Origin of the sequence: Sorangium sp. So ce394, from assembly GCF_051474665.1 — a bacterium.
In the GTDB taxonomy this organism is placed as follows: Bacteria; Myxococcota_A; Polyangia; order Polyangiales; family Polyangiaceae; genus Sorangium; species Sorangium cellulosum_D.
The window spans coordinates 3,108,987-3,166,657 of the sequence record NZ_CP150339.1 but is presented as its reverse complement, the minus strand read 5'-3'; the positions used below and the strand labels follow the sequence as shown (position 1 = coordinate 3,166,657).

Below are 57,671 nucleotides of genomic sequence, written 5' to 3'. Positions count from 1 at the left end.
CGCTCGCCGATTCCATGCGGAACTGTTGCCGCGCAGACCCGTTGCAGGCGGCGATCTGCAAGCCCGCGCCGTCAGCGGTGCTGCCCCCGGCCACCTCGACGCATTTTCCGCTCTGCACGCCGACGATCGTGTAGGTCGCCGCTGCATCGATGGTGACGCTCTCGGCTGCGTCGCCGAAGTCGAAGCCCTCTTCGTCGAGCTGATCGACGGGACCGCACGCGACGAGCGCGAGGGCGGTCAGCAGGGGCCATCGTTCGAATCGCATTCTCATAAGGTTCTCCTGTACTTAAGCGGATAAGGTTGTAGAGCAAAACCGGCTGCTTCGATGCATGAGATCATCGATATAACGTCGCTCGTGAAGGCGGCCGGAAGAGAGCGCCGCGGCGCGCGGTGCGCCGCGGCGCGAGGTCACGGCTGCGTCAGCTCGACGGATTGCACGTCGAGCTGGATGAACTGGCCGATGAACGGCTCGGGCGCCGGCGGCACGCCCTCCACGACCAGATGCTTATAGTTGGCGATCATCGTACGATTCGGATCGTCGCCCAGGAAGGACACGGTGGCTCCGCCGCGGATCGGGATGGTCTTCGTGTGGTCGATGATGAACACGTCGTGCCCCACGGTGGGGTTGTCGTTGAGGTAGTAGACCTCGGGCGGGTCGGACACCGAGAAGCTGTACCTGTTGTACGTCGCGTTGTCGGGCGTGCCGCCCACGCGGAAGTGCATGCCGTCGGGCGTGCCGCCCCGATACGTCTCCGGCTCGACCACGCCCCGGAGCCGGACGGTCACCTGGTAGACCGTGTCGGGCGAGCCGCCGAACGTCCTCTTCTCGTCGACCCGCGTGGACGTCGCGCACTCGTCGCGGTTGCCGGGGTCCTGGTCGCAGGGGATCTCCCAGCGGAAGCCGTCGATGCTGGCGGCCGCCGCGAGCAGGTCTTCGCCGCCGCTGCCGCCGGCTCCCCCGCTGCCGCCAGCGCCGCCGTCGCCGCCGGCGCCGCCGCTGCCGACGGAGCTCGCGCTGGTCGAGGCGGTCGTGCTGGCGCTCGTCGCGGCGCCTCCGCCTGCCCCCCCGACGCCGGTCGAGCTGGAGCTGGAGCTGGAGCTAGCCTGGTCGCCCGACGGCGGGTCGGCGTCGGAGCCACAGGCGACGAGGAGCATGAATGCAGGGACCACGAGTGGAAAAATTCTCATTTTGCACCAGTCCGGCGAGCGCGCCGGTATTGAACGTGGGAATGCCAAACGTCGTCTCGTCGACATCGCGTCTCGTTCGAATGGCCATGCCATGGTCGTGAGCGGCCCGGCGCAGCGCCGCGAGCCGCCTCATGACCGTCTCGACGGGTCTCTCAGGTCGTGATCCCCCTGAGGTCGTCGACGCGGGTCAGCTCGGCGGATGTGCGGAGCGTCGAGCAGATGCTCGCGAACCGACGCGCGCGCGGGTCGCCGTGGAGCCCCCGCGCCCAGCGCTGCTGACCCGCGACCGCGACGTCCGCGAGCTCAACGTGGCTCGCGCCCGTGCCGACCGAGCGTGCTGAACCGGCGCCGAGATCGATCGGCTGACGAAGCTCTCGGCGCGTATGACCACCCCTCCGGAGCGAAGCAAGAGATACGAATGGGTTGTCATGTTAACGCTAACAGAAGCGATGTCAATCCAGATCGACCACCCTGCATCTTCCTCGTAACTGATGCGAGAAGGCTGACAGGGCTCCTCCGGAGCGCCGCGTCAAGAAGAGCGGGCGCTGGCTTCATCCATGCTGCCATGCCTGCCATGCTGCCGCACTCGACAGTACGCCTGGATTTCTCCGCAGCTGAGGCCGCGAACGACACCGATCGAGGGCGACAGGTCACACGCGCGCGGGCCTCGCCTGATGTCCCGCGGCGACCCGCGCCCGCCGCTCTCCACGCCGCGGGCCGGAGGAGCCCCGCCAGCCTCGGCCTTCCCCGGGTCGGAGCATCACCCGCGGCCCGGTCGATCTGTGTTGACTCCGGCCATGTTAGCGTTCACATTGGCCAGGAGAAGTATCCTTCTGCTTCCCCAGGGATGGGTCGTCCGCGCCCGGGGCCCTCGTCATCCGATCGATCTCGGCACCGACTCCGTTCGCGCGGTGGTGTCGGACGCGAGCGCTGGCGAGCTCTTGATGGGCTGCCGCCATGCCGTCCGGAGATGCTCCAGCCGAGCCGCCTCCAGCCGAGCCGCCTACGACATCGACGATACCTGACGAAGCTTCAGGAGACCAGCAAGGATCCGAGAATGGCAACGAACACGACGCTCATCCGACGTAAGGTCCTCACGGCGGCATCGATACTTTGCGGCGTGGCTGCATTCCCGTCCGTCTCGCTGGCGGACAACCCCATCGTTCAGACCATCTATACCCCCGATCCTGCGCCCATGGTCCACGGTGACACGGTGTACCTCTACACCGGCCATGACGAAGACAGCGCCACGGACTGGTTCGGGATGAACGAATGGAGGGTGTACTCCTCCAAGGACATGGTGAACTGGACGGACCACGGTTCGCCGCTGAAATTCAGCGATTTCAGCTGGGCGAAGGGGGACGCGTGGGCTGGCCAGGTCATCCACAGGAACGGGAAGTTCTACTACTACGTGCCTGTGACGAGCCGCTCGCTCAACAGGATGACCATCGGCGTGGCCGTGTCGGACAGCCCTACCGGTCCGTTCAAGGACGCCCTGGGAAAGCCGCTCGTCGCGGCCGACTGCGGCGACATCGATCCGACGGTGCTCATCGACGACGACGGCCAGGCCTATCTGTACTGGGGGAACCCGAGCTCGTGCTACGTCAAGCTGAACGAAGACATGATCTCCTACCAGGGAGGCGTCGTGCACGTGCCCATGACGGCGGCGAGCTTCGGGCAGCGCACCGGGGAAAATGATGGTCGTCATACGACCAAGTACGAAGAAGGTCCCTGGCTCTACAAGCGCGACGGGCTGTACTACCTCGTGTATGCGGCTGGCCCCATCCCTGAATACATCGCCTACTCCACGAGCAGCAGCCCCACCGGCCCGTGGACGTACCGCGGGGTCATCATGCCCACGGAGGGCAGCAGCTTCACCAATCACGCGGGCGTCATCGATTTCAAGGGGAACTCCTACTTCTTCTATCACAACGGCGCCTTGCCGGGCGGCGGAGGCTTTCACCGCTCGGCGGCCGTCGAGAAGTTCACGTTCAACCCCGACGGTACAATCCCGACGATCAGGATGACGAAGGAGGGCCCGCCTGGCGTCGGCAACCTGAATCCGTATGTCATGACGGAGGCTGAGACCATCGCCTGGGAATCCGGTGTCGAGACCGAGCGATGCAGCGAGGGCGGCGTGAACGTCACCTCGATCGACAACGGGGACTTCATCAAGGTGAAGGGCGTCGATTTCGGCACCGGCGCGGTGTCCTTCGACGCGAGGGTGGCCTCGGCGACGGGCGGCGGCAGCATCGAGCTGCGCCTCGACAGCCCGACCGGCACGCTGGTCGGAACCTGCATGGTTCAGGGTACCGGCGGCGCCCAGACCTGGGTGACCACGTCGTGCGCGGTCGACGGCGCGACAGGGATCCACGATCTGTACCTGAAGTTCACCGGCGGGAACGGTCCCCTGTTCAATTTCAACTGGTGGAAATTCACGCCGCTCGACGCCCCGGATCCGGAGCCGACCGGCGTCGGGGGCGGCGGGGGCGGCGGGGGCGGCGGGGGCGGCGGGGGCGCCCCGAGCACGGGTGAAGGGGGAGCCACGGGCAGCGGCGGCTCGGGCGAGGGTGGGAGCGTCAGCAGCGCAGCGACCACCAGCACCGGAGCGACGACGGGCAGCGGAACGGGGGGCGCAGGCGCCGCCCCCGCTGACGGCGGCAGCCACGACGAGGCCGGGTGCGCGTTCCGGGTCAGCTCGGGGTCCAGCTCCCCCGCGGGGGCGCTCGCCGCGTTGATCGCGCTGGGCGCGGTCGCCGCGCGGCGGCGCCGTGCGCGAGGCGCTGGGCGGCGCGGGGCCGCGGGTCGACGCTCCTCGGAGACCGCGTGAGCTCGAGCTGCGCGCGAGATATCACCTGGAAACCGCGAGCGCGTCGGGGGAACTCCGGCTCTGCCATTCAGCGTGCGTGGCATGGAGGAATGCGATGATTCTGGTTGGAATGCAGGATTCGCGGTGTCGATCGCACGAACGGAGCGACGCGGAGCGTCGCGGGCCGCGCCGTTCGACGTGGGCCGCCAGGGCGGCGGCCGTCGCCCTCGTGGCGCTGCTCGGCGGGTGCTCCGATGAGCCGGGCGACACGACGTCGACCGGCTCCGGGACCGGCGGGGGCGCCGCCTCGAGCGTGAGCAGCGGGGACACGACGAGCGGCAGCACGACCAGCGCGAGCACGACGGGCGGCGGCGCGACCAGCGCGAGCGGCGGCGGCGGAGACAACGCGGGCGGCGCCGGGGGCTCGGACGGCGGCGGCGATGCCAGCACAGGCGCCCAGGGCGGAGGCGGCGCGGGGGGCGAAGGCGGCGCGGGCGGCGCGGGCGGCGCGGCCGGGTTCACGCCGTGCCCGACGAACGGGGATCCTTGCAAGATCCTGCCGCTCGGCGACTCCATCACGGACGGGGTCGGGGGGGTGCAAGGCGGCGGCGGCTACCGGATCGAGCTGTTCAAGAAGGCGCGCGCCGCGGGCAAGAACATCACGTTCGTCGGCTCGCTCATCAACGGGCCGACGATGGTCGACGGCGCTGCGTTTCCGCGGAACCACGAGGGGCACAGCGGCTGGAAGATCAACCAGATCGGTGGGCTCGTGCCGACGCCCGCGTTCTCGAGCGGCCCGCACATCGTGCTGCTCATGGTGGGGACCAACGACGTGAACCAGAACGATGACCTCGCCAACGCGCCGCAGCGCCTGGGAGCGGTCCTGGACAAGATCTTCACCGCGGCTCCCGACACGCTCGTGGTCGTGGCGAAGATCATCCCGATCCGCTCCGCCGATCCCAAGGCGGTCGCCTACAACGATGCAGTGGAGGATATCGTCGAGGCCCGGGCGTCCGCAGGGAAGCACGTGGTGCTGGTGGACCAGCACTCCGGGTATCCGCTGTCGGATCTCCCGGACGGCGTACACCCCAACCAGCGCGGCTACGGGCGCATGGCCGACGTCTGGTACGCGGCGATCGGCGACCTCTTGCCGTGAGGCGACGGCGCGCGATCGCCTCCCTGCGAGGCGATCCCCGCGCGCCGCGCCGCCGGACCGCGCCGGTCCACCGACATCGTAGCTTGCGCGGGCGCAGAGGCCCCGGCGCGCGAATCGGTGCTGCTCCAGGAGGAGCACAGCCTAACGCGTCGCGCTGGGCGCCTCCACGCGCCGCGGACGCCGGAAAACTGCTGTATTGTCGTAAACTTGGCGTCCTAGTCAAACGCCCCGATCGCGACAAATTGGTTTGACTCATGAGCGTGTGTGGTCGAAACTAAGCATATTCGGAAGTGAGCAGGGCGCTCGGCAGCACCGCGCGCTCGCCCCCGGAGGATCCTCGCCCGACGGCGAGGTGGCGCTTCGCTGCGGCGACGACACGGTTGTCGTTGCGCGGCTTCGCATCCTAGGGTGTGGAGCATGGGGGGTTTCGGGATGGCGTCCAGTCGAGAGGGGCTTGCCTTCTGTACCGGTTAAGCCCACCTCGCCCCGTGCCGTAGGCAGGTCTCAAACGATGGGCGAGTGAACAGGCGCTCGCGCCGCGGGATAGATTGGGAGGTTTGTTCATGCATCGACCTCGGATTTGGGATCGGATAAAGCGCGCGGCGCCCCCCGCTTCGGGGGAGGGGCAGGCCGCCCGGGAGCGCTCGCCTCGGAGCGCCGCGTGGCGCCGCTCGGCGTGGCTCGCCGCGTGCGCCTCGGCCCTCGTGGCGGCGGCGTGTACGGGCACCCTCGGGAGCAACCCCGACGAACAAGAACCAGGTGGCAGCAGCGGGCGACCCAACGACGGGCGCCCGGACGCGGAGGCGCAGTGCGCGCCGCGGCTCGGGCGCCGCGTCGTGCTGCTCACCGATCTTCAGTTCACGAACTCCGTGCGCACCGTGCTCGGGGACGACGCCGTGCGGGCCGATCTGGCGCCCGACGACAAGACCAAGCCGTTCATGAAGAAGGGGCTGGTCGCCGGCACATCGCTGGTGCGCGGGCGGCTCGACAGCGCCGCTTACGCCGCGGAGACCCTCAAGGGGCGCTTCCAGGAGGTGACGGGCTGCGCGCAGAACGGGGATGACGCGTGCGCGCGCGACTTCCTGGCTCGGTTCGCGGCGCAGGCGTTCCGGAGGCCGATCGGCGAGGCCGAGCTCGCGGACCTGATGGAGGTGTTCGCGCTCGGGAAGGAAGAGAGCTACGAGCGCGGCGTGGTGCTCGCCGTCGAGGCCATCCTCGCGGCGCCCTCCTTCTCCTACCGGACGGAGCTCGGCGAGAAGGACAGCGACGGCGTCGTGCGGCTGACGCCGCACGAGCTCGCCAGCGAGCTCTCGTTCTTCCTCACGGACAGCCAGCCGGACGCGGAGCTGATGGCCGCCGCCGACTCCGGGGCCCTCCGCGACCCGAAGGAGATCGCCCGGCAGACCGAGCGGCTGCTCGCGCTGCCGGAGACGCGGCGCAGCCTGAGCACGACGCTGCTCGCGGCGTGGGGGCTCAGCAACCTGTTCGGCACGATCAAGGACCCTGGGATGTTCCCCGAATACGGTCCCGGGCTCCAGGCGGCCATGTTCCACGAGACCGAGCTGTTCGTGGACGAGACCCTCTGGGAGCGCGGCGCGGACGTCAACGAGCTGCTCACGTCGCGCGAGACGTTCGTCAACGAGCCGCTCGCCAAGGTGTACGGCGTGGAGCACACGGGCGCGGCGGAGGAGTTCTCGCGGGTCACCCTGCCCGAAGGCCAGCGCGCCGGCCTGCTCACGCAGGCGAGCGTCCTCGCGACGCTCTCGCGCACGGACAACACGAGCGTGGTCGCGCGGGGGCTGTTCGTCCGCGGCGCGCTGCTCTGCCTTCCGAAGCTCGCGTCGCCGCCGGAGGAGCTCGCGCAGGCGGTGGCCGACCTGCTCAAGGCCGACATGACCGAGCGCGAGCGCGCCGAGGCGCGCGCGATGAACAGCACCTGCGGCGTGTGCCACCGGGGGATCGACCCGTTCGGCCTGACGCTCGAGAACTACGATCCGCTGGGCCGCTATCGAGACACGCTCGATGGAGAGCCCATCGACTCGGTCATCGAGATGAACGGGCTCCTCGGGCTGTACGAGAGCTACCCGAACGCGGTCGAGTTCATCGGTGTGATGGCGCAAAGGGAGGAGTTCGCCGCGTGCCTGACGCGGCACCTCGTCACCTACAGCACCGACGATGAAGAGCTCAGGCCGGACGACTGCCAGGTCGAGGGCGTGATCAACGCGCTGCCGGTGGGCGAGCGCACCCTGCCGGCCATCGTGAAGGCCGTCGCGACGTCGCGCGCGCTCGCCGAGCGCACGGAGGAGGAGTGACCATGAACCGCCACCTGCCCTATGTCTCGTCCCGCCGCCGCTTCCTCCAGGGCGTCGGCGCCGCCGCGGGGATGTTCGCGATCCTCCGCGGCCTGGAGCGGACCGCGGAGGGCGCGCCGAGCCCGAAGCGGTTCCTCATCGTCCAGCGGCCCGTGGGCACCGTCTACGAGAACTGGTGGCCGCAAGGGAACGGGACCAACTTCACGCTGTCCCGCATCCTGAAGCCGTTCGAGCCGGTGAAGGACAAGATGGTGGTGTTCCGCGACCTGAAGCTGCCGTCCGAGGGGTCGGTCGGCGGCGGCCACGAGCGCGGGACCGTCCTGATGGCGACCGGTACGCGGACCAAGCAGCTCTACCCCGGCAACGGCGGGGACGACCCGATGTCCGAGGCGGCGAGCGTCGACCAGCTGATCCAGAAGCAGTCGGCCGATCTGCAGGGGACGGCGATCGCGTCGCTCCAGCTCTCGTGCGACAAGCGCGCGGACACGCCGGAGGTGTCGACGCGCCACATGTCGTACTCCGGCCCGCGGGCCCCGATGACGCCGTACTACCAGCCGTTCGATGCCTACCAGCGGGTGTTCGGCTCGCTGATGCCCGGCGGGACGACGAACGACAACCTCGAGGCGCTCGCCAGGGCGCGCCGGCAGAAGAAGAGCGTGCTCGACTTCGCGACGCGGGACCTCGGCCGGCTCCACGAGCTCGCGCCGAGCGCGCAGCGCGAGCTCCTGGACGCGCACCTGGAGGCGATCCGCGAGGTGGAGAAGGAGTTCGACGCCGACCCGACCAACCCCGCGTTCTGCGGCATGGAGCAGCCGCCGGAGATCGTCAGCGTCAGCGAGTACATCGACCCTTACAACTCGTCGCACGTCGTGAGAGAGCGCGACGACGAGAAGCACGCGCGCATCGGCGCCCTGCACTTCGCCGTGGTCAAGGCGGCCTTCCGGTGCGACCTGACGCGCGTGGTGACCTTCCAGTGGGCCCCGGGGACCAACCACGTGAGCTTCGGCGACCTGTGGCCGCCGGACTCGAAGATCTTCAAGGTCCACCACACGACGAGCCACGATCCCGACACGCGGGACACGCTGGAGTTCCTCACGCGCGTGGAGGAGTTCTATGCCAACAAGATGGTGGGGTTCCTGCAGGAGCTCGCGGCCGCAAAGGACGTGAACGGCGGATCGCTGCTGGACAACACCCTCGTCCCTTACATCACCGAGGTCGGGACCCGACATCACAACTGGGACAAGATGGCCTGGCTGCTCTTCGGCGGCGCGGGCACCAAGCTGCTCGGCGGGCGCGTGTGGGACAACGGCGGCCGCGGCCTCCGGTCGACCAACGACTACTGGATGGCGTGCGCGGGCGCCTTCGGCCTCCCGAACTTCGTCATCGGGGACTCCGACCTCCACACGACGGCGATCTCGGGGCTGTTCGCGTAGGCGCGAGCGTTCGGGGCGAGCTCTCCCCCTCCCCCTCTCCCCCTCCCCAATCACGCCTCGCGCCGATCACGGGCGCACCGCGAGGTACACCGTGCTCCAGAGCTGCACCGCGTTCGACTCGTCGTGGTGCGCCCGCTCGGCGCCGAACGGGACCCGCCGGTAACGGCCGCCCTCGACGGCCCAGCTCCAGAGCTCCCCGGTGCTCGCCTCCCGCGACGCCTGGATCACCTCCCACAGCGCGCGCCGCGCGCGCTCCAGCGCGCCGCGCGCGGGGGCCGGCAGGTCGCCGCGCGCGAGCTGCCGGTCGAGGCCCGCGGCCAGCATCGCCTGCTGCCACGACCAGGTGACCGTGCCGTGGTAGTGGCCTCTCGTGAACAGCGCCCAGAGCGCCGGATCCGGCGCGAGCGCGGGGTTCGCGACGAGGACGCCGACCGGCGTCCGCAGGCCCGCCGGGAAGGGGCGGAGCAGGCGGCCGGCGATCTCCTCGAGGGCGCCGGGCGGCGGGTCGGTGAACAGGAGGACGAAGCTGTCGTCGGAGTGCATGATGGGGAGGGGCCTGCCCTCCCGGTCGAGCGCGATCGCCGGAAACGAGAGCGGCCCCGAGAGCGACGCGAGCGCGGGCGCCGCGTCCAGGCCCAGCGACGCCGCATAGGCGGCGACGCGCCGCCGCGCCTCCGCCTCCGGCACCTCCACCCGGAAGAACACGCCGGCGTCCCGCCACGCGCGCGCGAGCCGCTCCGCCCGGCCGGCGCCCTCCGCGTCGGCGCCGAGCAGCGGGCTCGCGAGCAGCCGCGCCGACGCGCGGAGCGCGGCCGGGACGAGGGCGGCGTTCACGTCGTACGGGATGCGGCCGAACGCGAGGCCCTCCGCGCTGTCGCGCCACTCGCCGACGGACTCTCCCTCCTTGAGCGAGACGAGCGCCCTCGGATCCCCCGTCTCGGCGAACGGGGCGGCGAGGCGGAGCACGAGCGACACGTTCCGCGCGAGCGCCTGCGCATACGTGTCGCCCGCCGGCGTCCGGCGCGAGAGGAACGCCGCCGCGCGCTCCCGGCCCGGCGCGCTGCCGAGGAGGTACTCGGCGCAGAGCGGCGCGAGGAGGAAGTCGTCGTCGACCATCTTGTAATCGTAGACGGGCTCGCGCAGCGCCTCGGCGCGGCCGGCGGCGAGGTGCAGGAGCGCCGCGTACTCGCCGATCGCCTCCTCGTGCGCGACCTCCCCGGACGGGCTCAGCCGATCGAGGACCGAGCCGATGCCCGCCTCGATCGCGGCCGGCTCCAGCACCGGCAGGAGCATCCTCACCGCGAGCAGCGTGTCGCGGCCAAAGTACGTGAGGAAGCGCCACGACCCGGCCAAGAGCTTCTCCCGGTACGCGAGGAAGGCGAGCGCCTGCCGGTGGCGCGGGTCGTCGGCGGCGCGCTCGGTGACGAGCTCGTCGAGCGGCACCGGCGTGAGCGGCGGCTCGTCCGAGAGCGCCGTCACCCGGACCCGCAGGCCGCTCGGGCCCGCGGTGAGCTCGATCCGGCCGTCCGGCCCCAGCGCGGCCGTCGTGCCGCCCTCCGGCTCGACGAGCAGCTCGAGGTGGTGCTCGCCGTCCCGCGTGGTACGCCGCGCGGCGATCGACGCGCCGCCCGCCTCGACGTCGCCGCGCAGCCAGGCCGGGAGCGGCGCGTCGCGGCCCACGTCGCGCACCGTGCGGATGCTGCCGAGGATCAGCCGATGGACGCGCAGCGCCGGGGCCTCGCTCGCGAGCAGCGCCGAGACGCCGCGCATGCCGCCGGGCCGCTCGACGCCGGAGAGGCCCCCCTCCACCGAGAGCTCGACCGGCGCCGGGAGCGCGTCGAACCACACGGCGATTCCCATGTTGCCCGCCGGAAAAGCGACGATGAGCCGCGGCGACACGCCCGAGCTCGTCAGGACATGAGCAGCGATATGACCATGACGGAAGAAGTGGTTGCGAATCCGGCCTTCCTGGATCTCGAAGGCCAGGGGCTCAGGAGCGGGCGCCGCCGGGGGCGCCTTGCCGTGCGGCGCGCCGGAGGCGCAGGAGGCGGCAAGAAGCGTTGACAAGGTGGTTCTCCTCATGAATCGCCCGGTATTCGTGGGCCGCGTGGGCACCGCGAGACGCTAGCTAGCCAGGGCGCGCCTGCCAAGGACTAAGGATCTTCCTGCGGCCGCTAGCTTACGTCACCGACGCGCTGGCCGTTGTTCACGTGTTTTCATTGAATTATCACGGATTCAGCAGAACGCTCACGACAGCCTCTTCAGGTGACCTCTGCGCGCCCGCATCCGAAAGGGAGGCGATGAGAAAGAAAGGGTTCACACCTTTGTTTCGCTGTGATAACCCATCCGAGACCTCGGTTGTCGATAGTGGGTTCGCAGCAGGCGAGTCGCCTGCCAACCACCATGAGGAAAGGGGGTTCGAGATGGACGAGAGCATCTCCGGCCAGATCGCGGCCGGCAGCAACGTTTCAGAGCACGCGCAGCTCAGCAATCCGCGAGAGGGGCTGATCTATACGTGGGTGGACGGCAGCCTCGGCGTGGCCGATGAGGTCGTGCGCGCGGGGTTCGGCTTGCTCGACGACGTGCGCGTCGAGACGCAGGAGCGGCTCGGCGCCACGCTCGACCTGATCGAGGGTATCCAGCGCAGCGTGCTCCGGGTGGCGCGCAAGGCGCTCGTCCGGACGGACGCGATCAGCGCGCGCGCCCTCACGAGCGGGCAGCACGGCTGGTATGCGCTGCTCGGCACGCTGCGCCGCACGTCGCAGGGCGCGACGGCGCTCGCCTCGGAGACGGCCGTCTCCATCGTGGGCGAGCGCAAGGCGACGCAGCAGCTCATCATACAGCAGTCGTCGTGAGCTGCGCGCTCACGAACTGCCGCTCGACCAGCCGGCGATAGAGGCCGTCCTCGGCGATGAGCGCCGCGTGCGCCCCGCTCTGCACGATCGTACCCCCATCCATCACCAGCACGCGGTCGGCGCCCATCACCGTCGAGAGGCGGTGAGCGATGATCAACGTCGTGCGCCCCTTCATCAGCGCGTCGAGCGCCCCCTTCACGAGGTGCTCGCTCTCCGCGTCGAGCGCGCTCGTCGCCTCGTCGAGCACGAGCAGCCGAGGGTCCTTGAGCATCGCGCGCGCGATCGCCACGCGCTGCTTCTGGCCGCCGGACAGCTGCACCCCGCGCTCGCCGACGAGCGTGCGATACCCCGAGGGGAACCGCTGGATGAACGCGTGCGCGTTCGCCGCGCGCGCCGCCGCCTCGACCTCCGCGTCCGAGGCGTCCTCCCGCCCATAACGGATGTTGTCGGCCACGCTCGCGGCGAAGAGGAGCGGCTCCTGCGCGACGATCCCGACCTGCCGGCGGAGCCAGGTCGGCGAGAGCTCGCGCAGATCGCGCCCGTCGAGGAGAATGCGGCCCTCGTCGGGGTCGTAGAGCCGCAGGAGCAGCGAGGCGATCGTGGATTTGCCCGCCCCGGACGGCCCGACCAGGGCGATGGCCTCTCCGGGGCGAACGGCGATGTCGATGCCCTTGAGCACGGGCACGTCCTTGCGGGTCGGGTAGCTGAACCGCACGCGCTGGAGCTCGAGGCGCCCCTCGACGGCGCTCGGCTGGGCGCCGCCCGCGTCCGCCATGGCCGGCTCGCGGTCGAGGAGGTCGAAGATGCGCTCGGCGGCGCCGGTGGCCTTCATGAAGTCGGCCCAGAGGTCGCTGAGGCCGCCGAGGGCGAAGGCGACGACGATCGTGTAGACGAGGAACGAGGTGAGCCCGCCGAGCGTCATGCGGCCCTCGACGACGAGGTGGCCGCCGTACCAGAGGACGAGCGCGGCGGCGCTGTAGCCGGCGAACGTGACCATGCCCATGAAGCTCGCCGAGGCGCGGATGCGCTTGCTGGCGAGGTCGAACGACTCGGCGACCCGGCCGGAATAGCGCGCCGCCTCGTGCTGCTCGGCGGCGAAGGCCCGGACGGTGCGGATGCCCGAGAGCGCCTCCTCGGCGACCTCGCTGGCGCGCGCGAGCGCGTCCTGCACGCTGCGGGAGAGCCGGCGGACGCGGCGGCCGTAGGCCACCGAGCCGAACGCCACGACGGGGACCACGGCGAGCATCAGGAGGGTGAGCCGCGGGGAGGTGTAGAGGAGGAACGCGACGCCGCCGATCACGGACGCGGCGTAGCGCAGCGCCATCGACACGTTCACGCTGACGGCGCTCTGGAGGACCGTGGTGTCGGAGGCGAGGCGGTTCGTCAGCTCGCCGGTCCTGTGGTCGTCGAAGAACGCCACCTCCTGCCGGAGGAGGTGCTCGAAGAGCTGCGCCCGGAGCCGGGCCACGACGCGCTCGCCGGCGGTCGAGAAGAGGACGTACCGCAGCGCGACGGCGGCGGCCTGCACCACGATGAGGAGCGCGAGCCAGAGCGCGGCGTCGTCGATCGCCTCGACGCCGCTGCCCGGGCCGAGCGCGTCGTCGATGATCTTCCGGATCGCCTGGGGGAGCAGGAGGCTGATGCCGCTGCCCACGCCCAGGAAGAGGGTGCCGAGCGCGAGCTTGCCGAGCTCGGGGCGGGCGAGGCGGAGGAGCCGCCGGAGGTGCGCTCGGCCGGGGCGCCGGCCGGTGTCTGGGCTCTGCATGGGGGGCGCGAGCGTAGCAGGCGGCGCGGAGGCGGCCGCGCCGCGGGCCGGCGGCGTCGCGGGCCGGCGCGCGGCCCGCCGATCAGCGCCGGTCGGCCCGGCGCCCGGACCGCCGCCGCCGCCGGTGGAGCGCGACGGCCAGCGCGAGCGCCGCGGCGCCGAGGCCGAGGACGGCGAGGAGCAGCCCCGTCGCGCCCCAGCGGCGCAGCGGCCCCGGCGCGGCCTGCCCCGGGCCCTCCGCCGGCGGCGCGTCGCCCGCGCCCTTCGGCCGCGCGAGCGGGACGAGCGCGCGCCGCGCGGCTGCCGCCTCGGAGAGCGCGCGGCGGACGCCGGCGGCGTCGAGCGAGGCGCCCGCCGGGATCAGGGCGCGCAGCGCGGCCCTGCCCTCGAAGAACGCGGCGCCCTCGCTGCTCCACGCGGTCGGCGAGGCGTCGAGCGTCTCGTCGAGCGCGGCCGGGATCACGTCCTTCACGATCGCGTCCGCGGCGCCGGGCGACGCCGACCTGGCCAGGGCGATGTAGCCGGCGTCCTGGATGCCGCGGCGCAAGCTCTTCAGGCGCATCGAGGGGAGCACGCCGGCGAAGCCGACGGAGCGGGCGGCGAACCGCCCGCGCTGCGTCCCGGGGTAGAGCAGCATGCCGTCGCCGAGGCAGGCGTCGCCGTCGCGGTTGTGGAAGTTCTCGGCGACCGTGAACGGGTCGACGGGCCCCTTCCCGCCGCGGTTGCCGTCGTGCCAGAACGCCGTCTCCCAGAGGAACCAGCGGCCCACCTCGTGGGTCGCCGCGATCCAGCCGTCGGCCATGAGGCCGGTGAGCGGCGCGTCGATCATGAAGGTGCCGGTCCGCGGCAGCGCGCCGTTGTACACCCAGAGCCGCTTGCCGGCCTCGCGCGCGGCCCGCGCCCACACGGAGTCGAAGCGGTTGGCCGGCGTGAGCACGAGGTCGACGTCCTGCTGCAGCGGGTGCACCTCGCCGCACGAGTGCCCCACGAGGATGCGCGACGACAGGCGCGAGCCGCGGACGAGCCGGCGCCACCCGGGCCCGCGGGGGCTCTCGCACTGCTCGTCGATCGCGTAGAGCATCACGTCGTCCACCGCCGGCGGGAGGCTGTCGGCGACGGCCTCGACGCGGCGGAGCGTCTCCTCCTTCGGGTCGCCGAAGCCGCCGTAGGCGCCGAGCGCCACCGCGGCGGGCGGGACGCCCTGGCCCGGCCCGCGGTAGCCGCGCTCCTTCGTGTAGAGCGAGCCGTCGATGGCCGGCCGCAGCCGCTCGACCTCGGCGGGGCTCCGGACCGACGCGAAGCCGTCGACGTGGTGCTCGTGGAGCAGCTGCCAGAGCTGCTGCTCGACGGCGGGTCCGTCGCCGATCCGCTCGGCGACGCGGTCGATCTCGTAGAAGGCGATGAAGTCGACCGGGCCGTACGGCAGCGTCGCCGGCGCGACGTCGAGCCTCAGATCGAGGGACGCGAGCTCGCCGTGCGAGGCCGAGCGGACCACCACCTTGCCCTCGTGGAGGCCGGGGGCGGCGCCCTCCGGGACGTGGAGGTCGACCCAGACCGCCCTGGTCTCGCGGGCGCCGACCTCGAGCGGATACGGCGCCCAGGGCGGCGCGAGCTCGACCGGGATCAGCGCGTCGGGGAGGAGCCCGAGGTGCCGGTCGTCCGGCGGGCGCGCCGCCGGGCTCCACCCGAGCGACTCCAGGGGTCGCTGGTCGTTGCGCGAGCGCTGCCGGATCTCGACGTAGTGCTCGACGAAGCGGGCGATCGAGATCGCGTCCGCGGGCGCGCCGCCCGGGGCCGGCGGCTGCGCCGCGGCCGGGTCCCTGGCCGGCGCGCCCGCGGCGGCCGCGGGGGCGAGCCCGGAGAGCTCGACCGTGACGCCGCGTACGGGCTCGGCGCCCGCCTCGACGATCACCTGGAAGGCGACGACCTCCGCGCGGAGCGCGCCGAGCCGGATCGGCCCGCCGGGCCGGAAGAGCGCGTTGCCTTCGCCGCGCGAGAGCGGCAGACCGACGTCCTCGCGCCGGACGCGCGTGCCGTCGTCGGCCGCCCAGACGAGCGCGCGATCCGGCTGCGCCTCGCCGGCGGCGGCGCTCGCGGGCATCGCGGCCTGCGACAGCGCGGAGAGCAACGCGGCGGGAAAGAACGTGGGGGATCGCGGCATGGCGCTCGGCTTTCCAGGGAGGAGCGGCCGACGGGATCGGCGGCAGCGCCATGCTAGGGGCTCCGGGCCGCGGTTGACAGCGCGGCCGGGCTCGGGCCATGTCGCGGCGTGGATCTGACGCGAGCCGCACTCCTCGCCGGCGGCGCCGCCGTGGCCGGCGTCATCAACGCGGTCGCCGGGGGCGGCACGCTCGTGTCGTTCCCCGCGGCGATCGCGGCGGGGCTCGCGCCGCTGCCCGCGAACGCGACGAACGCCGTGGCGCTCACGCCCGCGTCGCTCGCGTCGGCGTGGGCGTATCGACGCGAGCTCGCCCGGGACTACCGGGTCCTCGGCGTCCTCTTCCTGCCGTCGCTGCTCGGCGGCGTCGCGGGCTCGGCGCTCCTGCTCGTGACGCCGCAGCGCGTGTTCGACGCGGCGGTGCCCGGGCTCGTGCTCGTCGCGACGCTGCTCCTGCTCTGGCAGAACCTGCGCCCGGCGAAGCCGTCGGAGAAGGGCGGCGCGGCGGAGGAGTTCGCCCTGCCCTCGCGGCCGTGGCTCGTGTTCCTGCTCCAGTTCCTGGTGAGCGTGTACGGCGGCTACTTCGGCGCGGGCATCGGCATCATGATGCTGGCGCTGCTCTCGTCGTTCGGCGGCAACGTGGACATCCACCGGCTGAACGCGATCAAGACCGTGCTCGCGAGCCTGATCAACGGGGTGGCCGCGCTCGCGTTCCTGTTCGCGGGCGCGGTCGATCCGGTCGCCACGCCGATCATGATGGCGGCGGCGGTGGTCGGCTCGCTCGTCGGCGCCGTGGTCGCCCGGCGCATCGCGCCGAGCAAGGTGCGGTGGTTCGTGGTCGCGCTCGGGCTCGTGCTCACGGCCAAGCTCGGGTGGGACCGGTTCGGCCCGCCGGCCTAGCTCCGCCCGGCAGAAGTCCGGCCAGGGATGGCCGGACTTCTGCGCCGCTTCGCGGCGACCTCGGAGGTGGTCCTCGGATTCGTAAACTCAGTGCTGGACGGCTCGCCAAGCCAGGGAGGGAAGGGACACGCGCGGCTCGACGGCCTGCGCCAGCTCGCATCGAAGTATCCCAGGCGAACGGCGTTGCCTGCGAGCCGATCAAGCTCGACTCCTACACGGCCCCGCTCGATTCCCCTGCGCAGCACAACCAGGGCTGTGCGTCCGCGGAGTGTACAAGAACGCTCCCCCGGACGCCTCGCGAGCAGCCCAGTGCATACGGCCCACAGGCACGCCTGGCTCACTGCCAGTATTGATTCGCCAGTGCCGTGCAACCTGGACTGTATCTATCCTTGCAGCACAACACACCATTGGCCGCGTTCGAGTAACCGGGGCCGCAGTTGAGAGGGCAGTTGCCGAGGCTGGCCGTGTCGCACACCCTCTTGACCTGCACGTAACCGGAAGGGCAGCTGCTATCGCCGAGTTTGCATTGCAAGAAGGCGTCCGTATTGGGCGCGCACTGGACCGAGTTGTATGATTTGACGTTCGTAGACGCCAGCGAGCATCTACCGCAGCCAGGGTCGCACGTGGCGCCAACAACATGCCATAGATTGTCACAGGCAAGCTGACCGCCACCACACGTCGAGAAACCGCCGTCTGGATTGGGGCTACAGGTATGGCCCGTGCCCTCACCCGGCGGGCAGCTGCCGCCGCCCCCGATACAATCCGCCGAGCAGAAGTAAGACGAGACGTGAGCGGTGAGACCGCAATTGTTGCCACTCCGGCCGCAACCCGTCCACTCTCCTGGCTCCAAAGCGCTCTCCGCGCTCGCGAGGGACTCCACATCACCAGGCGGCCCTCCCCGCGGGGATGCATCGCAGGCGGCCAGTAACAGCGCCGCGGCCACCGCGAGGCTCAATTTCTTCAGCATAGATGATTCTCCTGGACGCGGGTCATGGGCATCATGGCATTGCTTGCAGGCGATGTGCCACCACCGGGTGTAGAGGCGGCGGCGCGGTGCGGGACGCGACAGCGCCCGCTGGCGCGGCTGGTCGCCATCCTTCGCCTCGTGGCGGACTCGGCCTCAGTCACGGCTGCTCACCTCGCGCGCCCAAGCCGAGGCCGATTCGCGGCCGCTCGGTGACGGCAACCGGCTCCGGAAGCTGCGTCACCCGCGGCCACACACACCAGGAGCCTCGTGAGGCCGCTGAGGAGCGCTCCGCTGCAGAGGACGCTGTCCGCAAAAAGAGACACGACAGATGCCGCGCGCTCGTCCGCTCTCGCAGCGCCGGCGCGCACCGCCTCGTCCGCGGGGACGCCGTCGAACGCGCCATCCCGGGCGCGTCGGCGCGCCTTCTGCCGCGGCGCCATGGCGGCCCTGCTCGCCGCAGGCGCTGCGCGTCGCGGGTTCTGATCGAGCTCCTCGCTCTGTTGTCGCCGCCCCATCGCGACGCCGAACCTACAGCTCCGAGTCTGCCAGACAGGCTTCTCTCGCCGCGGACCGGGTCCGCTGGAGCAGACGGAGCCGGGTCTGACGGGATGCGCGCCGGAGCCCTCGAAGCGAGAGCCCTCGGGGTCGAGTCCCCGCGCGACCTCGGCTCTGTCCGAGGATCCACACCTCGTCTCACGACATCTCCCCTTTTGTCGCGGCGTTTCGGTGCATGCCGCCGCAGAGGATGATCCGCGGCGCGCGGGTTGCATTGAGCGAAGACGGCATCGCCTGGTGATGCCAGTATGATTGGAGGATCCAATGTTCAATAATGCAATCCGTTCGTTTATCGTTTCGACGTCGTTCGTGGTGGTTGCTGCAGCATCGAGCCTCGGCCTCGTGGCGTGCGGCGCCGCGGACGAGGACGAGGGTGACAGGGCTCTGGAGGCCGCGCCGTCGGAGGCCGCCCTCCTGGAGGGCGTCCGCGCCGATGCGGGCTGCGACGCCATCTACGAGTGGGTGACTCGGAACGCAGACCGGCTCCCTACCAGGTACGCTGATGTGACGCGCTACCCCATGACCTACCGGAAGGCGATCGTTTCGACCTTCGACCCCGAGGCGAAGAGCTCCTTCTGGAAGGAGCATTTCCGGCATTACATGGCCGCCCACCCCGAGCTGACGGCCGAACAGGCGGCCTTCATCCAGAAGCTGGGCGCGTCCGCATCCGCCGATTTCTTCAGCCGCTCGCCTGGCGACGCCGCGGCCGAGGCGATCATCGACAACCTGAGCAGGGAGGGCTTGATGCTCTTCGACAAGGACAGCCTCGGCCAGATCATCGCCCAGCTCGGCCCTGATACCGAGGAGAAGGGATCCGTCGGCGGCGCGACGACGTACCTTATGGGGGCCCCGAACTGCGTATGCAGTACAAAGGACGACTGGTGTGGTTCTTCGAACCACTGCCAGTCGGGCTCTTGCAGGTGGTTGCCCAACAGCTGCGGTACCTTCGGCTGGCGTGCTTGCGACGGGCTCTGCTACCCCAATCAGTGAGGTCCCGAGGGCGGTGAAGGGCTCGCCCGCCGGGCCCCCGCGGCCGGCGGCGCGGCCCAGCCTGCCTGGCCCGCCTCGGAGGGCGGCAGGTGAAGCGCGCGCGAGCGACCTCCCTGTCCGAGCGGAGGCCACGCTCGGCCGCGAAATTGAAGTAAGCCCCGGAGATGTGACCCACTGCATACGCGATCGCCCCGCACGGAGAGCCCGACGCGAGCGCCACGCCCAGGAAAGCCGGCCCGCCCGGTCGAGCGCTCCCTCGGGCGGCGGCGCGCAGACGCGCGCGGCCCCACATGGCGCGAGGCCCCGCCGGCGGCACCGGCGGGGACCTCGCGCCGCGGATCATCGCCGCAGCGGGCTCGCGCTCGGCGCCCTTACAGGCCGACGAGCTGGGGCGGGCAGCTGTACGCGTTGCCCATGTGGGTGACGTCGGTCTGCTGTCCGGAGATGCTGTCCCGATCGCCGGAGATGGTATTACCGGCGTTCGTGTTCTCCAGGACCACGTAGTTGCCGCCGAGCTCGTGGCCCTGGTTCTTCATGTCGTTCACGGCCACCTTCTCCGATCATGATGGCGGCGGCGGTGGTCGGCTCGCTGGCGGGCGCCTCGGTCGCCCGGCGCATCGCGCCGAGCAAGGTGCGGTGGTTCGTGGTCGCGCTCGGGCTCGTGCTCACGGCCAAGCTCGGGTGGGACCGGTTCGGCCCGCCGGCCCGGCACGCGCGCCCGGAGCCCCCTGCTCAGACCGTCGAGCGCGGCGTGACGGCGGCGCGGGCCGGCCTCGCGCCGACGAGCATCGGATAGAGGGCCCCCGCGAGCGCGCCGCCGGCGAGCGGGGCGAGCCAGAAGAGCCAGAGCTGCGACAGCGCCCACCCGCCGACGAAGAGGGCAGGGCCGGTCGAGCGCGCCGGGTTCACCGAGACGTTCGTCACCGGGATCCCGATCAGGTGAACGAGCGTGAGCGCGAAGCCGATGGCGATGGGCGCGAACCCGATCGGGGCGCGGAGATCGGTGGCGCCGAGGACCACCACCACGAAGCCGAAGGTCAGCACGATCTCAGCCACGAGGCTCGCGACGAGCGAGTAGCCGCCGGGCGAGTGGGCGCCGTAGCCGTTCGAGGCGAAGCCGTCGCTCACGGCGAACCCGGCGGAGCCGCTGGCGATGACGTAGACGACCCCTGCGGCGACGATGGCGCCGGCGACCTGGGCGAGGATGTACGGCAGGATGTCTCGCGCCGGAAAACGCCCGCCGACCATCATCCCGAGCGTGACGGCGGGGTTGAAGTGAGCGCCCGAGATGTGGCCGACCGCGTACGCCATGGTGAGCATGGCGAGCCCGAACGCGAGCGCCACGCCCGCGAAGCCGATCCCGAGCCCGGGAACCGCGGCCGACAGCACGGCGCTTCCGCAGCCGCCGAGCACGAGCCAGAACGTCCCGAGAAATTCCGCGGCCGTACGCTTGGACAACGACAGTTCCATCTCCCCCTCTCCTGTGGCCGGCTTTCCTTCGTGCGGCGCGAAGCGCGGCCGCCCCCGTCCGCCGAGCCGCCTCGGCGGCGTCGACGAAGCGCAGGCCGCGCGCTCGCCCGGCGCTGCCGCCGAGGCGGCGCTCCACCTGCGCTTCGTCGACGTTGGATGAGCCCAGGCGCGCCGCGTTGCTGCCAGACGGCGCGAGGCCCCCGCCGGGGCTTCCGGCGGGGGCCTCGCGCCGCGCGTCATCGCCGCGGCCGGCTCGCTGGCGCGGGCGGGGTTACAGGCCGACGAGCTGGGGCGGGCAGCTGTACGCGTTGCCCATGTGGGTGACGTCGGTCTGCTCGCCGGACATGCTGTCCCGGTCGCCGGAGATGGTGGTGCCGGCGTTCGTGTTCTCGAGGACCACGTAGTTGCCGCCCAGGTCATGGGCCTGGTTCTTCATGTCGTTCACCGCCCCCTTCTGCAGGTTGGCGTTGCTGGTGAACTTCCCAGAGATGGATCCGCCCTGCTCTCCGACGAGCGTGCCGAGGAACCGGCACCCTTCGGGGGCCGGCTGCTTGGTGACGATGACCTTCTCCGCGCCCGGGTTGAGCTCCACGGCGGCGCAGGCGGGCAGGGTCATGGAGGAGAGGAGGACGAGGGCGAACGCGCGATAGGTCGTGGTCTTCATGTCAAGTACCTTCTGCCGATGGATACGACGCGCAACGGCGCTTCTTCCTCGCGACGCCGCCGGTCGGGCAGGGTTCCGACGCCGGTTCGCGGGCGGCGGGCTGCCTCTGGGAAGGCGGTACCTCACCGGTCCTCGATCCTCCGCAGCCGGTACGCCCGCCCGTCCCACAGCGAGAACGCCCGCTCGCCGCTCACCAGGACGTCGAACCCGTGGCGGGCCGCGAGCCGCGCCACGTCGGCCGCGTCGCGCGCGAGGTCGCCCCGGTACGAGTAGCTCAGGATCGCGAGCTCCCCGCCCGGCCGCAGCACCCGGCGCGCCTCCGCGACGTGCCGATCTACGACCGCCTCGCCCGCCGCCACGAGGTACGGGAACGAGTCGACCGCGTACACGAGATCGAAGCGGGAAGACGGCACGTCGCCGAGATCGGCGCCCGACGAGACCGCGAGCGCGACGTTCGGCAGCCCCGCGCAGCGGCGGCGCGCGGCCTCGATCATCCGCGGCGCGACGTCGAGCCCCCACGCCTCGCGCACCCGCGGCGCGAGCGCCGCCTCGAAGCGGCCGATCCCGCAGCCGATCTGCAGGATCGCGCGGTCCTCCCCGATCGCGCCCCACCGCTCGAGGAGCTCGACCACTTCCCCCGTCGCCCGCTCGAGGAGCGCCGGATCGCCGAGCGAATACGCCGCGACGCTCGCCTCCTCCGAGCGCGCGCAGAGCTCGTCGAACAGCCGCGCGGCGCGCGCCGGCGCGTCCGGCCCGGCGACGCCCGCGTCGCGGTGCGCGCCCAGCATCTCCGCCACCGTCGCGCACGCGGCGCGCCGCTCGTCCAGGCAGCGGCGCAGCGCCTCGAGCCGCGCGGCCGCCTCCCCCGCCGCGGGCCGCGCGGCCTCGATCGCGCGCGCGGCGTCCGCGAGGTCCCCGGCCGCGCCGAGCAGCCGCACCAGGCCGACCTCCGGCGACGCCTCGCCGGCCATCACGGCCGCCACCGCGCCCTCGAGCGCGCCCTGCCCGGCCTCCCGCCCGGCCTCGCGCGCGCGCCGGTGCCGCAGCCGCCGGCGGTACGTCCAGCGGTCGACGGCGCCCCACTCGTACTTGTACGGCTCGCGGCCGCGGAGGAAGTCCACGGTCCGCGCGCCCTCGGCCGCCGCGTGCTCGATCGCGCTGGCGAGCATCACGAGCCCAGGGCTGTACCACGCGAACTCCGGATCGAAGCCGGTGATGTACGACGCCATGCCGCCCCGCTCGGCCAGCCCGTAGAGCGACGCGATCACCCGCCCGTCGAGCCGCAGGCCGAACAGCCGCAGCGCGCCCCGCGCGCACAGCCCCCGCGCGACCGCGCGGTGGAACGGCCGGAGCGCCTCGTCCAGCACCCCGCCCTCCCCGCGCGAGACCCAGCGCGCCCGGTGATTCGCGAACAGCGCGTCGAGCAGCTCGTCCACGCTCGACGCGTCGGCCACGTCGACGCGCAGCGCGCCGGCCTTCGCGAGCCGCTTCCGCGCGCGGCTGACGCGCGCGCGCATCCCCGGCGAGAACAGCTCGTCCGGCCCGGCGCCCTCCGGGATCGCCACCCTCGGACACGCCTCGTGCTTCTCGATCTCGTCCGACCAGCCAGCGGGCGCCTCGGCCGCGAACAGGGGCGACGACCCGCGCAGGTCGTGGAGATCCGCGACGTCCCAGGCGTCCGCGCGCTCGTCGAGGTACGCGAGCACCGCCTCCGCGACCGCGCGCTCGTACCCGGGCGCGGCCAGGACGTCGTTGTAGTCGGTGAGCCCGGCGCCGAGCAGCGCGACGAGGCGCTCGCCGCGGTAGTGGTGGATCGCGAGGGGCGCGAGGCCGACCAGCCCCTGCTCCGACCGGAACGCCAGGGCCAGCACCTCCTCGGGCCCGAGCTCGCGGCACCACGGGATCAGCCACTCCGGCCGCTGGAACACCGTCGCCGCCGGGCATCGTTCCCACAGCGCGCTCCACGGCTCCCGCAGCGCCTCGAGCGCCTCGCGGCGGTTCAGCACCTCAACGTCGAGTCGTTCGCTCACCTGGCCTCCGGGAGGCGGGCTCTCCTCGGAGAGCGCCGCCCGAAGGCGCTCCGCCGGGCTCCCGGCCCCTCTCGGCGCCGTATCCTCGCAGAGGCGAGCGGCCGCGCAACCGCCGCGCGCTAGCCCGGAGGCGGCGCGGCGAGCACGCGATAGAGGCTGCCGTCCGCGGCCTCGACGGCGAGCTCGACGCCCGGGCACGGGAGCGAGGCGCCCCGCGGCACGATCACCCAGCGCGGCGCCGGCGCGCTCGCGAGGATCGGCGCGAGCGCGCCGCACGAGAGGGCGCCCGCCCCCGCGTAGAGCCCGGAGAGGAGCCGGAGGCGGCGGTCCCACTCGAGCACCTCGCGGTCCGCGTACGGGTGCGACTTCCAGTCCGCGAAGATCGCCGCGGGCGCGTTGAGGCGCAGGTGCTCCCAGGACGGGGGGCTGACGATCACGTCCGTCGCCGCCCCCCGGCGCCGCGCTTCGCGGGCGAGCGCGACGCCCGGCTCCTCGCGCGGCCGCATGCGGTGCAGCCCCTGGCGCACGGCGACGGCCGTCGCGATCACCCACACGCCCGCGGCGATGCCCGGCAGGACGCGCCGCGCTGGGCGGCGCATCACGCGGCCGAGGAGCGCCGTGAACAGCACGGCGGTGGAGAGCGGCACGAGCCAGGTGGAGATCCGCCACGGGAAGGCGAGCCGCAGCGTGTACAGCTGCGGAAAGGCGGCGGCCGCGAGCGTGCCGAGCACGCAGACGCCCGCGTACGCGCCGAGCAGCGCCTTGCCGGACCGCCGCGCGATCAGGAGGGCCGCCGCGACGATCAGCGCGCACAGGACGGCCCCGAGATCGAACCAGAGCTGCGGGCTCGTGTGGTGCGGGATGCGCTCGTCGGCGAGGATCCTCTGCGCGGCGCGGAACGTCGCGGGGTCGGAGGGGGCGAACCGCGTCGCCGTCCAGAGGAGCGGGGGCGCGAGCACGGCCCCGGCGAGCGCGGCCGCGACCGCCTTGCGCCGCCACGGGGCGCCGCGGTCGAGCGCGAGCGCCGCGCCGACGAGGAGCAGCACGGAAGGGATGTACGTGGGGTGCATGACCGCCGCCAGCGCGGCGATGGCCGCGCCGGCGCGCGGGCGCCCGCGGAGCAGCAGGGCGAGGCCCACGAGGAGCAGCGCGCCGAAATTCGCCGGCTGGAGGAAGTTGCGGAGCACCTGCTGGTCGGCGACCCCCGCGAAGCCGTATTGAGCGCGAGGGCTGGCGAGCCACGCGACCGCGAGCGCGCAGGCGACGACCCACCGCGGGGCGCGCGGCGCGCCGTCGGGCACGAGCGCCTCGGCCGCGAGGACGATCGCCGCGAGGCACGCGGCGGTGAGGATCGCGTTCAGCGCCGGCAGGACGCCGGGGCCGGCGAGCGCGAGCAGCGGGGCCACGAGCCCCGTGAAGAACGGCGTGGGATCCGCCGTGTGCGCGAACCAGTCGGCCGCGAGCTCCGGGTAGGCGCCGGAGCTCCGCGCCGCGTGCACGAGGTACGTGTTCTGGTTGGACACGAACGAGCGCGACATCGACGCGACCGCCCCGAAGACGGCGCACGGCGCGAGCCACGACCACGCGCGCCCCGCGGCGTCGTCTTCCGCGCGGGGCGCGTCCTCCGGATCGGGCGCTGGTTCGGCCGCGGGTCGCTTTACCTTGGTGGCCGGCAGCACGGAGGCCGCGAACCTACCACGGCCGCGCGCTCAGGTGTGCCCGAGCACCGGGTGCGGCCGGTACGGCTCGGCGAGCGCGCGCAGCTCGTCGGCGTCGAGCTCGAGCTCCACGGCCTTGGCCGTGTCGTTGAGGTGCGACAGCTTGGTCGCCCCGATGATCGGCGCGGTGACGCCGGGCTGCTGGAGGAGCCACGCGAGCGCCACCTGGGCGTTCGGGACGCCCCGCTTCGCGGCGATCTCGGTCACCTTCTCGACGACGGCGAAGTCCGAGTCCTGGAAGTAGAGCCGCTGCGCGAACTCGTCCGACTTGGCGCGGACGGTCTCCCCCTTGCCGTCCTTGCTCCGGTTGCCCACGAGGAACCCGCGCGCGAGGGGGCTCCAGGGGATGACCCCGATCCCCTCGGACCTGCAGAGCGGGATCACCTCGCGCTCCTCCTCTCGGTAGACGAGGTTGTAATGGTTCTGCATCGCCACGAACCGGCCGCGCTGGTTCGGGTCGTCGCCCATGGGGCAGTGAACCTTGGTGGCGATCACCAGCCGATCGCGGGAGGGGCCGAGATCCTTGAGCGCGCGGCCGAGCACCGACTCGCTCTCGCCGAGCGAGTAGACGTCGGCGGTGTCGAAGAAGTTGATGCCGAGATCCAGCGCCAGGCCGGCGCCTGCTCCTCCGTGCCGCGTGCCGCGTTCCCGCTCAGCCGCCCGCGCGCGCGACGGCGAAGATCAGGTGACGTCGCAGCCGGATCCCCTCCGGCGCGCGGCGGCGCTCGAGCTCGGCCTCGAGCGCCGCCTTGACCCGCGCGGCGTCCTCCGGGGCCAGGTTGGACAGGAAGTTGCCGAACGAGCTGGCCAGGTTGAACGCGATCACGTCGTCCGTGGCCGCGAAGTGATCCGTGAAGGTGCGGATCTGGAGCTTCGGATCCTCGAAGCCGACGCGCAGGAGGGTGCCCTTCAGGTCGTCGGAGGTCACCTTGTAGGTGGTGTTGCCGAGCGTCTCCGCGGTGCCGGTCAGGCCGAGCGACGACAGCACGCCATCGAGCACCCCTTCGAACTCGTGCGGGCGCTCCTTGGCCGCAGAGCTGATGCCGATGCGCCCTCCCCGCTTGAGCACGCGGCGCGCCTCGCGCAGCGGGCCGAGCTTCTCGGGCAGCCAGTGGAGCACGCTGTTCAGGAACACGACATCGAAGCTCCCGGCGGCGAACTGCGAGAGATCCTCGGCCTGACCGACGCTGGCGCGGAAGTTCGGCCGGCGCTTCTTGTTCGCCAGCTCGACGCGGAGCGGCAGCGGATCGACGCCGGCCACCTCGCCGGACGGGCCGACCAGCTCGGCGACATGCGCCCCGAGCCGACCGGTCCCGCACCCGACGTCGAGGACGCGCTCGCCCGGGGAAATCTGGAGATCTTCGATGAGCAGCTTTCCGTGGTTGAACTGCCGATCGCTGACGCGATCGTACGTCTCGGCCAGGACAGCTGAATCGAGCGCAAGGCTGACCATCGTGGCTCCTTGGGAGAGGAGGTGAAAAATGGGCGAAAGGCGGCTCCGAACCGGGAGATCTCGCCGATCGCCACGTGTCTGTTATCGAGGACAATAGTCCGCGATAGCGGACCGAGCAAGCGCGATCTCGGTCGCAGCGCGCGACGGCGGCGATGCGTCCGAGGCGCGCCGCCCGCGAGGGTGGCGCGCCCGTCGACGACGCGCGCGCAGCGACGCGGGCGCCGCGGCGCCCGGGCCGGGGTTCTCTGTCACGGGCGAGCGTGATAGGGTGCGTGCCTGCACTTGGACGGACGAGGGTTGACTCATGAGCTGGGTAGATCAGTATCGCGCATTGGCTCGTTACAACCTGTGGATGAACGACAAGCTCTATGCGCTTGTCGGCAAGCTCGACGACGCGGAGCGCAAGCGCGATCGCGGCGCCTTCTTCAGGTCGATCCACGGCACGTTGAACCACATCCTGCTCGCCGATCGCAGGTGGATGGGGCGCTTCACCGGCGACGAGGAGCGGTTCGCCGTGCGCGACGCGAGCGGCAAGGCCATCGAGATCACCTCGCTGTCGCAGGAGCTCTACGCGGACTTCGACGATCTCTCCCGCGAGCGCGCCAGGACGGACGCGGACATCCTCGCCTGGGTCCACGCCATCGATGAGCAGGCGCTCTCGGGCGACCTGACCTTCACGCGGGGCGGCACGGTGTTGACCCAGCCGCTCTGGTGGACCGTGGGCCATTTCTTCAATCATCAGACCCATCACCGCGGCCAGGTGACCACCCTGCTCACGCAGATGGGAATCGACCCCGGCGTGACGGATCTCTTCGCGATGCAGGTGGAGGAGAAGTCCGCGCCCTGACGCGCGCGGCGCCTCGCGCCGAGCGCCGTGGCGGAGCCCTGGGGAGGCCGGCGAGGCCGCCGCCGGGTCACCGGGCGGCGCGCCGCCTCGTGTCCTGTCGCGCCTGGCTCGCCGCCTTGGCCTCGGCGAGGGGGTTGCGCGCCTCGGCGGCGCGCAGCCGCTCGAAGCGCTCGATCAGGGCGCGATCGCCGCTCTGCCGCAGCGCCCTCGCCAGCACCACGCTCTTGGCGAGCCGGATGAACCGCAGCCGGTGCGCCGACGTCACGTCCTCCACGTCGCTCCGGCCCGCGCCCGGCCCGAACTCGCGGTCGTACGCCGCCCGCAGCCGGTGCTCGCCGCGGAGGCCGAGCGCGTCCGACAGGCCCTCGAGGGCGGCCCGCTCGGCCGGGCTCGACCATGAGAGGACCCTGGCATAGGGCGTCGCCATGGTCTCGTGATCGGGCTTGTTCACGAAGCGGCGGAGGAACACATCGGACGTCGCGACCGGCACGTCGCCGGTCGCCTGGTGGAGGAGGGCGTACGCGAACGCCTCGTTCATCCCCACGAACCGGTTCTGGTCGAAATCGGCGCCGACGACGCGGTTGCCGAGGCGATCGACGCCGGAGAGGGCGGCGAAGAAGTAGCTGCTGAAGTCGGTGTAATCCGCCTCGTTGATCTCGGGCGTGCAGCCCGACGCGGGGCGGTCCCGGGTCGCCGCGAAGAACCCCACGACGTCGCGCTCGACGAGCTCGCCGTCGGGCCGGCCGCCCTCGAAGAGGAGGTTCGCGAAGGCGCCGGAGAAGCACTGGGCCATGACGAGGACCACGGGCGTGTCGTCGGGCAGCTCCTCCATGCGGGCGGCGAGGTCGCGCACGGACAGCCCCCCGCCGCCCCAGAGGTCGAACACGTTGTTGTCGAGATCGCGCCGCGGATCTGGGCTCCCGTGGCCGGCGAAGTACAGGAGCAGCGGGTCGGCCGGGCGCGCGCGGACGAACTTGCGCCAGGTCGCGTCGAACCCGCGGCGGGTCGTCGCGCCGTCGATGCGCGGCAGCCTGGGCGCGCGGTAGCGCATGCGGAGGCCGTCGAGGAACTGCACGCTCCGCGTGCCCCGGCTCCCGTCGGCGAAGAGGACGCGGCGCTCCACCGTGGCCGGGAGCAGCGACTGGAAGTACCGGACGTGGCCTTCGATGGCCACCTGGTTCATGGGCGGCCGCGGGCCGCCGCCGACCACGAGGGCGCGCCAGGCCGCGGGCTCGGGCTCGGGCGCGACCGGGGGAGCCTCCGGCGCCTCCGGCGCGGCCGGCGGGGCATGCGCGGGCTGCGGGGCGCGCGCGGCCGGCGGGGCATGCGCGGGCTGCGGGGCGCGCGCGGCCGGCGGGGCATGCGCGGGCTGCGGGGCGCGCGCGGCAGGCTGGGCCGGCGCAGGCCGACGCGAGCGCGCCGACGGCCGCGCGGGCCGCGGCGCGCCCGTGGCGGAAGCAGCCGCAGGAGGTCGAGGCTCGCGCGCGGCCGCCGGCGTCGCGGTCGCCGTGGTCACGGCGAGCACAGCGGCTCGGAGGAGCAGATGGTACGCGGCGGTCACGTGCTCGGCCTCGGCAGCGCGGCCTGCGCCGCTCGATGCTAGGTAGCACCCGCCCGGCGCTCGCGCAGCGGGTAGACGCGCTGGCGCGCTGCGGCGTGGGCCTCCCTCGTCCCTTCGGCGCGCCGGGCGCCTACTTGGCCAGCTTCATCACGAAGCCGCTCTCATCGGTCCAGTAGATGCTGGTGCCGTCGACCGCCAGGTCGTTCGGCGATACGCCCGAGATCACCACGACCGCCTCGCCGCCGTCGACAGGCACCCTCTTGATCTCGCCGTCGGCCACGTTGACCCAGTACACGTGGGTCCCGTCCGCCGCGATGAAGAACGGGGACGCCTGGCCCGTGGCGAGCGCCACCGGCGTGCCCCCCGCCTTCGGCACCTTGTTCACGGAGCCCACGCTCGGCCCCTCGCCCGGGGTCGTCCAGTACACGGTGGTCTCGTCGAGCGCGACCTCGTGCGACTCGAAGTATCCGGTCGCGAGGATCACGTCCTCGCCCCCCCCGATCGGCACCTTCCGGATGGTGCTCGCGTCCGCGTTGGTCCAGTAGACGTGGGTGTCGTCGATCTCGAGGCGGCGGGAGCCGCTGCCCACGGCGAGCTGCACCGCCTCCCCTCCCCCGATCGGGACCCGCTTCACCGCGCTGTCGTCGCCCACATAGATGCTCGTCGAGTCCAGCGCGAGGCCCATCGGGAGGTTCAGCCCGGTCGCGAGCTGCACGGGCTCGCCGCCTTCGAGCGGCGCCCTGTAGACGGTGCCGAGCTCGGCGCAGGTCCAGGTCGCGTCCGTCGCGCTCACCTCGATCCCGAACGACGGGCAGCTCTCTGCGATCGTGACCGCCTCGCCGCCGTCGATGGGCGCGCTCATGATCTCGTCCGTATCCCGGTGCGTCCAGTAGACGTGGGTCGTGTCCACCGCGACGGCGAGGGGAGCGCCGGCCGCCGCCGCGAGCACGACCGGCTGGCACGCGGCGTCGCTGCACAGCCCACCCTGACAGCCATGGCCGCAAGCGCCGCAGTGCAGCCCATCGCTGCTCAGATCGGCGCACGCGCCCTCGCAGCACGACTCCCCTGCTGCGCAGGCGTCGCCGCACGCGCCGCAATTCGCCGGGTCGGAGCCCGTGTCGACGCACGCGCCGGAGCAGCCTGTCCCTCCCGGGCAGCTGCCGCCGGACGCCGAGGAGCTCGCCGCGCCGCCCTCGCCGCCGGCCCCGCCGCTCGCCGCTCCGCTGCCGCCGGCGCCGCCGCTGCCCGTCGCGCCGGGGGCGTCGATCTCCAGCACGCACCCGAGCGCGAGCACCGCCGCGCTCGACGCGAGCGCGGCGCGCGCGGCCCCCGCAGCCCATCCCCGGCGCCCGCGGCGCAGCGGGCGCGCGCCCCTCGCCGAGGGCGTCTCCTGTCGTTCGCCTGAGTGCGTTTTCATAGAACTCCGCGCATCGCGCAGCCTCCCACCGAGCAGCTAAAACCTTGCCGGCGAGCTGGTCAAGCGCCGTACCCGCGAACACTCGACATCTGCGCCCGACCCTACATAGCGGACGGAACCACCCCCTTTTTCATGATTCATGATCATCCCATCGGATCGGCAGCATTTCGCCGCAGTCGAGGCAGATTGCCTCGTCGCGCCCGAGCTCGGCCACGGCAGAGCTCCCTTCCTTTTCGGCTCGGTCTCGTCACGATAACGCCGGGCTCGCACGCGCGACACGGGCGACGGCGGGACGGGCTCGTACCGCGCCGCGCGTACGCGCCGCTCCAGGCCGCCCACGGCTGAGCCCGTCCATCACCCGCGCGGATCTTCTCATGGTCCTCTGGCACGCAGGTTGCCGTCCTCGAGCCAAATCGACGTACGAGCACAGGAGAGAGACCATGTCGGCCAATTCATCGAAGATGACCATCGATCACGACGAGATCCGCCAGTGGGCCGAATCGCGCGGAGGCCGCCCGGCGACGGTGAAGAGCACCGAGAAGAAGGGTGAGCCCGGCATCCTCCGCATCGATTTCCCCGGCTACAGCGGGGAGGGCTCGCTCGAGGAGATCTCGTGGGACGACTTCTTCGCCAAGTTCGAGGAGTCGAACCTCGCCTTCGTGTACCAGGAGAAGACGGCGGACGGGCAGACGAGCAACTTCTCCAAGCTGGTGAGCCGTCCGGAGGACATGGTCCAGAAGGGCAAATCCACGTCCGGCGCCGCGAAGGGCGGCAGCAAGGCGAAGTCGAGCGGCGCGAAGGGCGGGAGCGGCGGCGGCGAGCTGGACGTCGAGATCGAGGTCCAGATGGATCTCGACAAGGAGCCCGGCGGCGCCGAGCAGCGGCCTCGCGGAAAGCAGCCCCGCGGAAAGGGCGCCGAGGACGACCACTCGTCCCACATGACGGTCGACCACGACGAGATCCGCGCGTGGGTCGAGGCGCGCGGCGGCCGCCCGGCGACGGTCACGCGGACCGAGAAGAACGGGGAGCCCGGCGTCCTCCGGATCGATTTCCCGGGGTTCAGCGGGGAGGACACGCTCGAGGAGATCTCGTGGGACGACTTCTTCGCCAAGTTCGAGGAGTCGAACCTCGCCTTCGTGTACCAGGAGGCCAAGGCGAACGGCGAGCCGAGCTACTTCTCGAAGCTGGTGAGCCGCCCGGACGACATGGGCGGCAAGCAGGCGAAGCAGGGCAAGTCGAAGTCCAAGAAGGCGGCCTGAGCCCGGAGATCGGGTGAGGGAGCTCAGCGCCGGCGCGCCGGCGCGCTCGGCGTGACGTCGGGCGCGGCCGGCGCGCCGCGCGCGTGCTTGCGCTGCCACGCGGCGCCGTGCGCGAGCAGCGCGTCCCGGAGCGCCGCGGGCCCGCCCTGGAGGTCGACGCCGCGCCGGTGGACGACGTAGAAGACCTTGCGCGGCAGCTCGGGCAGCGGGCGCACGACGAGGCCGCGCGGGAGGCGGCAGCAGGCGTTGACCACGGCGATGCCGACGCCGAGCCGGACGAAGTGGAGCATCAGCTCCCAGCCGTTCGCCTCGACCGCCGGCTCCCAGCGGACGCCCGCCGAGAGCAGCGCCTGCGCCAGCGCGGCCCGGTGCGGCCGCCCGGGGGCGGGGACCACGAGCCGCGCCCCCTCGAGATCGCGCAGGTGGACGCGGCGCTTGCGGGCGAGCGGGTGCGCCTCGGGGACGACGAGGACCTGCTCGACCTCGGTGAGGCGGTCGGCGGCGAGCCCGTCCGGCGCGCCCTCGAGCGGCGCGACGCCGAGGTGCGCCTCGCCCGCGACGACGGCGTCGAGCGTGGCCTCGCGGTCGCGCGTGAGCAGGCGGAGCGGGGCGACGGCGCGCGCGGTGAAGGCGCGGATCCCCTCGCCGAGCAGGTACAGGTACGAGCCCTCGCCGGCGCAGAGCACGACCGGCTCCCGGCTCTCGCCGTGGCGAAGGACGTCGAGGAACGAGCGCGTCCGCTCGCCCACCTCGCGCCCGAAGGCGGCGACGCGCCTCCCGTCGGCGGTGAGCTCGAGCCGCTGCCCGCGCCGCTGGTAGAGCGTGACGCCGAGCGCCTCGCCGAGCTTGCCGATCTGGGCGTGGAGCGCCGGCTGCGAGACGTGCAGCGCCCGCGCCGCGCGGGTGAAGTTGAGGTGCTCGGAGAAGACCACGAAGGCGCCGAGCCAGTCGAGGTTGAGCATGCCGGGACGCTATCGCGAAACGCGATAGCGTATCCAGAAATACTTCTTCCGCGCGATAGCGGGGTGTCTATGCTTCTCCGCGTCCGACGTTCGAAAGGATGGAGCTTGACGATGGGCCGCGATCGCTTGACCGACATGAGCAAGAAGCTCTCCTGGCTGCTCCGCCACGGGGCGCCCTCGATAGGCGTCGCCATGGACGAGGCGGGCTGGGTGGCCGTGGACGACGTGCTGCGGGCGCTGGGGATACCGCGCTCGCTGCTCGGCGCCGTTGTGGAGACCAACACGAAGAACCGCCTCGAGATCCGGGGCGACCGGGTGCGCGCCTCGCAGGGGCACTCGCGCGAGGGGATGCCGGTGACGCTCGCCGGCCTGGAGGCGTCCTGGGAGGAGGTGCACGGCGACGCGTCGATCTGGCACGGCACCAGCGTGGACGCGGTCCGGAGCATCGCCCGCGAGGGGATCCGGCCGGCGGCGCGCACGCACGTGCACTGCACCGACGCGCCGGCCAGCGCGGTGGGCAAGCGCGCGAACGTCGACGTGATGCTCGAGATCAGCCCCGCGCGGCTCCGGGCGCGCGGCGTGCGCGTGTTCCGGAGCCAGAACGGCGTGATCCTCGCGCGGGAGGTGCCGGCGCCGTGCCTCGTGGGGCTCGTGCCGATCGCGGCGCGGGCGAAGCGGGAAGCGGATGCGCTGCGGGCGCTGATCGGCGGGGGGTGAGGGCCGGGCTGGCGGGAGAGAGCGGAGGTCGACCCCGGCGAGCGCCGCGACTGGCCACGGCCACGGCGATGGGTGGGCGGTCACCAGGCAGAAGCGTGCATCATGCACATTTCTCTTGACGCGCGTCCCCTTCGGAATTACGTGTATTAAGCACTCAATAATCGTCTGTGGGCGAGCAGCGTCCAGCAGCCGCACACGACCTGCGGAGGGTCTCCGTGAATGGCGCTGCTGGTGCCAAACCGGCCGCGATGATCGCGGCCGCCATCTCGGTTCTCGCGTTCGCCGGCTGCGATGACGCGGAATCGGGGCCGTCGCCCACCTCGCCCAGCGCCGTCGAGGGAGCTCCGGCGATCGTCAGCGCGTCCGAGGACCTCAACGCAGGATTGAGCATGAAGCTGAACAGGATTTTTGTAACCCCTTTTCTTGCATTCATCTTTGTCTCTGTCGGATTTTCCGGCGTGTTGATGTTCTTCCACTTAGCCGACGGCTTCACAGAGGTGTTGCACGAGGTGATGGGGCTAACTTTTGTGCTCTTTGCTTTTTCCCATGTGGCCATCAACTGGAAGAGCATGAAGAGCCACTTCGGAAAGCGGAATTTCTTCATTGCAGCCGCCGCTGTCGCCGTATTGTCCGTTGGGCTCATCGCCCTTGAACGAGCTCAGATTCCGGCAGATTTGATCATCATGGAGAGAGTGGCGAGAGCCCCGCTCTCCGACTCATTCAGGGTCCTTGAGATTGATCACACCAAAGCGGCCACGGCATTGAACAAGAAGGGAATCGGGCTCGAGGGCGCCGACACGATCGAAGACATCTGGTTGAACAACGATTCTTCCCCCGAAGAAGTCGTAGAAACACTTCTTTACGAAGCCAGATGAAGAGGTGGACCAGAGATCGACGCTTACAAATACTGAGGACGAGGAGCCGCTCAGCAGGGAGTCGTGGTCAAATTTGAACATGAAGGCGCGAAGGCGGGAAGAAACCTTGATGATCTTCCCGCCTTCCCGCCTTCATGTGGGCTCTCTCTGGGCAAGGTCGACCACTACCCAGCAGGGCGGCCCGCCAGCTGAGCTCGGGAGGCGTTCGGCCTCACCCCGTTGCCCCGAGCGCTAGCGCGCCCCCTGCTGGCGCGCTTCCGCGAGAGAAGGCCCGCCCTTCTCCGCGAGCCACGCGAAGACCGCCGCCGGTTCGCGCAGCGTGACGTCCGAGCCCCAGCCGAGGACGCGGAGCGCCCCTTCCGCGTCGAGCCCGAGCAGACCGACGCGGAACAGGCGGCCCCGGAGCTCGAGCGCGCACTGCCCGAGGCTCGGCACCCGGAAGCGCTCCGGCGGCGCCTCGAACGCGAGGAGGCGCGCGAGCTCGGCGACGTCGGCGCCGCGGAGCTCCACGACGGGCGCTCGGGCGAGCGGGCCGTGCTCACCGAGCTCGCCCGGGTAAACGCGCACCGCGCGCGTCTTCGACCACAGCGCGTCGAGCGCCGCCTGGGAAGGGTCAGGCCCGGTCGTGTCGGGCCAGGGCAGACGCTCGGGGACGTGAGGGAGACGGGGCGCCGGCATGGCTCAGCTCCTCACCGGGTCTCGACGTAGGCGCCCTTCCGGACGTACACGTCTCGCCTCGGATTCATCGCCCCGTTCACCGGGTTCTGTCCAACGGGCGCCATCATCCCAGGCCCCCAGTTGTTCGGCTTCTTCCAGAACTGATACCATTTCTTGCCCGAGATATCCTCGACATCGCCGCGGTACGTGGCGGCAGGGTCGTTCGACTTGGCGCCCCAGACGCTCGATTTCGTGACGTTCGCGACGCCCTGCGCCGTGCTGTCGTTACCGATGCCCCATTTCGGATCCGGCGGCGTCGCGCCGTTGCACGTCGACAGATCGACGCGCGAGCCCGGCCCCCCCTTGAAGCCTGCGCCCTTCAGCGCGTCCCCGAGCTGCTGCCCGTTGATCGTGGGCCGGTTGCCGTAAGGGATGAGCCCCAGGAATTTCTTCTTCTCTCCCCACTCGACCCCGCCCGGGTACCCGTGCGTCGACACGATCACGTGGTTCTCATTCGCCAGCGGGGCGTTCTTCAGCTCATCGTGGTAGAGCACCGTGGCCCCCGGATACATCTTCTGCAGATTGGCCTTGTGGCTCTCGATCGCCTTGTCGCCGCGCTGGCCGACGATGATCGTCGTGAGCCCCGAAGGGTCGATGTACAGCGTGACGTTCGGAACGAACCCGAGCTCGTGGAACGCCCCGGCGAGCCCCGCGGGATCGGGCGTGATGTACAGGCCGAGCGCTGGATCGTAGTAGCGGTGGCGGTTGTAGAAGAGGCCTGTCGGGGCGTCCCAGCGCTGCCCGGCGAAGCGCAGCGTCCCTGGATCGCCGGAGCGGCGGGTCACGTCGCCCAGCGCGCCGAAGTCCACCTCGTCGAAGGCGCCGGCCGCGGACAGGAAGAGCCACGGCGTGCCGGCGGCGTCGGTCACGACCGCGCGGAAGTCGCCCCCTTGCCGCGCCTCGAGGAGCGGCGTGCAGCCGTCGTCGGCGAAGACGCGCCGCACGCGCCCTCCCCCGCTCGCCACCTCCTCGACCGCGGAGTCGCCGTCCCAGCCGAACCAGACGCTCTCGCCGCCCATCGTCATCGCGACGCGGCGGCCGAGCGCGTCGTAGAGGAACTGGATCACGAGGCCGTCGTCGCGCACCGCGGCCGCGAGGCGGTTCAGCGCGTCGTAGCGGTACTCGAAGCTCTTTCCGCGCTCCGCCGAGGTGCGCCGCGCCAGCCGGCCGAGGGCGTCCCAGGTGAGGTGCTCGCCGGCCGCGCGCAGGGGGCGCCCCCCGGGGCCGAGCGACCACGCCTCGCCCCGGGGCACCGGGGTGCCCTGCGGGGAATACGAGAGCTGCTCGTTCGCGCCGAGCCCCTGCACCGACAGCGGGCGGCCCACCTCGTCGAGCACGTAGCGCCGCTGCCCCGCGCGGCTGTCGTCCACCACCTCGAGCGGCCCCGCCTTGGACCATGCATACGAGCGCGCCGCGATCTCGCCGCCGGTCGACGACACCACGGCCCGATGGACGGGCAGGCCGTACAGGTCGCTCCGCGTGATCACGCGCGGCCCGTCCTCTCCGAACGCGCGCTCCGACTCGACCCCGCGCTCATCGTAGGCGAGCGTCAGCCGGGCGGCGCGCGCCTCGTCCACGGCGACCTCCCAGGCCGTGGGCGCGCCGTCGCCCGGGCGGCGCTCGGTCGTCACGCGCCAGCCCGAGGAGTAGCTCCGCTCCACGACGCGGCCGGCGTCGTCGTAGCGGTACGACACCGCGAACTGGAAGCCGCCGAGGCGCTGCTCCTCGCGCAGGACCCGGCCCGCGGCGTCGCGCACGAAGACGACCTCCGACGCGGCGCTCCTCGCGTAGAGCAGCCCGCCGCGCTCGTCGTAGCCGTACTCCTCGCGCTCGCCCGTCGAGTGCTCGCGCACGCGCAGCCGGCCCATCGCGTCGCTCGACAGCCGCACCCAGGAGCCGTCCGCCTTCATCACCGAGGCGATCTCGGCGACCCCGCTGTGCTCGTACTCCGTGCGGACGCCCGAGAACGACGTCTCCGCGCGGATGTTGCCGGACGGGTCGTACTCGAAGAGGTGCCGCTCGCCCGCCGGGTTCTCGATCCAGGCGAGGCGCAGCAGCGCGTCGTAGCCGGCGCGGTAGCGGCGCCCGTCGCTGTGCACCGACTCCACCGTGACGTCGCCGACCATGCGGTACCGGATCTCGTGCCCGTTCGGCGCCCGCTCGGCGATGAGGTGCCCTGTGGGGCCGTAGTCGAAATACGTGACCTTGCCCCCGGGCTCCCGGATGGCGATCACGTAGTCGCGAGAGTCGTAATCGAGCTCGAGCGCGATGCCCTTCGGGGTCTCCGCGCGGACGGGCCGGCCGAGCAGGTCGAACTCGTACCGGAAGCGCGCCACCCCGCCGCCGGCGCTCACCTCGCGGACGTTGCCGTGCGCGTCATACGCGTACGCGTCCTCCGTGCCGTCGGCGTGGATCACCTGCGCGAGCAGGCCCCGCGGGTCGTAGCCGTAGACGGTGGAGCGGCCGAGCTCGTCGACCTCCTCGGTCACCCTCGATCCCTGGTAGCGCACCTGCCGCGTCGCGCCTCCGGGCTCGGTCAGGGTCACCGCCCCCGCCTCGTCGTCGAAGCGCACGGCGCGCAGGAGATCGCCGCCCACCGAGACCTCGGTGTGCCTGCCCGACATGTCGACGCGCCGGCGCGCAATGCGCCCCTCGGCGTCCCGGATCGCGAGGAGCCGGCCGGAGCCGTCGTAGCTGTAGTGGGTGACGTACCCCCGCGGATCCTGGTAGGCCGTGACGAGCCCGAAGGCGTTGCCCACGTAGAGGTGCCGTTGACCCAGGCCGTCGATCACGTGCGTCTGAAACGGCTCGGGGCCCCACGACAGGCGCGTATGGAAGATGCCTTTGGGCCTGGGCGCTCCGGCGGGCGGCGAGCACCCGATCTCGCGCAGCACGTCGCCGCCCCGGAGCTCGCCCCAGCTCTCGACACAGCGGCGCTCGCCGGAGACGTCCGCGTAGACGAAGTGGTAATCGATGCCGTCCGGCGACGACTCCCGGACGAGGTAGTGATCCTCGTCGTACGCGAAGAGCGTCTCGACGCCGCCCGCGTCGACGGCGCGGACGAGATCGCCGCGGGCGTCGAGCTCGAGGACCACGAGCGTCCTTTGGTGGACCTTCCCCTCGTCGTCCGTCACCGAGAGCCGATGCACGACGAGGTTCCCGTCCCGCTCGACCGTGAGGACGCGGCCGGCGCAGTCGACGAGGCGCACGAGCGTGCCCTCGCGCCACTCGAGCTCGACGACGTTGCCCGCGTCGTCGCGCAGCTCCGCGAGGCAATAGCGCAGCTCCGCCGGATCGTAGCGGAGCACGCGCACGGCGCCGTCGTCGAGGTCGACCACGAGATCGCCGCCGACGCGGCCCACCTTGACGCCGTAAGGCAGCACGAGCACCTGATCGCTGTCGGGCTCGGGGATGTGCAGCTCGCGGAAATCGGGGTCCACGAGCACGAGCCCGTCGCCTTGCCTGCGCGCGTACCAGTGCAGGTTGTGCGACCAGCCCCAGCCCATCCCGCAGCGGGAGCGCACCGCCGAGGTCGCGTACCGGCGCACGAGGCCGACGGAGAACGGGCCCGGGAGCAGGACATCGAGCTTGGGGTTCGTGTACATGGTCCCGGTGACCACGTCGATCGGGTGCGCTGCGGCGGCCTGGCCCTCGGCCTGAGGCGGCGCGGGCGGCTTCGGCGGCGAGGCGCCGCTGCTCGATCCGCCGCCGCCCCCGCCGCCGTTGCCCCCGCCTTGCGGGCCGCCGCCGCCCGGGCCGCCGGCGCCCCCGCCGCCGCCGCCCCCGCCGCCGCCGCCCCCGCCCGCGCCGCTCGCGCTGGCGCCCGCGCCGACGGTGATGCTTTTGTTCATCTGCCCCATGCTGCCGGTGATGCCGGCCATGCCGAGCTCGATGAAGACGTTGGGCGCCCCGAGCCAGGGGAAGCACGGCCCGGCCGTGTTGAGGCTGACGACCTCTTTCAGCGTGCCCGGCTCGTTCCCGTGACAGGCCTTCATGCAGCCGCCCACCGTGAGGATCTTCGCCCCCTCGATCTTGGTGCGCATGCAGGGATCGATGATCCCCTCGGCGACCGTGCCCATCGTGGGATAGGGGATCGGCAAGGGGCTCGGCGCCGCCGGCGTCAGGCACACGCTGACGGCCATGCCGGTCATCTGGTGGCCGGACTTCTCGGTGATCGTGTCCATGCCCAGCGCGGTCACCTTGGCCATGAGCGAGCCTCCTGCGGCAGGCTACAGCGCTGCTCCGGGGGCGCCAACCCGGAACGTGCGCGGCTTCATGGCCTGCCTGCGGCGTGGTCGTTTGGCTTATCGTACGGAGCGCGCCCTATCCCTTGACCGTCACGAGCGGCCAGAGTCGCGCCACGCGCCGCGCGATCCCGGCATCCTCGACGGAACGGACGACCGGCGTGATCGGCTTGTAGGCATACGGCGCCTCCTCCTTCATCCGCTGGTGGTACTTCGCGAGGATGTCGCGCCGCCGCCGGACGCTCGGCGCATCCGGATCGAGGGGCGTCACGACATGCAGCTTCTCGACGGCGCGCCGGTAGAGGTCCTCGTCGGCGTGCGCGGAGCGGCCGCGCGTGAGGCTGCGGCCCGCGCCGTGGCACGCGCTCGCGAGCAGCTCCGCGTGGCCTTCGCCGGCGAGCACCCAGCTCGCGTCGCCCATCGAGCCGGGGATGATCACCGGGTGACCGGTGTACGCGAACACCCCGCCCTGCCCCTCCGGTCCCCCGGCCGGCGTCGCGCCCTTGCGGTGCAAGTAGCGCGGCTCGGCGCCGTCGGGCTCCCAGATGAGGTTGTGCGGCGCATCGTACACGAGCGAGCTCGCGACCCGACGGCCGAGGACCTCCTGCAGCGCGCGCACCACCATGAGGCCCAGGAAGAGGCGGTTCGCGAACGCGAAATTGGCGGCGTTCCGCATCGCATCCAGGTAGACCGACGCCTCGCGGGCGTGGGGCCCCACCGCCGGCAGCACATAGAAGCCGTGCGCCGGGTGGGGCACCCCCGTCGGGTACAGCGCGCGGGCGCGCTCGTTGAAGTAGCCGCCGACCGCGTGCCCTAGCCCGACGGAGCCCGCGTGGGCCATGATCGTGACGGCGTTCTTCGTCAGCCCGAACGCGCGCGCCGTCCCGCCGTCGACGAGCTCGTCCACGGCCTGGATCTCGACGAAGTGGTTGCCTCCGCCGACCGTGCCAATCTGGACGTCGCGCCCGTCCGCGCGGCCCGACGCCTGGATGTACGCGTCGAACGCGAACGTCCCGCGCGCAGGCAGCGCGCCGTGGAAGTGCACGCGCTCGAGATCCTCGCGCTGCGCGCGCGGATCGTAATGGTTCCACAGGCCGGTGCGGGCGTTGTCCGCCGCCGTCTCGTGCAGCCCGGCGAGGCCGTCGCGGAGCATCGCCGCCCGCTGGCGCGGCGACATGGGGATATCGCGCTGTCCCTGGAAGAAGATGGCGCGGAGCCGCTGCTTCAGGGCGCCGACGTGCGGCGCGAGCTCGTCCCGATCGACGTCCGTCGCGAGCAGGCGCATGCCGCAACAGACATCGTTGCCGACCGCCTGCGGCACCACGAACCCGCGCGCATCGACGACCGTGCCCACGGGGATGCCCGCGCCTTTATGAAAATCCGGCGTGAGCACGATGGATCGGATCTCGCCGGCCGTGCCGCCCCAGAACGGGGCGATCCTGCCGGCCTTCTCCCACGCGCGCAGATCGCGCAGCGTGCCTTCCAGCGAGGCGAAACGGAGGAGCTCCTCGATGCCGTCGGCCTCGACGACGACATCTTCCCGCGCCACGAGGGTGATCGGGATCCCGAACGGATTGTCGATGCGGGCCGTCGCGCCATCCACGCGACGCACCACCGCATCGAGATGCAATTTGCCAACCATGCTGCTGTCCAATTCACGAAGACGCACGCGGCCGACGCGATCGCGCGAAGGGGCCGCGGCTCACTCTCCCCCGGTTTGGACCCGGCGCGCGCACGAGGGAGGCGCACACCGCAGCAGCGGGGCTCAAGATAGACGCGAAACGCCGATCGTCAAGCGGCTCGCGCGGGTCAGCGACTGCGAGGACGGCGGTCCGACCGGGAGACCGGCCCATCAATCGTCGCCGACAGCGGGGCCGCCCTCGTGTGACGGCTGATCCTCATCCCGTCGACGAGCTTTCGCCGCGCGCGGTCGGGAGTTTGCCGCTCGCGAGCACGGAGCCCCGCACTGCTGTGCGTTTGCCGGTAATCTCGTCTCCCGCACAACACAGGGGGCGCTCGTCATGTATCTCGGAACTTCCCTCGCGAACCGCTTCGTGATCGAGCAGCTCGCCGGTCGCGGGGGCATCGGCGAGGTCTATCGCGGCCTGGACCGGAGCACGGGACAGCCCGTCGCGATCAAGGTGCTGCGCGGGAGCTGGGACACGAGCGTCGCGCGGTTCGCCCGCGAGGCGCTGGTCCTCGCGAGGCTCGACCACCCCCTCGTCGTGCGGCACGTGGCCGAGGGCGCCCTTCCGTCGGGCGAGCCCTACCTCGTCATGGAATGGCTCGAAGGCGAGGACCTCGCGTCGAGGCTCGCTCGAGGCCGGATCGACGTGCAGGAGAGCGTGGAGCTGGCCGTGTCCGTCGCCGAGGCGCTCGGCGCGCTGCACGGGAGCGGCATCGTCCACCGCGACCTCAAGCCGAGCAACATCTTCCTCGTCGGAGGTCGGCTCGATCGCATCAAGATCCTCGATTTCGGCCTCGTGCGCGTCGAGTCGATGACCCCCATCACCGCCACGGGGACGCTGCTCGGGACGGTGGCGTACATGGCGCCCGAGCAGGCCCGAGGCGCGGCGGAGACGGACGCGCGCGCGGACGTGTTCGCGCTCGGGTGCGTGCTCTTCGAGTGCCTGACGGGCGAGCCCCCGTTCGGGGCCGCCACCGCCGAGGCCGTCCTGACGAAGATCCTGTTCGAGGACACGCCGCGCCTCTGCGATCGGATGCCCGGCGCGCCGCCAGCGCTCGACGCGCTGCTCGCGCGCATGCTCGCGAAGCACCCGGACGAGCGGCCGCGGGACGGGCTGTCCGTCGCTGCCATGCTGCGGGCGCTCGGCGCGGCGCGCGGGCCGGACGTCGAGCTGCGGGACGCGGAGGCCCGCTTTCCGGACGCCGGGCCTCCAAATACGGAGGAGACGCCGCCAAATACGGAGGAGACGCCGCCCCCGCTCGCGGCGACGGTGGAGGCGGCGCGACCGCCCGGGCTGACGGACAGCGAGCAGCGGGCCGTGGCGGTGCTCCTGATCGGCTCCCCCGTGGCGCCCAGGGGTATCGCCCCGATCGCGGACACGGAGATCGAGGGCGAGGTCGCCGCGCACGGCGGCGCGCTCGAGTGGCTGCTCGACGGGACGGCGGCGGTGCTCCTGTCCACGGCGCAGGTGGCGACGGACCTGGCCGCGCAGGCGGCGCGCTGCGCGCTCAAGCTCGGCCTGCGCGCGCCGGGGCGGCGCATCGCGCTCGCGATCGGCCAGGGGCAGGGCGCGGCGCGCGTGCCCGTCGGGCCCGCGATCGACAGGGCCGTGCGGCTCCTCGGCGAGGCGAGGCCGGTCACGGAGGGCGGGCCGCGCGGGTGCATCGCGCTGGACAGGGCCACCGTAGGGCTGCTCGACGCGCGCTTCGACGTGCGCGACGAGGGCGGCGTGCTCGCGCTGCTCGGCGAGCGCGACGTGACCGACGCGCGCACGCTGCTCGGGGGGCCGACGCCGTTCGTCGGCAGGGAGCGGGAGCTGCGCATGGTCGAGGCGCTCTTCGACGATTGCGTCGTCGGCGGCGAGGCGCAGGTCGTGCTGGTCACGGCGCCGCCCGGCGTGGGCAAGTCGCGGTTCGGGCGCGAGTTCCTGGAGAGCGTGCGCGCGCGCGGTGAGCCCGCGTCCGTCTGGATCGCGCGCGGCGAGCCGCTCCGGACCGGGTCGGCGTTCGGCGTGCTCGCGGGGCTCATCCATAGCGCGTGCGGCATCCGCGGCGGGGAGCCGCTCGCGACGCGGCAGGAGAGGCTCGCGGCGCGCGTAGCCGAGCGGATCGCCGAGGGCGATCGCGCGCGCGTGACGGAGTTCCTCGGCGAGATCATCGACGCGCCCTTCGCGGACGACCGGAGCCCGCCGCTGAGGACCGCGCGCAGGGACGCCCAGGTCATGAGCGAGCAGACGCGCGCGGCGTTCCTCGATTTCATCGCGGCGGAGTGCGAGGCGCGCCCGCTCTTGATCCTGCTCGAGGATCTGCACTGGGGCGACAGCGCCACGGTGCGGCTCCTCGACGCCGCCCTGCGCGCGATGAGCGAGAGGCCGCTCTTCGTGCTCGCCCTGGCGCGGCCCGAGGTCCACGACCTGTTCCCGGGGCTCTGGTCGAGCCGCCGGCTCCAGGAGCTCCGCCTGCGAGAGCTGCCGACGAAGGCGGCCGAGCGCCTCGCCGCGCACGTGCTCGGCGGCCGCGCGGCGGCGCCGGCGATCGAGCGGATCGCGCGGCTCTCGGCGGGCAACGCGTTCTACCTGGAGGAGCTCATCCGCGCGACGGCCGAGGGCAAGGACGAGGGGCTGCCCGAGACGGTCGTCGCCATGGTGCAGTCCCGCCTCGGCGCGCTGGCCGACGAGGACCGGCGCGCCCTGCGCGCCGCGAGCGTCTTCGGCGAGACGTTCTGGTCCGGGGCCGTCGCGGCGCTCTGCGGCGCAGCGGCGGGGGCGTCGGGCGTCGCCGGCCGGCTCGAGGCGCTCGCCGAGCAGGAGCTCATCACGAAGCGCCTGGATAGCCGCTTCCCGGACGAGCACGAGTACACGTTCCGGCACGCGCTCGTGCGCGAGGGGGCCTACGCGATGCTGACGGAGGCGGACCGGTCGCTCGGCCACAGGCTCGCGGGAGCGTGGCTGGAGGCCCACGGAGAGCAGGACGCGCCGCTCCTGGCGGAGCATTGCGAGAAGGGAAGCGACGAGGAGCGGGCCGCGCGCCATTACGGGCGCGCGGCGCTCACGGCCCATTATGCGGCCGAGTCGGCGGCGGCCGTCGCCTACGCGCGTCGAGGGCTCGCGTTCCGTGTGCCGGACGAGCTGCGGATCGATCTCCTGGGGGCGCTCTGCCAATCGCTCGTATGGGAGATGGCCCTGGTTCCCGCCGCGGTTCCGCAGGCGCGAGAGCTCATGCAGATGACGCCGAGGGGGAGCGTGCCGTGGTGCCACGGTCTGAACATCGTGCTCTGCGGCGCGCTCATGGAGGGTCGGCTCGAGGAGTTCATGAACCTGCTCCAGGTCCTCCAGCACATCGATCCCTCGCCCGACGCGGCGGGCGCCGTCATGCTCGACATCTGCCTCGGCATCCACACGCTGGACGTCCTCGGCATGCTCAAGGAGGCCGACGTCCTGCTCGAGCGGATGACGGCGCTCATGGACGCGCACGGCGATCGTGAGCCCGCGGTCGCCTACAACTGGCACGGTATCCGCGGTCTCCGGTGGGCCTGCGCCAGGGAGGAGCCGGCGACCGCGCTCTTTCACACCGAGGAGGCGATGGCCATCACCGCGGCGATCGGCCATTGGAAATACTACACGGTGCTCAGCTCCATCGCGAGCATGAACCGCTGGCTCCTCGGGGCCGCGGAGCCGGCGGAGCGCGCCCTCCTGAGCCTGCGTAATGACGATATGGGCATGGCCTCTTCGTTCCGCCCGTTCGTGCTCGCGTGGCTCCTCGCGGATCGCGGCGCCCTCGGCGAGGCGCGCGCGTGGGCGGAAGAGCTCGTCGCGTCGGGCCGGGCGAGGCGCTTCTCGCAGGATGAGGGCCGGGGTCGCTGGGCGCTCGCCGAGGTGCTTCGGCGCGCGGGTGAGCTCGACGCCGCCGACGCCGAGGCGCAGGCCGCGCTCGCGATGCTGGGCGCGACCTGCCCGATCGACGTGCCCGGCGTCCTGGCGACGCTCGCGGCGGTTCGCCTCGCGCAGGGCCGGGCGGGCGAGGGCGTCGCCGTGGCCGAGGAGGGGCTCGCCAAATACAAGGCCATGGGCGGCTGCAGCCTCTTCTTCCGGAGCGCCTTCCTGAGGCTCATCCACGCCGAGTGCCTCGAGGCCGGGGGCGAGCGCGAGGCCGCGCGCGCCGCGATCGCGGAGGCGCGGCGATGCGTCCTCGCCAACGCAGAAAAGATCGAGAGCGCGGTCGATCGGGCGAGCTTCCTCGACAACGTGCCCGAGAACCGCCGGACCCTGGCGCTCGCGAGGCAGTGGCTCGCCCCCTAGCGCGACAAACGGGTTGAGGCGGCTCGAAAGAGCAGAAATTCGAGCCGCCAAGGCGCCAAGATCTTGTTCTCTTCTTGGCGTCCTCGGCGGTTCATGGGTCGGTCGATCAACCAACGCGATCGGCATTCCAGATAGAGCGCAGCGCCGGCAGGGCGACGGTCACGCGTTGCGCCGGGTCGCCCGCCGCCGGCAGCATGAGCGTCACACGTTCTCGAGCACCCAGAAGTCATTGCCGTCCCGCCCGGGGAAGCAGGTGACCTCCTGCTGGCCGCGTGCGTGCGACGGATGCGAGAACCCCCGGTGCGAGTGCAGCGCGTGGTTCGTGTTCACGTTTTACCCTGGGGGTCTCGCGACCGGATTCCGCTCTCCGACCGCTACGCCGCGTGCATCCACGCGATCTCGGGCAGCGGGGGCCCGTGCTGGAGGCGCCGTCGACCTCGCAGGACCGCGCCGGAGGCGCGGCGGCTCGGCCGGCGGCGGCCTCCCGTCGAGGCTGCGGGCGTCGCTCACAGCGGCTTCGGGCCCGGCCGCGGCTCGTCGGCGCCGCCGCGCCGGCGCGTCAAGCCAAAGGCGCGGACGAGCTTGTAGGCGTGGGAGCGGGCGAGATCGAGCTTCGCCGCCGCCTCGCTCACGTTCCAGCCGTTCTCCTCGAGCGCGCTGCGGAGCAGCTCCGCCTGGAAGCGGCGGGTGGCCTCCTGGAACGTCAGGCCCGTGTAGGGCGCGGTCGAGATGGCGGGGGTCGCGGCGGCGCCGTCGGGCGCCGCGACGTCGCCGGGGAAGAGGTGGTGACGCTCCACCTGTGGGACGCCCTGCGCCGCGGCGCGGATGGCGGCCGCCTCGACGGCGTGGGCAAGCTCGCGCGCGTTGCCGCTCCACTCCGCCGCCTCGACGGCGCAGAGCGCGTCGACGCTGAGGTGGACGGCGGGCAGCCCGTGGGTCTTGCAGGCCTCCGCGCAGAAATGCTCGGCCAGGAGGGCGATGTCCTCCCGGCGCTCCGAAAGCGCGGGGAGGCGGATCGGCAGCACCTGGAGGCGGTAGAAGAGATCTTCGCGGAACTCCTTGCGCTGCGCGGCGGCCTTGAGGTCGACGTTGGTCGCGGCGATGACGCGCACATCGGCGCGGACGGGGCGGGTCGCGCCGAGGGGGTAATACTCCCTCGACTGCAGGAGCTGCAGCAGCTTCGCCTGCGCCGAGGGCTTGAGCTCGCCGATCTCGTCGAGGAAGAGCGTGCCCTTGTCGGCGGCGGCGACCTTGCCGTCCATCTTGCGGCTGGCGGTGGAGTGCGCGCCGGGCAGGGCGCCGAACAGCTCGCTCTCGAGGAGCGCCTCGGGGAGCGCGGCGCAGTTGAGCTCGACGAAGGGGCCCCGCGCGCGCGGGCCGCTCTCGTGCAAGACGCGGGCGAGCTGGGTCTTGCCGGTGCCCGAGGGGCCCGTGAGCAGGACGGTGACGTCGAGCGGCGCGGCGACGGCGGCCTGCGAGAGCACGAGCGCGAGGGCGGGGCTCTTTCCGACGATCGCGTCGGCGCGCAGGGCGCGCCGGAACGGGAGGGTCGGGTCGGCCTCGTCGCGGCGGCGGAAGCGCAGCATGAGGCGATCGGCGAAGGGGGCGAGGTGGCGGGCGAAGGCCTCGACGCGGCGGCGGTCCTCCTCGGTGAAGCGGTCCTTCTCGACGCGGTTCTGGAGGTAGACGACGCCGAGCGGAGGGGCGCCGGCGGGGGAGCGGACGCTGATCGGGGCGCAGATCACGGCCTCGATGCGGTTGCGCTCGACGCTCTCGTTGGCGCGGAAGCGCGGGTCCCGGAGGGCGGAGACGGTGATGATGGTGCGGCCGGTGGCGAGCGCCTCGGCGATGACGCCCCGCGAGAAGGCGGCGCGGATCTCCGCGACGTCCTTGTCCTGGCAGCCGTGGGCGACCCAGAAGGGCGGCTCGCCGCGGGCGTCTGGATCGGACACGATCTCGACATAGCCCCGGATGGCGCCGGTGATCTGGACGATCAGGGCGAGCGCCTCGGCGAGGAACGGCTCGATCTCTTCGGTCTGTCCGAGCTCGAGGAGCTTGCGATAGAAGTCGCGCTCCTGCTCGACGCGAAGCGCGGCGTCCGCAGGACGAGCGGGTGAGGCCGGGCGGGCCTCGTCATCCCGAGGAGAAGGCATGGTCCTCGGCTATACAGGAACCCCGCGCGGCGTGAAGATCCGCGGCTGAAACGCCTGGCTCCGCCGCAGCCCGGTGACGCGGAGCGCGCCGCCAACGCAACGTCACAATCGACGTTCACCGAGAGCGCGCCTGTTCTCCCGGAGGGAATCACCCCCGGGTCCGCGCCGATGGCCTGCCGTCCGTAGCAGACGTCGGCGTGGCGGCAGAGGCCCCGAGCCACTCCTGGGCGAGCCTCAGGGTCTCGGCGTTCTCGGAGACATCCTGGAGGAAGCCCTCGCGTCGGCGAGGATCGTCGATCCGCGCCGCGGTCGCGAGGAGGTGATCGCGCGCCTCCGCGATGGCGGCGCACGCGGCCGGGCGATCGCCGATGGCCTCGAGCGCCCGGGCGTACGCGAGGCGGGCGAGCTCCTCGCCCTCCTCGACCTTGCCGAGCGAGGCGAGCAGCGCCATCGCGTCACGCGCCTCGCCGAGCGCCTCGGAGGGCTGACCGCGCGAGAGCATCACCTCGGCCAGCGTCGCCCGGGCCGCGACCTGGAACGGCCTCGACCCGTCGAGCAGCGCCACGGCGCGCCGGGCCTCCGCCTCGGCCGCTATGAGCTCACCCGCGCTCCGCAGGAGCCACGCGAGGTAGGCGCGCGAGACCCCCTCGATGCTCCGCCAGCCCCCCTTGGCCGCAGCGGCGACGGCCTCCGCCTCGACGGCGAGCCCCTCCTCCAGGGCGCCGAGGCGGCCGAGGGCGAAGCCGAGGTTGTGCCGGCCCGTGATGACGGCCCGCTCCAGCCCCATGCGCTCGGCGTCGGCGACCGCGCCGCGCAGGAGGTCCACCGCCTCGGCGTAGGCGCCGAGCCGGATCTCGGCCTCGGCGAGGTTGCCGCGGGCGACGCAGGCGTTGCGGATGTCGCCCGCCTGCTCGAAGCAGCGCAGGGAGGCCTCGGTCAGCGCTCGGCAGCGATCGAGGTGGCCCGCGAACAGCGCGCGCACGCCGAGCGCCCGGAAGACCGGCCCGCTCACGACAGGGTCGCCCGAAAAGCGCCCGGCGACCGCGTGAATCCGGGCGCTGAGCGCCTCGGCCCGATCGTAGCTGCCCGCGAAGAACAGCCGCACCGCCACCCGTGTGGTCGCCATCACCGCCGGGCCGGTCGCCTCGTCCTCGGACCAGGCGCCGGCGAGCTCGTCGGCGAGCGCCAACAGCTGCTCATGGTGCCCGAGCCGCCCCGCGGTCTGCCCCACGTCGCCCACGGCCACGTACCAGCGGGCGCTGCCCCTGGGCAGCGATTCCATGGCCACCTGCGCCCAGCGGAGAGCGTCGGCGAGGTCCCCGCGCCAGTGATGCGCCTCGGCCCGGATCTGCGCGAGCTCCCCGCGGGCCTCGCCGTGCGCTCCGAGCGCGAGGGCGCGATCGGTATGGGAGAACACACCTTCAAGGTCGTTGCCAGCGAGCGCCTGCGCCGCCGCGCGCCGGTAGCCGTCGGCGGCGCGCACGGGATCGCCGCCGCGATCGAAGTGCTCGGCGACGACCGCTGCGGCGGGCTCCGCTGCCTGCTCGAGCCATGCGCCGGCGAGCCTGTGCCCGAGCGCCCCGTCGCCCTCGGTCAAGGTCGCATATGCCCCCTCGCGGAGGAGCGCGTGTCGGAACGCGAGCTCGTCCTCGCCCGGGAAACGGCTCTCGCGGCGCCGCACCAGCATCTCGCGCTGCACCAGCGCCGCGAGCCCGTGCGCAACCTCGCTCCGGCGCGCGTCTCCGCCCACGAGCGCGGCGACGCTCCCCACCCAGAAGACCTCGCCGAAGATGCTCGCCGCGCGCAGGAGCCGCCGCGCCGCCTCGTCGAGCGCCGCGAGCCGCGACTCGACCATGGCCACCACCGTCTCCGGCATGGTCGAGCCCTTGCCCTCCGCCGCCCAACGAATCAGCTCCTCCAGGTAGAACGCATTTCCCTCCGACAGGCGCACGATGCGCGCGATGACCTCGGGATCCGCGCGCTCGCCGAGGACGTGCTGCGCGAGCCGCTCGCCCGCGCGCCGGCTCAGCTCGACCAGCCGCAGCTCGTGGAGCCGGCGGCCATCCCAGAGCCTCGGGAAGACGTCGCGCACCTCGGGCCGGGCCAGGGCCAGGACGAAGAATGGACGCTCCTCCAGCGTGCGCAGCGCCGCGTCGAGGAGCTGCACTGTCGGCCGGTCTCCCCAGTGCAAATCCTCCAGGAGCACCAGCACCGGCGCCTTCGCGCAGGCCGCGCCCAGGAAATCGAGGAACGCCGAGCGCACCTGGTCGGCCATGAGCGGCGCGTCACGACGCGCGGCTCGCAGGGGCAGGCTGTCCTCGTCCGGGAAGGGCGCGCCCACGATCTCGCCCAGGAACTCCGCCACGCGCCGCCGCTCGCCCGGCGCGACCCAGGCGGCCACCTGCGCCAAGAGCTTCTCCCGCCGGATCGCGAGCGGCTCACCCTCGTGGATCCCGCACGCGCTCCGCAGCGCCTGGCTGAGCATCTCCAGCGGGGAGCCGGCGCGCAGCGCGTCGCCGCGCGCGATCCATACCGACAGCGGCTCGCCCCGCGCCCCGAGCTCCTGCAAGAGCTCGTGAGCCAGCCGCGACTTCCCCACGCCGGGCGGCGCCACGACCAGCGCCGCCTGCGCGGTCGCTTCTTCCACGGTCTCGGCCAGGAGCGCCCGCAGCGTGCCGAGCTCGCGCTCGCGGCCCACGCACGGCGTGGCCTTGCCCAGGAGCAGCCGTGTGCTCCCGGCGACCGGCTGCTCGCCGTGCAGCGTGAAGGTCCCCTCGCCCTCGCGCACATCGAAGCGCGCGTCGAGCAGCCCCGCGACAGCCTCGTCGATCACCACCGCGCCCTCCGGCCCGCCATGGCCGGCGGTGGCCGCTGAGAGCCGCGCCGCCCGATCGATCGCCGGCCCGAGCGACCGCGCCGTGCGGTCGCCGCGCCCCATGGCGAGGGCGACGCGCCTCCCGCCTGCCCGCGCGCCCAGCGCGAGCGCGCAGCGCGCCGCCTGCGCGCAAAGGTCCGTCGCCAGGCTGCGGCCCGCCAGCATCACCGCGACCGACCCGTCGAGCAGCCGCTCGCTCGCGCCGCCATGCGCCTCGGCCTCCTGAAGCAGGGTCGCGTCGTCCGGGGCCACCGCAAGCGTGGAAATACCATTGAAGGATTGAGCTTCTGCGTCTGCCGGCGCGCTCACCAGGATCACCGCCACGGCGCGCTGCTCGTCGCTCGTCAGCGACGGTGCTTCGCTCGGCCCCGAGGCCAGCTTGGAGGGCAAGTCGCCGAGCGCCCGCAGCGCCTCGGCTGCGGCCTGGCCGTCGCGCGGCCGCTCTTCTCTCTGCTTGGAGAGCATCCTTTTCAGCAGCTCGTCGAGCGCCCCGGGCACCTCCGGCCGCACGCTGCGCGCGCTCGGCGTCTCATCGAAGAGCACCTTGGTCAGGATGGCCGCGGGGTGCTGGCCGCCGAACGCAGGCCCGCCCGTCACGCATTCGAAGAGCACACACCCCAGCGAGAACACGTCGGCGCGCGCGTCGATGCTCGCCTCGCCCCGCGCCTGCTCCGGCGCCATGTACCCCGGCGTCCCGAGCAGCGTCCCCGAGCGCGTCATCCGCGTCGCGTGCGCCGCTTGCGCGATGCCGAAGTCGAGCACTTTCACCTCTTCCAGGCGCCCGCCGGGCAAGAACAGATTGCTCGGCTTCAGGTCACGGTGGATCACCCCCTGCGCGTGCGCGCACGCGAGCACGCCCGCGACGTTCAGGGCGAGGGCGACGCTCTCGTCGGCGCCGAGCGGGCCGCGGGCGAGGCGCGCCGCGAGGTCCTCGCCCTCGAGCCACTCCATCACGAGATAGGGCGCTCCGTCGGCGCTCGCGCCGTGCGCCACGTAACGCACCACCCGCGGATGCGAGAGGCTGGCGAGGATCTGCGCTTCGCGCGCGAACCGGGCCGCGCCCGCGGGGTCGCCGCCGGAGAGGAGCTTGACCGCAACGGGGTCGCCGGTCCCCAGATCGAGCGCCTTCCACACCTCGCCCATTCCGCCCGCGCCGGCGCGGCGCTCCAGGCGGTAGCGGTCCATGAAGACGTTCGCGGGTCGCACGGCGCGAGTATCGGCGCGCGGGGGCGGGGGTGTAAAGGCCGGGTCGGCCGGCGGGCGGAGGTCCGGGGGGCTCCGGAGAAATCGCCCGGCTGCGTCGCGGACGCGGCCTACCGCGCGGCGCGGCGCGGGGGATCTGGGTTGAGTCTGCGCGAGCGGACGTGGCCTGTGCGGCGGAGTCCGCTCCAGCGGACGCGGTCCTGTGCGGGAGAGTCCGCATCGGCGGACCTGGATGCGCTGCCGGGGCGGTATCGCCCATCGGACCACGCGAGGGCTCCACGCGAAGACGGCGTAGTTGGGTCGGTTCACCATGTTGGCCCGGAGGTTGCAAATTGCGGTCGAGCCTCGTCATGAGGACGTCCTGTGACCAGCCATCGCGAATCGTCAACCGCGTCTGGCGGTGAGAATTCCCTGGACCACGGACGCTCGGGATCGGTCGCGGAGACGCGCTTCGAGATCACGAACCTGCCGGGAGCCGGGCAAGGCTCAGGATGGCTGCATCGCGAGAGACGTTCGATGCGGCGCAGAACACGCGATCACCAGGAGAGCGCCATGGGCAGTCTCATGATCACATCACCTTCCAGCGAAGAGACCTATCGAATGAAACGAGGCGAGACGCTCGTGGTCTTCGTGAAAGGCGAGGCGACCAGCACCACCACGTATCGTTGGGATCCCGACGGCACATCGATCGAAGACATCGAAGACCTCTCCTTCATCGAGGTCTCCCTCGGCGGCTCGGCGAAAGTCGTCGCCAGCATCGGACGCAGTCCGGTCCAGCGGACTCCGCTGGACCGGACACGGCGGCCCCGGTGAGCCGTCGCGCCCCGCTCGGCTCATCCTACCCCGGCCCCCGCGCTCCTCTCGCCGGCGTCCCACCGCACCTCCCCCCTGGCCTGCCGGTTGCATTTGCCCGCTCGGCCCGAACCCAGGCCGTTCAGGACACCAGCTCGACTCCTTCGCCAGCTACAGCCTTGACGCCCGACGCCCGCGGTCGTGATCTGATGGTGAATCCATCGGGGGGTGGTGGCCGTACCTGCAAGGCCCCGAGCTCGCGCCTGAGCCGGCCCTCATCGAAGAAAGGAATCCGCCATGCGCATCGTCCAGATGGGCTCAGGTGAGCCCCGCGATCTCGTCCTCTGCTACCTCGTCGGCCCTCACATGGACGCCGCGTTGCGCGACGCCCTCGGCCCCGCGCCGTGCGTGGTCGCCTATGCCACCGGCAAGCCCGCCGAGAGCCTCGACGCGGTGACCGCCGCCGTGCGCGACCGGCTGCACCTCCCCACCATCGGCCGCATCGTCCTCGCAGGCTACTCTCTCGGCTGCAGCGGCGTGCGATCCCGCCTGCTCGAGAAGGCGCAGGCGAACGGCGCCGTCGCCGCCCTGGTGCTCATCGACGGCACCCACGCGAGCAAGCCGCCGGTCGCGTGGCAGATCGACGTGTGGCGCGACGCGTTCGCGCGCGCCCGCCGGGGCGAGCTGCTCGTCGTGGCCACGCATACCCAGCAGAGCTACGTCGAGCAGCTCAGGTCGCCCGAGGCGCCCTTCCTCTCCACCGCGACGGTGCTCCGCCAGGCCACGGAGTGGCCCCTCGACGCCGCGGGCCCCGTCGACGCGCCCGCGGTGCGCAACGATGGGCAGCTCTGGATCTACTCGTACGCCAGCAAGGCCATCGACGCCGAGGCGCACATCCTCCAGCAGCGCGAGGTCCTGCCGAGGGTGCTCCGCCAGCACATCCGCCCCTGGCTGGAGGGCCCCGGGGCCGACCCGACGAGACCGGCCGACCCGCCCGTCGGCGCCGACGCGCTCGAGCAGGCCGAGCACGCCTCGACGAGCGGGCAGCCGGGGCCGAGCCCCGTGGTCCGCCAGATCCTGCGCCTCGGCTCGCGGGGCGACGACGTCGTCGCCTGGCAGCGGGTCATCGGGGTCGATCAGGACGGGATCTTCGGCGGCGTGACCGAGCGGCTCACGCGCCAGTGGCAGAAGCGGCACGGCCTCGGGGCGGACGGCATCGTCGGTCCCCTCACCTGGAGCGCCGCCGAGGCGCGGAGCGGCGAGGGCCTGCCCCCACGCGAGGTGCCCAAGCAAGCCACGCCGCTCTCCGAGGCGGAGCTCTCGGCGGTGCTGGAGCACAGCCACGAGCTCGTCTTCCAGGAGAACCCGAGCCGCGCGCGCCTCGCCTGCGCGTGGGCGCACGTGGCCATCGAGAACGGACGCGGGCAGAAGGTGTGGAACTACAACCTGGGCAACATCACCGGATTCGGCCAGTGGCCCGGGCAGTATTACGTGATCCGCGTCGCCGAGCGGGTGCAGCGCAATCCCGACCTGTGGAAGCAGGTGGACATGCGCTTTCGCGCCCACGCCGAGGCGCTCGACGGCGCCGCCGACTACTGGCGGCTCATGGGCAAACACTACCAGCCGGCGCTGGCGCGCTTCGACGCGGGAGACGCCGCGGGCGCCGCCTTCGAGCTCTCGCGGCTGCGCTACTACACCGCGCACGCCGACACGTACGCGCGGAACATGAGCTCGCTGTACCGCTCCTTCCCCGGCTGATCGCGCGGCGCGCCGCCGCCCGCCTGGCGCGCCGGCGCTGGCTCCGGCCGCGCGCCCCTGTGGTACCCTCCCGCCCATGGGTACCGCGAACGCCCTTGTCCCCGAACGGCGCTCTGCCCTGCGCCGCGCCCCCTGCGCGGCCCTCCTGCTCGCCGCCTGCGGCCCCGCGCCCACCCTGGCCGAGCCGCGCGCCCCGGAGCCGCCGCCCCCCGCCGAGACGGTCTACATCGTCATCCACGATCCGCCCCCGGCGGCCGGAGCCGCGGTGGCCGCGGACGACTGGGTGCCGGACGAGGCCCGCGGCGACAACCCGTTCGCGCGGACGCGCACCTGGATCGGCGATTACGACTGCCCGCAGGGCACGACCGAAATGACGTTCCGGATCCTTCAGGTCCAGGGCGACCGGATCAAGGCCGTGTTCGACTTCCGTCATGCCGCGTCCGGCGCGTCCGGGAAGTACCTCATGCGCGGCCGTTACGACCCCGAGACGCGCACCGCGACGTTCTCGCCCGGCGCCTGGCTCGAGCGCCCTCCCAACTACGTCACCGTCAGCATGAAGGGCGATCTCGCGCTCGACGGCTCGCTCTTCGCCGGGCGCATCGAGCACCCGGAGTGCGGCGCCTTCCGGCTCCGCCCGGCGGGCTAGCGCGCGCCGCTCAGCGGCCGGCGGACAGCCGCCCTTCCGCCACCGGGCCGGCGAGCGCCGCCCGGTACCCGAGGTAGCGCCCGAACGCGCGCATCGCCTGGTTCCAGTGCTTGGGCTGCTTCACCCACATCTCCTTCACGCCGACGTCGGCCAGCGCGTCTCCCACGTCGATCCACCGCGGATCGCCGGTCAGCGCGTAGGCGGCGCCGAACACGGGCACGATCAGCAGGTTGAGGTCGGCGGTCCCGCTGTCGTCGTACGCGTCGGTCTCGCAGCCCCAGAGGTACCGGAGCGCGCGCCGGTCCGAGGTGATCGCGCGCTCCGCGAGCCAGCCCGCGGCGCGCGCCACCACGTCGCGGACCCGCGGGTCGCCGGTGAGCGCGCGGTAATCCATGAGCGCGTCGACGAGCAGCGCGGTCATGAACGGCGAGCCGCCGCGCGGGCCGCGCTCGCACTCGGACGGGTCGGCCCGGTGGATGTCGTGCTCGAAGGCGCCCGACGCGCCCTGCCGCTGCCACGCCACCGTGCGATCCGCGAGGCCGCGCAGCGCCGCGAGGAGCTCCGGCCGCGGGTCGAGCGCGTAGTAGCTCGACAGCGTCATCATCGCCCAGGCCATGTTGCGCTCGGTCGCGCGCAGCACGTCCTCCTTGCCGCCCGTGAGCGCCGGCAGGTTCAGCCGGAGCGCCTCGCCCATCGCGAGGACCGCTTCCTTCGCCGCCGGGTCGCCGGTGAGCAGGTAGTCGTCGAGCATCCCCTGGCCGAGCATGCGCCGGAGGACCTGCCAGGAGAGGGGCGCCGCGGGGGTCCAGTCCTCCTTCTCGCAGACGTGGACCGCGAGCCGCCGGTCGGGCGAGAACCGGAGCTCGTGCTGCCGGTACCAGACGGCCTCGGCGCGCGCGCGCCGGTAGCGGGCGGCGTCGCCGTTGCGGAGGAAGCGCTGGTAGAGCGCGTGCGGGCCGTCGTAGTAGGTGCGGTGCGCGCCCGCGCAGCTGACCCCGTACGCGTCGTAGGCGGGCGTCATGCGGGCGAGCGCGCCCTCGATGCCGCTCTCGAAGCCGGGGAAGCGGCGGTCGTCGATGGCGGGGAGCTGCGGCCCGCACACCTGGCTCGCCGCGTACCACGAGGGCGGCAGCACCGCGGCGATCGGGCCGTCCGGGTCCGGCAGGAGCGATTCGTCGAGCACGGCGCCCTCGATGCCCGGCGCGTCCGCCCGCTGCCCGGGGGAGCTCGCCTTGGCGCGGCGCCGGGGCGCGCCCGCCGGGGGCTCGCCGGGCGGAGCGCCCTTTGCGGGGCGCGGGGGAGCGCCGTGCTCCAGCGTGTAGATCGCGCGCTCGCCCGGCGCGAGCGCGGCCCGGAACGCGACGAGCGCGCTGCGGATCGAGCCGTCCAGCGGCCAGACCGCGAGCGGCTTCGCGCGCAGCGGGACCGGGGCGCCGCGGCCGTCGCGCAGGCGGAGGAGGCGGACGTCGCGCAGCGCGCCCGGCGCGAACGGCACGCCCGACGACACGACGGCCTCCGGCGGCGGCGTCGCCCCGGGCGGGCCCTTCGCGGGCGCGCTCGTCGCGGCGTCGGCGACGAGCAGCAGCGGGACCGAGCCCGCGCGCGCGGCGGCGACGTGCGCCTCCAGGACGGCCCGCACGCGCGGCTCCACGCGGCGCGCCGCGGGCACCCGAGCGGACGGCCGGCCGCAGCTCGTCCAGAGGAGGGGCGCTGCGAGGAGCAGCGCTGCGAGCAGGCGGAGGGCGCCGGGCCTCGCCTTTGCGCGCTGCGCATCCATGCCGCATCCGATGACCGGCGCCCGCCGCGCATCGCGGCCGAGCATCGGGGAGCGCGGCCGCGATGAGCCCGGCCGTTCCGGCGCGGCGCGCTCGCCCGGTCGCGCCCGCCGGCGACCCTGTTTGCGCAGCCGCCTGTCGCCCTCTCTCGGGCGCTCGACATCGTCATGAGACCATTCGCCACGACAGCCGCTCTCCTTGCGCTTTGCCCATGCACCCGGCGTAGACCTCCGTATCCGGCGTCCCCGCGAGCGCCGCTCGTTCAAATCCGGCCACCCCCCTCCGCCACGAGGGTTGTGTTCGGAGCGCATGGCCAGTTCCTGCCTCCTCTCCAGCAGCCACGCGTTTGCCGGATTCGTCGCCCTCTCCTATCCTATGCGATTCGCTCGCTCGCGCCGATCCATGCAGCGAGCCGGGACGAAGGGGGGGTGTAATGAACAGAAATCTTCTGGTCGCGGGGTCGCTCCTCGCGGTCGCGGGGTGTGCTGCGAACGTTGACGACCCGAGCGCGGACGGGGCGTATGACGCATACGACATCGAGGCAGCGCCGGGGCGGCTGCGGGCGGGTGACGTCGTCGCTTACGAGGCCGAGACGCCCCACCCGTACGTGGGAGGCTGGAAGCACGCGATCACGTCGCCGGGCGCCGCGTTCGTGCGCGCGCACCTCACCGGCTTTTCGCTCGCGAAGGGCGATTATGTCACGGTCTCGAGCCCCGACGGCTCTCGGTCGTTCCGGTACGAGGGCCGGGGACCGAACGACGACGGCGACGTCTGGGCCTTTGCCATCGAGGGCGAAACGGCGGTCGTCGAGCTGCACAGCGACAGCGGCGGAGGCCACGGGTTCTCGATCGCGGACATTGCCCACGGGACGGTCGCGCTCGACCCGGGCGTGGTGAGCTCCGACGAGGCGGACCCGCGCAGCGCCCCCCTCGCGCTACGGCCCTTCGGGGGCACGCCGGAGGTGGTGTGCTCCACGGACGGTCGCGAGGACATCGCGTGTCACCCGGAGCTCGACGCCCAGCAGAAACCCGTGGCGCGGCTGGTCTTCATCAGCGGCGGGGGCGTGTTCCTGTGCACGGGCTGGCTGGTCGCCGGGAAGTACGAGAGCACGCTCATCACCAACAACCACTGCATCAGCACCCAGAGCGAGGCGAACACCCTGGAGGCCCAGTTCGGCTACCAGCACACCACCTGCGGGGGCTCGACGCTGGCGAGCGCCGCGAGCGCCGCGAGCGTCTCCGGCGGCGACGTCCTCAAGACGAGCAGCAAGTACCGCTCCGGCTCCGCAGGCGGCCTCGATTACACGCTGATCGCGCTGCGTGGCAGCCCCGAGGCAGCCTGGGGCGAGCTCACCCCGACGACGAGCGCACCCCGCGTCGGCACGCCGATCAACGTCATTCAACATCCCGGCGGGAGCCCGAAGAAGGTCGGCTACTGGAGGGATCGGACGCAGACCGCCCGCT

The 57,671-nt window shown here is 72.4% G+C and carries 38 protein-coding genes and 1 pseudogene (2 of these 39 cut by a window edge); 17 read left to right on the top strand and 22 right to left on the bottom strand.

What is annotated here, in order from left to right:
- A protein-coding gene (locus WMF33_RS11805; protein ID WP_437337225.1) for an endo-1,4-beta-xylanase crosses the window boundary here: on the bottom strand, positions 1-271 show its start. Its footprint begins 1,169 nt before the window's first position; only the first 271 of its 1,440 coding nucleotides appear in the window; it begins with the start codon at positions 269-271; its stop codon lies off the left edge, out of view.
- A 137-nt stretch (positions 272-408) separates the two neighbouring features.
- Positions 409-1,170, bottom strand: a complete 762-nt coding sequence (locus WMF33_RS11800; protein WP_437337224.1) for a hypothetical protein — start codon at positions 1,168-1,170, stop codon at positions 409-411.
- Between the two features lie 1,075 nt (positions 1,171-2,245).
- On the opposite strand from WMF33_RS11800, the gene WMF33_RS11795 reads away from it, so the two are divergent.
- The 4 genes from WMF33_RS11795 (at position 2,246) to WMF33_RS11780 (ending at position 8,898) form a co-directional block, all read left to right on the top strand.
- A complete protein-coding gene (locus WMF33_RS11795; RefSeq protein ID WP_437337223.1) occupies positions 2,246-4,018 on the top strand; it encodes a glycoside hydrolase family 43 protein in 1,773 nt (590 codons plus the stop codon).
- Positions 4,019-4,127: 109 nt separating this feature from the next.
- Positions 4,128-5,153, top strand: a complete 1,026-nt coding sequence (locus WMF33_RS11790) for an SGNH/GDSL hydrolase family protein (RefSeq protein WP_437337222.1) — start codon at positions 4,128-4,130, stop codon at positions 5,151-5,153.
- Between the two features lie 563 nt (positions 5,154-5,716).
- Complete coding sequence (locus WMF33_RS11785) at positions 5,717-7,465, top strand: DUF1592 domain-containing protein (protein ID WP_437337221.1); 1,749 nt, start codon at positions 5,717-5,719, stop codon at positions 7,463-7,465.
- 2 nt (positions 7,466-7,467) lie between these two features.
- Positions 7,468-8,898, top strand: a complete 1,431-nt coding sequence (locus WMF33_RS11780; protein WP_020734356.1) for a DUF1552 domain-containing protein — start codon at positions 7,468-7,470, stop codon at positions 8,896-8,898.
- 66 nt (positions 8,899-8,964) lie between these two features.
- Here WMF33_RS11780 and WMF33_RS11775 read toward each other — a convergent pair whose 3' ends face one another.
- Positions 8,965-10,965, bottom strand: coding sequence for a hypothetical protein (locus WMF33_RS11775; RefSeq protein WP_437337220.1), 2,001 nt, complete (start codon positions 10,963-10,965; stop codon positions 8,965-8,967).
- Positions 10,966-11,198: 233 nt separating this feature from the next.
- On the opposite strand from WMF33_RS11775, the gene WMF33_RS11770 reads away from it, so the two are divergent.
- Positions 11,199-11,753, top strand: a complete 555-nt coding sequence (locus WMF33_RS11770; RefSeq protein ID WP_437337219.1) for a hypothetical protein — start codon at positions 11,199-11,201, stop codon at positions 11,751-11,753.
- Here WMF33_RS11770 and WMF33_RS11765 read toward each other — a convergent pair.
- Entirely contained in the window at positions 11,734-13,518 is a 1,785-nt protein-coding gene (locus WMF33_RS11765) for an ABC transporter ATP-binding protein (RefSeq protein WP_437337218.1), read from the bottom strand. The genes WMF33_RS11770 and WMF33_RS11765 overlap by 20 nt on opposite strands.
- 82 nt (positions 13,519-13,600) lie before the next feature.
- Positions 13,601-15,679 (bottom strand): hypothetical protein, encoded by a 2,079-nt coding sequence (locus WMF33_RS11760; RefSeq protein ID WP_437337217.1) that lies wholly within the window; start codon positions 15,677-15,679, stop codon positions 13,601-13,603.
- 108 nt (positions 15,680-15,787) lie between these two features.
- Between WMF33_RS11760 and WMF33_RS11755 the strand changes: the two genes are divergently transcribed.
- Both WMF33_RS11755 and WMF33_RS11750 read left to right on the top strand, forming a co-directional pair.
- Complete coding sequence (locus tag WMF33_RS11755) at positions 15,788-16,576, top strand: sulfite exporter TauE/SafE family protein (protein WP_437337216.1); 789 nt, start codon at positions 15,788-15,790, stop codon at positions 16,574-16,576.
- Positions 16,577-18,362: 1,786 nt separating this feature from the next.
- On the top strand, positions 18,363-19,088 hold the full coding sequence (locus WMF33_RS11750; protein WP_437337215.1) for a bacteriocin fulvocin C-related protein: 726 nt from the start codon (positions 18,363-18,365) through the stop codon (positions 19,086-19,088).
- A 371-nt stretch (positions 19,089-19,459) separates the two neighbouring features.
- Here the strand turns inward: WMF33_RS11750 and WMF33_RS11745 are convergent, their stop codons facing one another.
- Positions 19,460-19,624 (bottom strand): DUF4156 domain-containing protein, encoded by a 165-nt coding sequence (locus WMF33_RS11745; RefSeq protein WP_437339469.1) that lies wholly within the window; start codon positions 19,622-19,624, stop codon positions 19,460-19,462.
- A 26-nt stretch (positions 19,625-19,650) separates the two neighbouring features.
- On the opposite strand from WMF33_RS11745, the gene WMF33_RS11740 reads away from it, so the two are divergent.
- Complete coding sequence (locus WMF33_RS11740) at positions 19,651-19,884, top strand: hypothetical protein (RefSeq protein WP_437337214.1); 234 nt, start codon at positions 19,651-19,653, stop codon at positions 19,882-19,884.
- Here the strand turns inward: WMF33_RS11740 and aqpZ are convergent.
- The 6 genes and pseudogenes from aqpZ to WMF33_RS11710 all read right to left on the bottom strand — a co-directional run bounded on the left by aqpZ (position 19,821) and on the right by WMF33_RS11710 (position 26,423).
- Positions 19,821-20,558: an aquaporin Z gene (gene aqpZ / locus WMF33_RS11735; RefSeq protein ID WP_437337213.1), complete on the bottom strand. Its 738-nt coding sequence runs from the start codon at positions 20,556-20,558 to the stop codon at positions 19,821-19,823. The two genes, WMF33_RS11740 and aqpZ, sit on opposite strands and share 64 nt — an antisense overlap.
- A gap of 271 nt (positions 20,559-20,829) precedes the next feature.
- A complete protein-coding gene (locus WMF33_RS11730; RefSeq protein ID WP_437337212.1) occupies positions 20,830-21,222 on the bottom strand; it encodes a DUF4156 domain-containing protein in 393 nt (130 codons plus the stop codon).
- A gap of 122 nt (positions 21,223-21,344) precedes the next feature.
- Positions 21,345-23,252 carry a GNAT family N-acetyltransferase gene (locus tag WMF33_RS11725; protein WP_437337211.1) on the bottom strand — a complete coding sequence of 636 codons (1,908 nt, stop codon included), beginning with the start codon at positions 23,250-23,252 and terminating at the stop codon, positions 21,345-21,347.
- 119 nt (positions 23,253-23,371) lie between these two features.
- Positions 23,372-24,931 (bottom strand): DUF6798 domain-containing protein, encoded by a 1,560-nt coding sequence (locus WMF33_RS11720; protein WP_437337210.1) that lies wholly within the window; start codon positions 24,929-24,931, stop codon positions 23,372-23,374.
- 30 nt (positions 24,932-24,961) lie between these two features.
- Positions 24,962-25,579: pseudogene (locus WMF33_RS11715) on the bottom strand (aldo/keto reductase); the annotation flags it as partial.
- A 43-nt stretch (positions 25,580-25,622) separates the two neighbouring features.
- Complete coding sequence (locus WMF33_RS11710) at positions 25,623-26,423, bottom strand: class I SAM-dependent methyltransferase (protein WP_437337209.1); 801 nt, start codon at positions 26,421-26,423, stop codon at positions 25,623-25,625.
- A 304-nt stretch (positions 26,424-26,727) separates the two neighbouring features.
- Here WMF33_RS11710 and WMF33_RS11705 point away from each other — a divergent pair, with 304 nt between their 5' ends.
- Positions 26,728-27,270: a DinB family protein gene (locus WMF33_RS11705; RefSeq protein WP_061624918.1), complete on the top strand. Its 543-nt coding sequence runs from the start codon at positions 26,728-26,730 to the stop codon at positions 27,268-27,270.
- Positions 27,271-27,337: 67 nt separating this feature from the next.
- Here the strand turns inward: WMF33_RS11705 and WMF33_RS11700 are convergent, their stop codons facing one another.
- Together WMF33_RS11700 and WMF33_RS11695 are read right to left on the bottom strand one after the other, a co-directional pair.
- The gene (locus tag WMF33_RS11700; protein WP_437337208.1) at positions 27,338-28,786 is read right to left on the bottom strand and encodes a hypothetical protein; all 1,449 of its coding nucleotides are present in this window, start codon (positions 28,784-28,786) and stop codon (positions 27,338-27,340) included.
- Positions 28,787-28,961: 175 nt separating this feature from the next.
- Entirely contained in the window at positions 28,962-30,248 is a 1,287-nt protein-coding gene (locus tag WMF33_RS11695) for a hypothetical protein (RefSeq protein ID WP_437337207.1), read from the bottom strand.
- Positions 30,249-30,688: 440 nt separating this feature from the next.
- Between WMF33_RS11695 and WMF33_RS11690 the strand changes: the two genes are divergently transcribed.
- Positions 30,689-31,507, top strand: coding sequence for a hypothetical protein (locus WMF33_RS11690; protein ID WP_437337206.1), 819 nt, complete (start codon positions 30,689-30,691; stop codon positions 31,505-31,507).
- A gap of 23 nt (positions 31,508-31,530) precedes the next feature.
- On the opposite strand, the gene WMF33_RS11685 is transcribed toward WMF33_RS11690, so the two are convergent.
- Positions 31,531-32,469, bottom strand: a complete 939-nt coding sequence (locus WMF33_RS11685) for a LysR family transcriptional regulator (RefSeq protein WP_437337205.1) — start codon at positions 32,467-32,469, stop codon at positions 31,531-31,533.
- Between the two features lie 111 nt (positions 32,470-32,580).
- Here WMF33_RS11685 and WMF33_RS11680 point away from each other — a divergent pair, with 111 nt between their 5' ends.
- Both WMF33_RS11680 and WMF33_RS11675 read left to right on the top strand, forming a co-directional pair.
- Complete coding sequence (locus tag WMF33_RS11680; RefSeq protein ID WP_437337204.1) at positions 32,581-33,186, top strand: RNA 2'-phosphotransferase; 606 nt, start codon at positions 32,581-32,583, stop codon at positions 33,184-33,186.
- Positions 33,187-33,401: 215 nt separating this feature from the next.
- Positions 33,402-34,061 carry a DUF4405 domain-containing protein gene (locus WMF33_RS11675; protein WP_437337203.1) on the top strand — a complete coding sequence of 220 codons (660 nt, stop codon included), beginning with the start codon at positions 33,402-33,404 and terminating at the stop codon, positions 34,059-34,061.
- 231 nt (positions 34,062-34,292) lie between these two features.
- Here WMF33_RS11675 and WMF33_RS11670 read toward each other — a convergent pair whose 3' ends face one another.
- The 3 genes from WMF33_RS11670 to WMF33_RS11660 form a co-directional block, all read right to left on the bottom strand.
- Positions 34,293-34,739: a hypothetical protein gene (locus tag WMF33_RS11670; RefSeq protein WP_437337202.1), complete on the bottom strand. Its 447-nt coding sequence runs from the start codon at positions 34,737-34,739 to the stop codon at positions 34,293-34,295.
- A gap of 11 nt (positions 34,740-34,750) precedes the next feature.
- Positions 34,751-38,986 carry a PAAR-like domain-containing protein gene (locus WMF33_RS11665; RefSeq protein ID WP_437337201.1) on the bottom strand — a complete coding sequence of 1,412 codons (4,236 nt, stop codon included), beginning with the start codon at positions 38,984-38,986 and terminating at the stop codon, positions 34,751-34,753.
- 115 nt (positions 38,987-39,101) lie between these two features.
- Positions 39,102-40,625 carry an RtcB family protein gene (locus WMF33_RS11660; RefSeq protein ID WP_437337200.1) on the bottom strand — a complete coding sequence of 508 codons (1,524 nt, stop codon included), beginning with the start codon at positions 40,623-40,625 and terminating at the stop codon, positions 39,102-39,104.
- Between the two features lie 418 nt (positions 40,626-41,043).
- Here WMF33_RS11660 and WMF33_RS11655 point away from each other — a divergent pair, with 418 nt between their 5' ends.
- Positions 41,044-45,006 (top strand): protein kinase domain-containing protein, encoded by a 3,963-nt coding sequence (locus WMF33_RS11655; RefSeq protein WP_437337199.1) that lies wholly within the window; start codon positions 41,044-41,046, stop codon positions 45,004-45,006.
- A 201-nt stretch (positions 45,007-45,207) separates the two neighbouring features.
- Here WMF33_RS11655 and WMF33_RS11650 read toward each other — a convergent pair whose 3' ends face one another.
- The 3 genes from WMF33_RS11650 to WMF33_RS11640 form a co-directional block, all read right to left on the bottom strand.
- Positions 45,208-45,336: a hypothetical protein gene (locus WMF33_RS11650; RefSeq protein WP_437337198.1), complete on the bottom strand. Its 129-nt coding sequence runs from the start codon at positions 45,334-45,336 to the stop codon at positions 45,208-45,210.
- 176 nt (positions 45,337-45,512) lie between these two features.
- A complete protein-coding gene (locus WMF33_RS11645) occupies positions 45,513-47,159 on the bottom strand; it encodes a sigma 54-interacting transcriptional regulator (RefSeq protein ID WP_437337197.1) in 1,647 nt (548 codons plus the stop codon).
- Positions 47,160-47,307: 148 nt separating this feature from the next.
- The gene (locus WMF33_RS11640; protein WP_437337196.1) at positions 47,308-51,240 is read right to left on the bottom strand and encodes a protein kinase domain-containing protein; all 3,933 of its coding nucleotides are present in this window, start codon (positions 51,238-51,240) and stop codon (positions 47,308-47,310) included.
- Positions 51,241-51,600: 360 nt separating this feature from the next.
- Between WMF33_RS11640 and WMF33_RS11635 the strand changes: the two genes are divergently transcribed.
- From WMF33_RS11635 to WMF33_RS11625, 3 genes are all read left to right on the top strand, one after another.
- Positions 51,601-52,050 carry a hypothetical protein gene (locus WMF33_RS11635; RefSeq protein ID WP_437337195.1) on the top strand — a complete coding sequence of 150 codons (450 nt, stop codon included), beginning with the start codon at positions 51,601-51,603 and terminating at the stop codon, positions 52,048-52,050.
- Between the two features lie 276 nt (positions 52,051-52,326).
- Positions 52,327-53,787: a peptidoglycan-binding protein gene (locus WMF33_RS11630; RefSeq protein ID WP_437337194.1), complete on the top strand. Its 1,461-nt coding sequence runs from the start codon at positions 52,327-52,329 to the stop codon at positions 53,785-53,787.
- Between the two features lie 76 nt (positions 53,788-53,863).
- Positions 53,864-54,433 carry a hypothetical protein gene (locus tag WMF33_RS11625; RefSeq protein WP_437337193.1) on the top strand — a complete coding sequence of 190 codons (570 nt, stop codon included), beginning with the start codon at positions 53,864-53,866 and terminating at the stop codon, positions 54,431-54,433.
- 10 nt (positions 54,434-54,443) lie between these two features.
- On the opposite strand, the gene WMF33_RS11620 is transcribed toward WMF33_RS11625, so the two are convergent.
- Positions 54,444-56,210 (bottom strand): hypothetical protein, encoded by a 1,767-nt coding sequence (locus tag WMF33_RS11620; RefSeq protein WP_437337192.1) that lies wholly within the window; start codon positions 56,208-56,210, stop codon positions 54,444-54,446.
- A 431-nt stretch (positions 56,211-56,641) separates the two neighbouring features.
- On the opposite strand from WMF33_RS11620, the gene WMF33_RS11615 reads away from it, so the two are divergent.
- A protein-coding gene (locus WMF33_RS11615; RefSeq protein WP_437337191.1) for a trypsin-like serine peptidase crosses the window boundary here: on the top strand, positions 56,642-57,671 show its 5' portion. The gene runs 269 nt beyond the window's last position; only the first 1,030 of its 1,299 coding nucleotides appear in the window; the start codon lies at positions 56,642-56,644; its stop codon lies off the right edge, out of view.

Coding starts and splice junctions, on each gene's coding strand:
- WMF33_RS11705 (WP_061624918.1), top strand. CDS start 26,728: ATGAGCTGGGTAGATCAGTATCGCGCATTGGCTCGTTACAACCTGTGG.
- WMF33_RS11690 (WP_437337206.1), top strand. CDS start 30,689: ATGTCGGCCAATTCATCGAAGATGACCATCGATCACGACGAGATCCGC.
- WMF33_RS11740 (WP_437337214.1), top strand. CDS start 19,651: ATGATGGCGGCGGCGGTGGTCGGCTCGCTGGCGGGCGCCTCGGTCGCC.
- WMF33_RS11790 (WP_437337222.1), top strand. CDS start 4,128: ATGCAGGATTCGCGGTGTCGATCGCACGAACGGAGCGACGCGGAGCGT.
- WMF33_RS11630 (WP_437337194.1), top strand. CDS start 52,327: ATGCGCATCGTCCAGATGGGCTCAGGTGAGCCCCGCGATCTCGTCCTC.
- WMF33_RS11780 (WP_020734356.1), top strand. CDS start 7,468: ATGAACCGCCACCTGCCCTATGTCTCGTCCCGCCGCCGCTTCCTCCAG.
- aqpZ (WP_437337213.1), bottom strand. CDS start 20,558: ATGGAACTGTCGTTGTCCAAGCGTACGGCCGCGGAATTTCTCGGGACG.
- WMF33_RS11695 (WP_437337207.1), bottom strand. CDS start 30,248: ATGAAAACGCACTCAGGCGAACGACAGGAGACGCCCTCGGCGAGGGGC.
- WMF33_RS11795 (WP_437337223.1), top strand. CDS start 2,246: ATGGCAACGAACACGACGCTCATCCGACGTAAGGTCCTCACGGCGGCA.
- WMF33_RS11655 (WP_437337199.1), top strand. CDS start 41,044: ATGTATCTCGGAACTTCCCTCGCGAACCGCTTCGTGATCGAGCAGCTC.
- WMF33_RS11625 (WP_437337193.1), top strand. CDS start 53,864: ATGGGTACCGCGAACGCCCTTGTCCCCGAACGGCGCTCTGCCCTGCGC.
- WMF33_RS11620 (WP_437337192.1), bottom strand. CDS start 56,210: ATGGATGCGCAGCGCGCAAAGGCGAGGCCCGGCGCCCTCCGCCTGCTC.
- WMF33_RS11665 (WP_437337201.1), bottom strand. CDS start 38,986: ATGGCCAAGGTGACCGCGCTGGGCATGGACACGATCACCGAGAAGTCC.
- WMF33_RS11770 (WP_437337219.1), top strand. CDS start 11,199: ATGAGAAAGAAAGGGTTCACACCTTTGTTTCGCTGTGATAACCCATCC.
- WMF33_RS11670 (WP_437337202.1), bottom strand. CDS start 34,739: ATGCCGGCGCCCCGTCTCCCTCACGTCCCCGAGCGTCTGCCCTGGCCC.
- WMF33_RS11710 (WP_437337209.1), bottom strand. CDS start 26,423: ATGGTCAGCCTTGCGCTCGATTCAGCTGTCCTGGCCGAGACGTACGAT.
- WMF33_RS11750 (WP_437337215.1), top strand. CDS start 18,363: ATGTTCAATAATGCAATCCGTTCGTTTATCGTTTCGACGTCGTTCGTG.
- WMF33_RS11685 (WP_437337205.1), bottom strand. CDS start 32,469: ATGCTCAACCTCGACTGGCTCGGCGCCTTCGTGGTCTTCTCCGAGCAC.
- WMF33_RS11760 (WP_437337217.1), bottom strand. CDS start 15,679: ATGCCGCGATCCCCCACGTTCTTTCCCGCCGCGTTGCTCTCCGCGCTG.
- WMF33_RS11785 (WP_437337221.1), top strand. CDS start 5,717: ATGCATCGACCTCGGATTTGGGATCGGATAAAGCGCGCGGCGCCCCCC.
- WMF33_RS11645 (WP_437337197.1), bottom strand. CDS start 47,159: ATGCCTTCTCCTCGGGATGACGAGGCCCGCCCGGCCTCACCCGCTCGT.
- WMF33_RS11730 (WP_437337212.1), bottom strand. CDS start 21,222: ATGAAGACCACGACCTATCGCGCGTTCGCCCTCGTCCTCCTCTCCTCC.
- WMF33_RS11765 (WP_437337218.1), bottom strand. CDS start 13,518: ATGCAGAGCCCAGACACCGGCCGGCGCCCCGGCCGAGCGCACCTCCGG.
- WMF33_RS11745 (WP_437339469.1), bottom strand. CDS start 19,624: ATGAAGAACCAGGGCCACGAGCTCGGCGGCAACTACGTGGTCCTGGAG.
- WMF33_RS11680 (WP_437337204.1), top strand. CDS start 32,581: ATGGGCCGCGATCGCTTGACCGACATGAGCAAGAAGCTCTCCTGGCTG.